At 73.8% G+C, this 55,605-nt stretch carries 45 protein-coding genes; 20 read left to right on the top strand and 25 right to left on the bottom strand.

The genetic code is table 11. The features are described 5' to 3' along the window. Nucleotides 1-181 precede the first annotated feature (181 nt). The gene (locus AB0D44_RS26080) at nt 182-1,060 is read right to left on the bottom strand and encodes an alpha/beta hydrolase (RefSeq protein ID WP_362595237.1); all 879 of its coding nucleotides are present in this window, start codon (nt 1,058-1,060) and stop codon (nt 182-184) included. A gap of 374 nt (nt 1,061-1,434) precedes the next feature. Continuing rightward, nucleotides 1,435-2,127, bottom strand: coding sequence for a metal-dependent transcriptional regulator (locus AB0D44_RS26075; protein ID WP_362595235.1), 693 nt, complete (start codon nt 2,125-2,127; stop codon nt 1,435-1,437). Nucleotides 2,128-2,360: 233 nt separating this feature from the next. Here AB0D44_RS26075 and AB0D44_RS26070 point away from each other — a divergent pair, with 233 nt between their 5' ends. Next, a complete protein-coding gene (locus AB0D44_RS26070) occupies nt 2,361-3,116 on the top strand; it encodes an SIS domain-containing protein (protein ID WP_362595233.1) in 756 nt (251 codons plus the stop codon). Between the two features lie 122 nt (nt 3,117-3,238). On the opposite strand, the gene AB0D44_RS26065 is transcribed toward AB0D44_RS26070, so the two are convergent. The 3 genes from AB0D44_RS26065 to pdxH form a co-directional block, all read right to left on the bottom strand. After that, entirely contained in the window at nt 3,239-4,567 is a 1,329-nt protein-coding gene (locus AB0D44_RS26065; RefSeq protein ID WP_362595231.1) for a PAS domain-containing protein, read from the bottom strand. Nucleotides 4,568-4,717: 150 nt separating this feature from the next. Next, nucleotides 4,718-5,323: a PH domain-containing protein gene (locus tag AB0D44_RS26060; protein ID WP_362595229.1), complete on the bottom strand. Its 606-nt coding sequence runs from the start codon at nt 5,321-5,323 to the stop codon at nt 4,718-4,720. Between the two features lie 503 nt (nt 5,324-5,826). Beyond that, a complete protein-coding gene (gene pdxH / locus AB0D44_RS26055; protein ID WP_362595227.1) occupies nt 5,827-6,489 on the bottom strand; it encodes a pyridoxamine 5'-phosphate oxidase in 663 nt (220 codons plus the stop codon). A 200-nt stretch (nt 6,490-6,689) separates the two neighbouring features. Here pdxH and AB0D44_RS26050 point away from each other — a divergent pair, with 200 nt between their 5' ends. Beyond that, entirely contained in the window at nt 6,690-7,796 is a 1,107-nt protein-coding gene (locus AB0D44_RS26050; RefSeq protein WP_362595225.1) for a citrate synthase 2, read from the top strand. Between the two features lie 108 nt (nt 7,797-7,904). Here the strand turns inward: AB0D44_RS26050 and AB0D44_RS26045 are convergent, their stop codons facing one another. From AB0D44_RS26045 to AB0D44_RS26010, 8 genes are all read right to left on the bottom strand, one after another. After that, on the bottom strand, nt 7,905-8,549 hold the full coding sequence (locus tag AB0D44_RS26045; protein WP_362595223.1) for a TetR/AcrR family transcriptional regulator: 645 nt from the start codon (nt 8,547-8,549) through the stop codon (nt 7,905-7,907). Beyond that, entirely contained in the window at nt 8,537-9,271 is a 735-nt protein-coding gene (locus AB0D44_RS26040; protein ID WP_362595221.1) for an enoyl-CoA hydratase family protein, read from the bottom strand. Before AB0D44_RS26040 ends, AB0D44_RS26045 begins: the two co-directional genes overlap by 13 nt. 244 nt (nt 9,272-9,515) lie before the next feature. Continuing rightward, nucleotides 9,516-10,676 (bottom strand): acyl-CoA dehydrogenase family protein, encoded by a 1,161-nt coding sequence (locus AB0D44_RS26035; RefSeq protein ID WP_362595219.1) that lies wholly within the window; start codon nt 10,674-10,676, stop codon nt 9,516-9,518. After that, nucleotides 10,673-12,595: a biotin carboxylase N-terminal domain-containing protein gene (locus AB0D44_RS26030; RefSeq protein WP_362595217.1), complete on the bottom strand. Its 1,923-nt coding sequence runs from the start codon at nt 12,593-12,595 to the stop codon at nt 10,673-10,675. The genes AB0D44_RS26035 and AB0D44_RS26030 overlap by 4 nt, the downstream gene beginning before the upstream one ends. 8 nt (nt 12,596-12,603) lie before the next feature. Continuing rightward, entirely contained in the window at nt 12,604-14,202 is a 1,599-nt protein-coding gene (locus tag AB0D44_RS26025) for a carboxyl transferase domain-containing protein (protein ID WP_362595215.1), read from the bottom strand. Then, nucleotides 14,202-15,944, bottom strand: a complete 1,743-nt coding sequence (locus AB0D44_RS26020; protein ID WP_362595213.1) for an acyclic terpene utilization AtuA family protein — start codon at nt 15,942-15,944, stop codon at nt 14,202-14,204. Before AB0D44_RS26020 ends, AB0D44_RS26025 begins: the two co-directional genes overlap by 1 nt. After that, the gene (locus tag AB0D44_RS26015) at nt 15,941-16,762 is read right to left on the bottom strand and encodes a TIGR03084 family metal-binding protein (protein ID WP_362595211.1); all 822 of its coding nucleotides are present in this window, start codon (nt 16,760-16,762) and stop codon (nt 15,941-15,943) included. Before AB0D44_RS26015 ends, AB0D44_RS26020 begins: the two co-directional genes overlap by 4 nt. A 216-nt stretch (nt 16,763-16,978) precedes the next feature. Next, the gene (locus tag AB0D44_RS26010) at nt 16,979-17,431 is read right to left on the bottom strand and encodes a hypothetical protein (RefSeq protein ID WP_362595209.1); all 453 of its coding nucleotides are present in this window, start codon (nt 17,429-17,431) and stop codon (nt 16,979-16,981) included. A 39-nt stretch (nt 17,432-17,470) separates the two neighbouring features. Between AB0D44_RS26010 and AB0D44_RS26005 the strand changes: the two genes are divergently transcribed. Continuing rightward, complete coding sequence (locus AB0D44_RS26005) at nt 17,471-18,436, top strand: WYL domain-containing protein (RefSeq protein ID WP_362595207.1); 966 nt, start codon at nt 17,471-17,473, stop codon at nt 18,434-18,436. Nucleotides 18,437-18,466: 30 nt separating this feature from the next. Here AB0D44_RS26005 and AB0D44_RS26000 read toward each other — a convergent pair whose 3' ends face one another. Both AB0D44_RS26000 and AB0D44_RS25995 read right to left on the bottom strand, forming a co-directional pair. Further along, complete coding sequence (locus AB0D44_RS26000; RefSeq protein ID WP_362595205.1) at nt 18,467-19,402, bottom strand: EamA family transporter; 936 nt, start codon at nt 19,400-19,402, stop codon at nt 18,467-18,469. Nucleotides 19,403-19,498: 96 nt separating this feature from the next. Then, complete coding sequence (locus AB0D44_RS25995) at nt 19,499-22,228, bottom strand: FAD-binding and (Fe-S)-binding domain-containing protein (protein WP_362595239.1); 2,730 nt, start codon at nt 22,226-22,228, stop codon at nt 19,499-19,501. A 195-nt stretch (nt 22,229-22,423) separates the two neighbouring features. Here AB0D44_RS25995 and serC point away from each other — a divergent pair, with 195 nt between their 5' ends. Further along, complete coding sequence (serC, locus tag AB0D44_RS25990; protein ID WP_362595203.1) at nt 22,424-23,542, top strand: phosphoserine transaminase; 1,119 nt, start codon at nt 22,424-22,426, stop codon at nt 23,540-23,542. Between the two features lie 282 nt (nt 23,543-23,824). Further along, nucleotides 23,825-27,010 (top strand): molecular chaperone Hsp90, encoded by a 3,186-nt coding sequence (locus AB0D44_RS25985; RefSeq protein ID WP_362595201.1) that lies wholly within the window; start codon nt 23,825-23,827, stop codon nt 27,008-27,010. Between the two features lie 91 nt (nt 27,011-27,101). Here AB0D44_RS25985 and AB0D44_RS25980 read toward each other — a convergent pair whose 3' ends face one another. After that, entirely contained in the window at nt 27,102-29,555 is a 2,454-nt protein-coding gene (locus AB0D44_RS25980; RefSeq protein WP_362595200.1) for an HAD-IC family P-type ATPase, read from the bottom strand. 160 nt (nt 29,556-29,715) lie between these two features. Between AB0D44_RS25980 and AB0D44_RS25975 the strand changes: the two genes are divergently transcribed. Beyond that, nucleotides 29,716-30,480: an NIPSNAP family protein gene (locus AB0D44_RS25975; protein WP_362595198.1), complete on the top strand. Its 765-nt coding sequence runs from the start codon at nt 29,716-29,718 to the stop codon at nt 30,478-30,480. Here AB0D44_RS25975 and AB0D44_RS25970 read toward each other — a convergent pair. Then, nucleotides 30,440-30,754 (bottom strand): DUF2530 domain-containing protein, encoded by a 315-nt coding sequence (locus AB0D44_RS25970; protein ID WP_362595196.1) that lies wholly within the window; start codon nt 30,752-30,754, stop codon nt 30,440-30,442. The genes AB0D44_RS25975 and AB0D44_RS25970 overlap by 41 nt on opposite strands. Nucleotides 30,755-30,882: 128 nt before the next feature. Between AB0D44_RS25970 and AB0D44_RS25965 the strand changes: the two genes are divergently transcribed. Continuing rightward, nucleotides 30,883-32,343, top strand: a complete 1,461-nt coding sequence (locus tag AB0D44_RS25965) for an NCS2 family permease (protein WP_362595194.1) — start codon at nt 30,883-30,885, stop codon at nt 32,341-32,343. Here the strand turns inward: AB0D44_RS25965 and AB0D44_RS25960 are convergent. Further along, on the bottom strand, nt 32,336-32,518 hold the full coding sequence (locus AB0D44_RS25960; protein ID WP_030010567.1) for a hypothetical protein: 183 nt from the start codon (nt 32,516-32,518) through the stop codon (nt 32,336-32,338). The genes AB0D44_RS25965 and AB0D44_RS25960 overlap by 8 nt on opposite strands. Nucleotides 32,519-32,636: 118 nt before the next feature. Here AB0D44_RS25960 and AB0D44_RS25955 point away from each other — a divergent pair, with 118 nt between their 5' ends. The 4 genes from AB0D44_RS25955 (at nt 32,637) to AB0D44_RS25940 (ending at nt 36,367) form a co-directional block, all read left to right on the top strand. Next, nucleotides 32,637-33,074, top strand: a complete 438-nt coding sequence (locus tag AB0D44_RS25955) for a MarR family transcriptional regulator (RefSeq protein ID WP_362595192.1) — start codon at nt 32,637-32,639, stop codon at nt 33,072-33,074. 25 nt (nt 33,075-33,099) lie between these two features. Continuing rightward, complete coding sequence (locus AB0D44_RS25950; RefSeq protein WP_362595190.1) at nt 33,100-34,467, top strand: MFS transporter; 1,368 nt, start codon at nt 33,100-33,102, stop codon at nt 34,465-34,467. A 151-nt stretch (nt 34,468-34,618) separates the two neighbouring features. After that, entirely contained in the window at nt 34,619-35,170 is a 552-nt protein-coding gene (thpR, locus tag AB0D44_RS25945; protein ID WP_362595188.1) for an RNA 2',3'-cyclic phosphodiesterase, read from the top strand. 207 nt (nt 35,171-35,377) lie between these two features. Continuing rightward, the gene (locus tag AB0D44_RS25940; RefSeq protein WP_362595187.1) at nt 35,378-36,367 is read left to right on the top strand and encodes an aldo/keto reductase; all 990 of its coding nucleotides are present in this window, start codon (nt 35,378-35,380) and stop codon (nt 36,365-36,367) included. Nucleotides 36,368-36,372: 5 nt separating this feature from the next. On the opposite strand, the gene AB0D44_RS25935 is transcribed toward AB0D44_RS25940, so the two are convergent. Beyond that, nucleotides 36,373-37,056 (bottom strand): GDSL-type esterase/lipase family protein, encoded by a 684-nt coding sequence (locus tag AB0D44_RS25935; RefSeq protein WP_362595186.1) that lies wholly within the window; start codon nt 37,054-37,056, stop codon nt 36,373-36,375. Between the two features lie 76 nt (nt 37,057-37,132). Between AB0D44_RS25935 and AB0D44_RS25930 the strand changes: the two genes are divergently transcribed. Next, nucleotides 37,133-38,131, top strand: coding sequence for a WD40 repeat domain-containing protein (locus AB0D44_RS25930; RefSeq protein WP_362595184.1), 999 nt, complete (start codon nt 37,133-37,135; stop codon nt 38,129-38,131). Between the two features lie 223 nt (nt 38,132-38,354). Here AB0D44_RS25930 and AB0D44_RS25925 read toward each other — a convergent pair whose 3' ends face one another. After that, nucleotides 38,355-39,275 carry a DUF3027 domain-containing protein gene (locus AB0D44_RS25925; RefSeq protein WP_362595182.1) on the bottom strand — a complete coding sequence of 307 codons (921 nt, stop codon included), beginning with the start codon at nt 39,273-39,275 and terminating at the stop codon, nt 38,355-38,357. A gap of 345 nt (nt 39,276-39,620) precedes the next feature. Between AB0D44_RS25925 and AB0D44_RS25920 the strand changes: the two genes are divergently transcribed. The 4 genes from AB0D44_RS25920 to AB0D44_RS25905 all read left to right on the top strand — a co-directional run bounded on the left by AB0D44_RS25920 (nt 39,621) and on the right by AB0D44_RS25905 (nt 43,190). Continuing rightward, a complete protein-coding gene (locus AB0D44_RS25920) occupies nt 39,621-40,982 on the top strand; it encodes an MFS transporter (protein ID WP_362595180.1) in 1,362 nt (453 codons plus the stop codon). 143 nt (nt 40,983-41,125) lie between these two features. Further along, entirely contained in the window at nt 41,126-41,614 is a 489-nt protein-coding gene (locus AB0D44_RS25915; RefSeq protein WP_362595178.1) for a DUF2771 domain-containing protein, read from the top strand. A 12-nt stretch (nt 41,615-41,626) separates the two neighbouring features. Beyond that, a complete protein-coding gene (locus tag AB0D44_RS25910; RefSeq protein WP_362595176.1) occupies nt 41,627-42,352 on the top strand; it encodes a futalosine hydrolase in 726 nt (241 codons plus the stop codon). Next, the gene (locus AB0D44_RS25905; RefSeq protein WP_362595174.1) at nt 42,339-43,190 is read left to right on the top strand and encodes a 1,4-dihydroxy-6-naphthoate synthase; all 852 of its coding nucleotides are present in this window, start codon (nt 42,339-42,341) and stop codon (nt 43,188-43,190) included. The genes AB0D44_RS25910 and AB0D44_RS25905 overlap by 14 nt, the downstream gene beginning before the upstream one ends. A gap of 84 nt (nt 43,191-43,274) precedes the next feature. Here AB0D44_RS25905 and AB0D44_RS25900 read toward each other — a convergent pair whose 3' ends face one another. After that, the gene (locus AB0D44_RS25900) at nt 43,275-43,658 is read right to left on the bottom strand and encodes a cold-shock protein (RefSeq protein WP_322975534.1); all 384 of its coding nucleotides are present in this window, start codon (nt 43,656-43,658) and stop codon (nt 43,275-43,277) included. Between the two features lie 178 nt (nt 43,659-43,836). Here AB0D44_RS25900 and AB0D44_RS25895 point away from each other — a divergent pair, with 178 nt between their 5' ends. Next, nucleotides 43,837-44,088, top strand: a complete 252-nt coding sequence (locus tag AB0D44_RS25895) for a hypothetical protein (protein ID WP_362595172.1) — start codon at nt 43,837-43,839, stop codon at nt 44,086-44,088. A gap of 51 nt (nt 44,089-44,139) precedes the next feature. On the opposite strand, the gene AB0D44_RS25890 is transcribed toward AB0D44_RS25895, so the two are convergent. Beyond that, a complete protein-coding gene (locus AB0D44_RS25890) occupies nt 44,140-44,829 on the bottom strand; it encodes an HAD family hydrolase (RefSeq protein ID WP_362595170.1) in 690 nt (229 codons plus the stop codon). A gap of 144 nt (nt 44,830-44,973) precedes the next feature. Here AB0D44_RS25890 and AB0D44_RS25885 point away from each other — a divergent pair, with 144 nt between their 5' ends. Continuing rightward, the gene (locus AB0D44_RS25885; protein WP_362595168.1) at nt 44,974-45,486 is read left to right on the top strand and encodes a SigE family RNA polymerase sigma factor; all 513 of its coding nucleotides are present in this window, start codon (nt 44,974-44,976) and stop codon (nt 45,484-45,486) included. A 9-nt stretch (nt 45,487-45,495) separates the two neighbouring features. Then, nucleotides 45,496-46,335, top strand: coding sequence for a hypothetical protein (locus AB0D44_RS25880; RefSeq protein ID WP_362595166.1), 840 nt, complete (start codon nt 45,496-45,498; stop codon nt 46,333-46,335). A gap of 148 nt (nt 46,336-46,483) precedes the next feature. On the opposite strand, the gene AB0D44_RS25875 is transcribed toward AB0D44_RS25880, so the two are convergent. Continuing rightward, nucleotides 46,484-47,509 carry a hypothetical protein gene (locus AB0D44_RS25875; protein ID WP_362595164.1) on the bottom strand — a complete coding sequence of 342 codons (1,026 nt, stop codon included), beginning with the start codon at nt 47,507-47,509 and terminating at the stop codon, nt 46,484-46,486. Nucleotides 47,510-47,594: 85 nt separating this feature from the next. Between AB0D44_RS25875 and AB0D44_RS25870 the strand changes: the two genes are divergently transcribed. Continuing rightward, entirely contained in the window at nt 47,595-50,078 is a 2,484-nt protein-coding gene (locus AB0D44_RS25870; RefSeq protein ID WP_362595162.1) for a helicase C-terminal domain-containing protein, read from the top strand. Between the two features lie 105 nt (nt 50,079-50,183). Here the strand turns inward: AB0D44_RS25870 and AB0D44_RS25865 are convergent, their stop codons facing one another. Both AB0D44_RS25865 and AB0D44_RS25860 read right to left on the bottom strand, forming a co-directional pair. Next, nucleotides 50,184-50,612, bottom strand: coding sequence for a hypothetical protein (locus AB0D44_RS25865; protein WP_362595160.1), 429 nt, complete (start codon nt 50,610-50,612; stop codon nt 50,184-50,186). A 97-nt stretch (nt 50,613-50,709) separates the two neighbouring features. Then, a partial coding sequence (locus tag AB0D44_RS25860) for an RHS repeat-associated core domain-containing protein (RefSeq protein ID WP_362595158.1) occupies nt 50,710-55,605 on the bottom strand: 4,896 nt, incomplete at its 5' end.

Raw genomic sequence — 55,605 nt, 5'->3', positions numbered from 1 at the left:
GACAGGGCGGCCCGACCCGGAAGGACTATGGGACTGGCGGGAAACCCCCAAACCCTCCCTGATCGGCAGTGTGCGGAATCAGGCCCCCCGAAGCCCCCGCCCGGCCGCTCAGTCTGCCTCCGCCGCCCCGCCCACTCCCGACGCCACTCCCGACGCCACTCCCGCCACCACTCCCCCCGCCTCACGCCCCCGCCTTGACCCCCTCCAGGAAGGGCTCCAAGGCCGCGCGGAGGGCGGCCGGCTGGTCGTAGTGGACGTAGTGGCCCGCGTCGGGGATTTCCGCGTACTGGCCCGCCGGGAGGACGCGGACCATCTCCTGGGCTTCGGCGCGGCCCAGTTCGCCGTCCAGACCGCGGACGACCAGGGTGGGGCAGCGGACCTGGGCCAGTTCCTCCCAGTGGGCGTCGTGCACCCAGGTCTCACGGGCCGTCAGCATCTGGCGGCGGGAGAAGAGCGGGCGCCAGCCGTCCGGGGCCTCGTGCATGACCTCGGCGAAGAACGCGCCGCGGCCCGGGTCGGGGCGCTCCACGCGGGGATCGTCCTCGCCGAACCAGCGGCGGGCGGCGTCCTGGGTGGGGAAGGGCAGCGGCCAGCGGTGGAACCAGTCCGCCCACTCCTGCTGCGAGGCTTCGCCGAGGGCCGAGGCGCGCATGTCGCAGATGACCACGGCTTCGACCAGGTCGGGGCGGCGGGCGGCGAGCTGCCAGGCGGTGAGGGCGCCCATCGAGTGGCCGATGAGGGTCACGGGCGCGAGGCCGAGCTGCTCGACGACGGCCTCCGCGTCGGCCACGAACGCCTCGCGCGTGTAAGGCCCGTGGGGCGGGCGGTCGCTCTGGCCGTGGCCGCGCTGGTCGACGGCGATGACACGACGGTGCTCGCCGAGCCAGCGGGCGGTGCCGGACCAGTGGAAGGCGCGGCCCATGAGCCCGTGGAGTAAGAGCACGGCGGGGCGGGGGTCCGGGGAGGCCGGGCGGGCTGCGGGCGCGGGGTCCGCTTCGCGGAACTCCCAGGCGGCGAGGCGCACGCCATCGGCCCCTGTCACATCGATGCGCTGTACCACCGCAGATGCACCCCCTTCGCTCCCGGCCAGACTATCGAACCCGCATTCGAAAACGGGCGTCTCGCCGACAACACCGCTCTTTCGAGTGACCTTGCTCAAGGATTGATCGCCGCTGCCGATGGAGATCCTTTCAACAGGGAGGCGGGCCGCTCGGGGAAGACGGTCCGAAGGGGACGACCTTGAGAGCTCGGGGCTCCAGGTCACCAGGGGAGGACCGGTCCTGGCGCCGCAAGGCGCCGGGACCGCCCACTTCCACCCGGCCATCGTCCACACCACGAGCGTCTGCACCCGAACGTCTACACCACTCACCGACCAGGACTACCTCACCTGTCGCCCGGACGGTCGGCAATCCTGCCGGGATTCACGCCCAGGCGTCAGCGCTTCGCCACGAACACGTGCGAGGCGACCTCGGAGTCCAGCTCGGCGGCCTCGCCGCCGCTGCCGACGAGCACACCGCCCGGGGACTCGGTCACGCTGACCACCGAGCCGGGCTGCACGCCCGCCCGCCGCAGCGTGTACATCAGCTGCGCGTCCGTCTGGATCGGCTCCCCGATCCGGCGCACGACCACGGTCTTGCCGTCGACGCCCGGGTCCAGCTCGGTGAGGCTCACCATGCCGTCCTCCAGGAACGGGTCCGCCTCCGCCTTCTCCCCCAATTCCTCCAGGCCCGGGATCGGGTTCCCGTACGGCGACTCGGTCGGGTGGCGCAGCAGTTCCAGCACGCGCCGCTCCACCGCCTCGCTCATCACGTGCTCCCAACGGCAGGCCTCGGCGTGCACCTGCTCCCACTCCAGGCCGATGACGTCGACGAGCAGACACTCCGCGAGCCGGTGCTTGCGCATCACGCGCGTCGCCAGCCGCCGCCCCTCCTCCGTCAGCTCCAGGTGCCGGTCGCTGGCGACGGCCACCAGGCCGTCCCGCTCCATGCGCGCCACCGTCTGGCTCACCGTGGGGCCGCTCTGGTCGAGCCGCTCGGCGATACGGGCGCGCATGGGGACCACACCTTCCTCTTCCAGCTCAAGGATGGTGCGGAGATACATCTCCGTGGTGTCGATCAGTCCGGACATTCGTGCCCCTCGGATTGCGTGCGCTGGCCCTGCCCCCAATTCTGACGCATCAGGCGGACAACCGTCCCGTACCGAGCGTCAAGCCCTCTCCCGGACATCTCCCCGGCAGCGCGGCGGAGATCTTCCCCGGGATTGACGTCCGTATTGACACGCCCTTGGTCCAGACCGCACGGTGAGCGGCGGACACGGACCCACCCCGCCACCCCAACCCGACCCCGGAAGGCCATCGGCGTATGAGCGAGAGCAAGCTGGCCGGTCAGTTCTTCGACGCCGCCATCGGCCTGTTGGAGCGGGTGCGGGACGAGGAGGCCGCGCGGATCGCCGAGGCCGGCTCCCTGGTCGCCGAGGCCGTCGCCGCCGGGAACCGGCTCTTCGCCTTCGGCGCCGGGCACTCCTCGCTGCCCGCCCAGGACGTGGTCTACCGGGCCGGGGGGCTGGCCCTGATGAACTTCCTCGCCGTCCCGGGGACGAGCGGCATCGATGTCATGCCCGCGACGCTGGGCAGCGCGCTGGAGCGGGTCGACGGCCTCGCCGGCGCCGTCCTGGACAGCAGCCCGGCCTCCGACGGCGACGTCCTCGTGATCATCTCCCTTTCGGGGCGCAACGCCCTGCCGGTCGAGATGGCCATGAACGCCCGCGCCCTCGGCCTCAAGGTGATCGGCGTGACCTCGGTGGCGTACGCGACCGGAACCAAGTCGCGGCACGTCTCCGGGACCTTCCTGAAGGACCACTGCGACGTCGTCCTCGACAGCAAGATCGCCGTCGGCGACGCCGAGCTGAGCCTCGACGGCATCGAGGCGCCCTTCGCCCCCGCCTCCACCGTCGTGACCTGCGCGATCATGCAGGCGGTCATGGCGGCGGCGGCCGGCGCGCTCGCCGACCGCGGGATCGAGCCCCCGCTGCTGCGCTCCGGCAACGTCGACGGCGGCCACGAGTGGAACGGCCGCGTGATGCAGGAGTACGGCGACCGGATCTTCTTCCGCCACTAGCCTTCGGCGGCCGGCGATCGGCCTTCGGCGGTCGGCGGTCGGCGGTCGGCAGCGGTACGGGCCGGGGCCCGGGCCCCGGCCCGCGGCCCCGCTGCGTGGGACTCCGGCCCCGAGCCTGCGCCTCAACCGGCGGCGGGGCCGGGGCCAGTCCGCGCCGCCAGGTCCAGGTCGGCTGCGATCCGGCCCGCGACCTCCTCCGCGTACGCCGCGTCCGGCCCCTCGAAGGCGGCCCGCGACGGTCCGCGTACGAACGTCAGGGCCCCCAGGGTCCGCCCACGGCTGCGCAGCACCGTGCACAGCACGTGCGCCGCGCCCTCGGGCCAGTGGCGGGCCCGCGCCCACTCCGGGTCGGCAGCCCCGCGCGGAGCACTCGTCCGGACCGAGCCGATCCGGTCCAGCGCCTGCAGCGCCGGGTGCCCGGCCTCGTACCGCACGGGGATCGCGCCGGGGCCCGGCAGCGCGGGCGGCGAGACGGCGGAGCGTACGAGCCGGCGCCGCTCGGGACCGGCCGAGGGGTCCAGTACGTCCAGCAGGGCGTGCTCGGCGAAGCCCGCGAGGGCGAAGTCCAGGCGTACGGCCGCCGCTTCCGCCGGGTCCTCGCACTCGGCGGCGGCCCGGCCCGCCCGGTGCAGCTGGTGGGAGCGGAACCGCAGCTGCGCCGTGTCCAGCTGGGCTTGCCGGGCCTCGGTGACGTCCTGGAACAGCCAGCCGACCCCGAGCGGCACCGGCTCCTCCGCGAGCGGCGAGGCCAGCCGCAGGAATCCGCACCGCAGGCAGCGCCGCCGGGCCCCTTCCGGCGTCCGTACGGACACCCACAGCTCCACCGGGGCCGGCGGCGCCCCCTCCGCGAGCACGTGCTGGAGGGCGCCTTCCAGCTCCTCGACGCCCTGGACGAGCAGTTCCCCGAGCGGTCGGCCCAGCAGTGCGGTGCGCCCGGCCCCGAGGGCCCGGGCGGCGTGCGCGTTGACCACGGCGGGCCGCAGGTCGACGTCGACGAGGACGACGCCCCATGCGGCGTCCTCCATCAGGGCCTCGCTCAGCGCGATGGACCGCTCCAGGTCTATCTGCGCGTGCACCTCGCTGAAGGCGCAGTACACCCCGGCCGGTTTCCCGTCGGCGCCCGGCACCCCGGCGGACTGGGTGCGGACGAGGACGCGCCCGCCGTCCTTGGTCAGCAGGGCGAACTCGTGCACCTGGCGGCCCGGCACGTCCTGGGCGGCCATGAGCCTGTCGTGCACGTCCTGGGCGTCGGCGGCCCGTACCGCCCACCCCTCGAAGCCCTTGCGTCCCACGGCCTCGGTGGCGGACCAGCCCAGGATCCGCTCGGCCTCGCGGTTCCAGTGGGTGATCACGCCGTCGGCGTCGAACGCGCACAGGGCGGCGTCCATCCCGTCCAGCAGCGCTGCGAGCAGATCGTCGTCGGTGGTCTCGTCACGTCCGGAAGCAGTCACCTGGCACCCCCAGCAGGTGTTCGCGTGTGCGGCACGTCAGATCATTGAACTGGAACGTGACGCAGCCCACACCCCGTTCCCCCGAATACCCCGGAATGATCCGGTTCGAGCGGGGCGGGAGCCCGCGGGCGCGACGGGACGGCGGCGCGATCAGGCCCCGGCGAAGAGGATCACCAGGAACACGATCAGGCCGAGGAAGACCAGCCCGGAGAACCAGGCCAGCGCCAGGAACGCCCGGCTCTCCCGGCGGTCGCGCCGCTCGATCCGGCGCTGCGCCTGCGCGCTGGGCTCCCAGTCCTCGCCCCTCAGCTCGGTCCAGGCGGCCCGGATCGCGGCGATCTCGCGGTCGACGGCGACGTGCAGGTCGTCGACGTACATGAGCTGCACGCGCCGGCCGGCGGTGTCGTAGACGTAGGCGATGACCTTGGGCGCGTTCGCGGCCATGTGCGCGCTCGGGTTCGGCACGGCCCGGATGTCCTGGACGTCCTCCCAGGCCACCCGCCGGGTGCGGACCATGGTGCGGACCCGGACGCCCTTGAGGTCCACGGAGGTCGCGCACCTGCGGGCGGCCATGACCAGCCATCCGAAGAAGGCCAGCAGCAGGCCGGTGACCAGCAGTTTCACCCACCCGACGATGCTTTCGTCGGTCCAGACGGGCATGAGGGCCGCGAGCGACCCGAGGCCGACGGCGCCGATCAGGACGGCTGTCCGGCCGGGCTTGATCCGGTACTCGCGCGGCAGTGCCCGTGCTCCCATGCTGTGCCCCCCTCGGGTCGCGGGCGCCCAGTGTAGGGAGCAACCCCCCTGTTCCAGAAGGGGAGTTGACGGACGGGGCGGGGCGCTCGCGAAGGTGCGGAAAATATCTGGTTGTGCCCTGCCGGACAGGCTCCTAGGCTCGTCCGTACACGAGAAGGGAGGTGGTTCCCGAAATGTACGGAAACCGGACGCGTGAGGTGGCTGCGGGCTAAAGCGCCCGTCGTCGCACGCACCCAGTGCGGTGCCCGGCGGGAACGCCAGGCGCCAATCCCAAGCAGTCACCCGACCCGCGGGCTCGCCGGTACGTCCGGCCGGCTCCTCTCACTGCAGGAGAGGAACCCGAGCCCGCGGGTCGTCTGCACGTCCGCCCGTCCGCATGCCGCGCGCGTCCACGTGTCCGCATGCCTGCGCGTCCACGTGTCCGCATGCCTGCGCGTCCACGTATCCGCATGCCTGCGCGTCTGCGTGCCCCGGCCCCGCGGAAGCGGTACCGCGCGGTGCCGCTACGGGCAGAGGCGCTCGACGCGCCACGTCTGCGCCTCGCGCACGTACCGCAGGCGGTCGTGGAGGCGGTTCTCGTGGCCCTGCCAGAACTCCATCTCCTGCGGGACGACCCGGTAGCCACCCCACTCCGGCGGCACCGGGACCTGCTCGCCCTCCGGGTAGCGCCGCTCCAGCTCCGCGTAGCGCCGGTCCAGCTCGGCGCGCGAGGCGATCACCCGCGACTGGTCGCTGGCCCAGGCACCCAGCTGCGAGCCGTGCGGGCGGGCCCGGAAGTACGCCGCCGTCTCGTCGCGGCCCACCCGGGTGGCCGTCCCGGTGACGATGACCTGGCGGGCGATGGGGTGCCACGGGAACAGCAGGGCGATGTGCGGGTTCTCGGCCAGTTCACGGCCCTTGCGCGAGCCGTAATTGGTGTAGAAGACGAACCCCCGCGCGTCGAACTGCTTCAGCAGCACCGTCCGGGAACTCGGACGGCCGTCGGCGGTGGCGGTCGAGACGATCATCGCGTTGGGCTCGAAGACGTGCGCGACGGCGGCCTGCTGGAACCATCGCGCGAACTGGTCCATGGGATCGTCGGCGAGGCTCTCCTCGGGGACGATCTCGGAGCGGTACTGCTTGCGCATGAGGGAGGGATCAAGGTCCTGATGGGTCACGCCCGTCATCCTGCCGCAGTGCGACTGCCACGGGTGTGCCGTATGTCACGCTTCCGCAGTCCATCGGGAACGGACAAAATCTTGGGGCCGGTCCGAGGGTCCCCGCACGGATGACCATCGGCCGCGCCGGGCATCAACGGGGATGACCGCGCCGGACCGCGAATCACGCCGGGAGCCGCGCGTGTTCGCACTATCTGAGGAGCCGCCTGATGTCCGACTTCGTACCCGGGCTCGAAGGGGTCGTCGCGTTCGAGACGGAGATCGCCGAACCGGATAAGGAAGGCGGTGCGCTCCGCTACCGCGGGGTCGACATCGAGGATCTCGTGGGCCACGTGTCCTTCGGGAACGTATGGGGCCTGCTGGTCGACGGGGCGTTCAACCCCGGCCTGCCCGCCGCCGAGCCCTTCCCCATCCCGGTCCACTCCGGTGACATCCGCGTCGACGTGCAGTCCGCGCTCGCCATGCTCGCGCCCGTGTGGGGCCTCAAACCGCTCCTGGACATCGACGAGCGGACCGCGCGCGACGATCTGGCGCGCGCGGCCGTCATGGCGCTGTCGTACGTCGCCCAGTCCGCCCGGGGCCAGGGCCTGCCCATGGTCCCGCAGCGGGAGATCGACAAGGCCGAGTCCGTCGTCGAGCGGTTCATGATCCGCTGGCGGGGCGAGCCGGACCCCAAGCACGTCAAGGCCGTCGACGCGTACTGGACCTCGGCCGCCGAGCACGGCATGAACGCCTCCACCTTCACCGCGCGCGTCATCGCCTCCACCGGCGCGGACGTGGCGGCGGCCCTCTCGGGGGCCGTCGGCGCGATGTCCGGGCCGCTGCACGGCGGGGCGCCCTCCCGGGTGCTCGGCATGATCGAGGAGATCGAGCGCACCGGCGACGCCGTGGCGTACGTGAAGAAGGCCTTGGACAAGGGCGAGCGGCTGATGGGCTTCGGGCACCGCGTCTACCGCGCCGAGGACCCGCGTGCGCGCGTGCTGCGGCGCACGGCCAAGGAGCTGGACGCGCCGCGCTACGAGGTGGCCGCCGCGCTGGAGAAGGCGGCGCTGGAGGAGTTGCACGCACGCCGCCCCGACCGGGTGCTGGCGACCAACGTGGAGTTCTGGGCCGCGATCATGCTGGACTTCGCGGAGGTCCCGGCGCACATGTTCACCTCCATGTTCAGCTGCGCCCGTACCGCCGGCTGGTCGGCGCACATCCTGGAGCAGAAGCGCACGGGCCGCCTGGTGCGTCCCTCGGCCCGCTACATCGGCCCCGGCCGGCGTGACCCGCGGGACATCGAGGGCTACGCCGACATCGCCGCCACGGCCTGATCCGCGGCCCACGGCCTGATCCGCGGCCCGGGCCCGGGCCGCGGCCCGGGCCCGGGCACAGGGCGCCGCATTCCCGCGGGGATTGCGGCGCCCTTCGCGTCCCCGCGCTCAGCCCAGGGTGGCGTCCAGGATGCGGGCCCACTGGGCGACGACGCGCTCGCGGCGGGCCGTGTCGTCGGTGAGGACGTTCGCCAGGCCGAGACCGCGCGCCATGTCGAGCAGGCCCTGCACGGTCTCCCGTACGCCCGGCACGGACTCGTCCGCGCCCAGCAGTTCCACGGCGATGCGGTGGGTCTCCCGGCCGACGCGGGCCTCCAGTTCGGTGACCCGGGGCCGCAGCTGCTCCTCGTTGGAGGCGGCCACCCACAGCTGGAGCGCGGCCCGGAACAGCACGCCCGTGTAGAGGTCCACGAGCGCCTCGACCACGGCGGGGCGGGCGGCCGGTCCGGCGTGGAACAGCTCGCGCAGGGCGGTGGAGCGCTCCTCGGCGACGTACTCGACGGCGGCGGTGAACAGGTCCTCGCGGGTGCGGAAGTGGTGCTGGGCCGCGCCGCGGGAGACGCCGGCCCGTTCGGCGACGACGGCGACGGTGGAGCCCGCCCAGCCGTGTTCGGCCAGGCAGGAGACGGCTGCCTCGAGGAGGTGGCGGCGGGTGACGCGGCTGCGGGCCTGCTTGGGGCCGGCTGCGGGGGCCGGGGCGGCCGCCGGGGTGGCCGCCGGGGTGGTGGTCCCCGGGCCGGTTACAGCGACCACGACGGGTCCCGGCGTTCGAAGCGGGCCGTGATGCCCTCGCGGGCCTCGGCGGAGGCGAAGAGCACGGCGGACAGCTCGGTCAGGCGGTGGCCGTCGCGCTGCAGGGCCTCGCGCACGGCGGCCGCGGTCAGCGCCTTGGTGGCGGCCAGGCCCTGCGGGGAGGCCTTGCGCAGGCCGGCGAGGACCGGCTCGAGGGCCCGGTCCACGTCGTCCGCGTGCAGGGTCAGCAGGCCGATGCGGGTGGCTTCGGCGGCGTCGAAGGCCTCGGCGGTGAGGAAGTAGCGGGTGGCCGCGCGCGGGTCGAGGCGCGGCAGCAGCGGCATGGAGATCACCGCGGGGGCCAGGCCCAGGTGGGTCTCGGTGAACGCGTACGAGGACTGCGGCCCGGCGGCGGTGATGTCGCAGGCGCCGAGCAGGCCGAGGCCGCCGGCCCGGACGTGGCCGGTGACGCGGGCCAGGACCGGCTTGGGCAGTTCGGCGATCTCGCGGAGCAGGGCCAGGAAGTCGGCCGGGTCGCAGGGGGACTTGAGGTCGGCTCCGGCGCAGAAGGTCGTACCGGTGTGGGTGAGGAGGACGGCGCGGGCCGCGGGGTCCGCCGCGGCGTCGGCGAGCGCGGCGCGGAGTTCGCCGACGAGGTCGGCGGAGAGGGCGTTGCGGTTGGCCGGGGAGTCGAGGGTGAGGGTGGTGATGCCGGCCGCTCGCGCGGCGTGGACGGGTGGCATGTCTCCTCCGGAGGGGGTGGCGGGTGGGGCGGTGTCCCCTCGGGGGGAGCGTATGCGGTCCCCGGCCCGGGGGCTGCGTGCGGTGTCCCCTCGGGGGGAGCGTATGCGGTCCCCGGCCCGGGGGCTGCGCGGGGGCCGGGGCCGGGGTGGGGTGTCGTCCGGTTCGACGGGCGGGGTCCGGGGCGGAGCCCCGGGGACGGTGGAAGGGTGGGGCGGGGAGCAGCTCCGCGCAGCGGGACCCGTCCTAGTACGACTTGGGCAGGCCCAGGGTTTGGTGGGAGATGAAGTTGAGGATCATCTCGCGGCTGACCGGGGCGATGCGGGCCACGCGGGAGGCGGTGATGAGGGAGGCCAGGCCGTATTCGCGGGTGAGGCCGTTGCCGCCGAGGGTGTGGACGGACTGGTCCACCGCGCGGACGCAGGCCTCGCCGGCGGCGTACTTCGCCATGTTCGCGGCCTCGCCCGCGCCCATGTCGTCGCCCGCGTCGTAGAGGTGGGCCGCCTTCTGCATCATCAGGCGGGCCAGTTCCAGCTCGATGTGGGCCGCAGCGAGGGGGTGGGCCAGGGCCTGGTGGGCGCCGATGGGGTCCTTCCACACCTGGCGGGTCCTGGCGTAGTCGAGGGCCGTGGCGAGCGCGTAGCGGCCCATGCCGATGGCGAAGGCGGCGGTCATGATGCGCTCGGGGTTGAGGCCGGCGAAGAGCTGGAGGAGGCCCGCGTCCTCGTCGCCCACCAGGGCGGAGGCGGGCAGGCGTACGTCGTCCAGGACCAGCTCGAACTGCTTCTCGGCTGCCTGGAGTTCCATGTCGATGACCGAGCGGGAGAAGCCGGGTGCGTCGCGCGGGACGATGAACAGGCAGGGCTTGAGGCGGCCGGAGCGGGCGTCTTCGGTGCGGCCGACGATGAGGGTGGCGTCGGCGATGTCCACGCCGGAGATGAAGACCTTGCGGCCGGTGAGGATCCAGTCGTCGCCGTCGCGGCGGGCCGTGGTGGTGATGCGGTGGGAGTTGGATCCGGCGTCGGGTTCGGTGATGCCGAAGGCCATGGTGCGGCTGCCGTCGGCGAGGCCCGGGAGCCAGGCGCGCTTTTGGTCCTCGGTGCCGAAGCGGGAGATGACCGTGCCGCAGATGGCGGGTGAGACGACCATCATCAGGAGGGGGCAGCCCGCGGCGCCGAGTTCCTCGAGGACGATGGACAGTTCGGCGATGCCGCCGCCTCCGCCCCCGTACTCCTCGGGCAGGTTCACGCCGAGGTAGCCGAGCCGGGCGGCGTCGGCCCACAGTTCGTCGGGGTGGCCGCCCTCGCGGGCGACCCGGGCCAGGTAGGTGCGGCCGTACTTCTGGCCGAGCGCGGCGACCGCCGTGCGCAGGGCTTTGTGCTCGGGGGATTCGATGACGGAGCTCATGCGTGCGTCTCCTCTGGGGTTGCGGTCTCCTGGACCACGGCGAGCAGGGCGCCGAACTCGACTTGTCGGCCGGTGGCGGCGTGGAGCGCGGTGAGCGTGCCGGAGGCGGGAGCCAGGATGCGGTGCTCCATCTTCATGGCCTCCAGCCAGAGCAGGGGCTGCCCGGCGGTGACGGTGGCGCCGGGGGCGAGGCCCTCGGCGATGCGGACGACGGTGCCGGGCATGGGGGCGAGGAGGGAGCCCGGTTCGGTGCGGTCCTGGGGGTCCGCGAACCGGGGTACGGGGGTGAGGGTGTGGGCGCCGAGGGCCGAATCGACGTGGACGTCGGGGCTGTCCGCATGTCGCTTGACGTGGAACGGGCGCCGGATCCCGTCCACTTCGAGCGTGACGAGGGTGGGAGTGGCCGACAGGACGCGGATCCCGGGGTGACGCACCGGGTGGTAGACCGCCTCGTACTCGGTGCCTGCCGCCGTGTACCGGCGGGTCTGGGGCTGGGAGCGGACGTTGCGCCAGCCGCCGAGGCGGGCGGCCAGGGGGGCGCCCGGCGGCGGGGCCGCTTCGGCGAGGGCCGCGGCCAGGGCGGCCAGGGTGGCGTCCGGGGCGCCTTCGGTGAGGGCCGGGAGGTGGCGCTCGTAGAAGCCGGTGTCGAGCTGTGCTGCGGTGAACTCCGGGTGGCGCAGGGACCGTACGAGGAGCTCGCGGTTGGTGGTGAGCCCGTGGATGCGGGCTCGGGCCAGGGCGTGGGCGAGGACGCGTACGGCGTCGGCGCGGGTCGGGGCGTGGGCGATGACCTTGGCGAGCAGGGGGTCGTAGTGGATGCCGACGACGTCCCCGTCGGTGAAGCCGGTGTCGACGCGGACCTCGCCGGGCACGGCGAGGGTGTGCAGGACGCCGGTCTGGGGGCGCCAGTCCCGGGCCGGGTCCTCGGCGTAGAGGCGGGCCTCGACGGCGTGCCCGGTGGGCGCGGGGGGTGTCAGGGGCAGGGCCGTGCCCTCGGCGATGCGCAGCTGGAGGGCGACGAGGTCGAGGCCGAAGACGGCCTCGGTGACCGGGTGTTCGACCTGGAGGCGGGTGTTCATCTCGAGGAAGTACGGGCGTCCGTCGGCGGTGACGAGGAATTCGACGGTGCCGGCGCCCTGGTAGGAGACGGCGCGGGCGGCGGCGACGGCGGCCTCGTGGAGGCTTGCGCGCAGGCTTTCCGGCAGGCCGGGGGCCGGGGTCTCCTCGATGACCTTCTGGTGGCGGCGCTGGAGGGAGCAGTCGCGGGTGCCCAGCGCCCATACGGTGCCGTGGGTGTCGGCGAGGACCTGCACCTCGACGTGGCGGGCGCGCTCCACGTAGGGCTCGGCGAAGACCTCGCCGTCGCCGAACGCGGAGGCCGCTTCGGCGGCCGCGGCGTCGAGGGCCTCCTTGAGGGCGTCCAGGTCGCGGACCACGCGCATGCCGCGGCCGCCGCCGCCGGCGGCCGCCTTGAGCAGGAGGGGAAGGTCGGCGGCGGTGGCGGTGGCCGGGTCGACGGGTTCGAGGAGGGGGACGCCGGCGGCGCGCATCAGCTCCTTGGCCCGGGTCTTGGAGGCCATCGCCTCGATGGCCTCGGGCGGGGGGCCGATCCAGGTCAGCCCGGCGGCCAGGACCTCGCGGGCGAAGGCGGCGTTCTCGGAGAGGAACCCGTAGCCGGGGTGGACGGCGTCGGCGCCGGCGGCGAGCGCGGCCTTGATGATCAGGTCGCCGCGCAGGTAGGTGTCGGCGGGGGCGGCGCCGGGCAGGCGTACGGCCGCGTCGGCGTCGCGTACGTGCAGGGCGTGCTCGTCGGGGTCGGAGTGGACGGCGACGGTGGCCAGGCCCAGGGCGCGGGCGGTGCGCAGGATGCGGACGGCGATCTCGCCGCGGTTGGCGACGAGCAGGGAGGTGATGGTCATGTGCGGGCTCACATCCGGAAGACGCCGAAGCCGCCGCGGGCGCCCTCGACGGGGGCGTTGTGGACGGCCGACAGGCACAGGCCGAGGACGGTACGGGTGTCGCGGGGGTCGATGACCCCGTCGTCGTACAGCCGCCCGGACAGGAACATCGGCAGGGACTCGGACTCGATCTGCGCCTCGACGAAGGCCCGCATTCCGGCGTCGGCCTCGTCGTCGTAGGGCTGCCCCTTGGCGGCGGCGGACTGCCGGGCGACGATGGAGAGCACCCCGGCGAGCTGCTGGGGTCCCATGACGGCGGACTTGGCGCTGGGCCAGGCGAAGAGGAAGCGCGGTTCGTAGGCGCGGCCGCACATGCCGTAGTGGCCGGCGCCGTAACTCGCGCCGATGATCACGGAGAGGTGGGGGACGCGGGAGTTGGAGACCGCGTTGATCATCATCGAGCCGTGTTTGATGATGCCGCCCTGCTCGTACTCCTTGCCGACCATGTAGCCGGTGGTGTTGTGGAGGAAGAGCAGCGGGATGTCGCGCTGGTTGGCGAGCTGGATGAACTGGGCGGCCTTCTGCGACTCGGCGCTGAACAGCACGCCCTGGGCGTTGGCGAGGATGCCGACCGGGTAGCCGTGGAGGGTGGCCCAGCCGGTGACGAGGCTGGTGCCGTACAGGGGCTTGAACTCGTCGAAGTCGGAGGCGTCGACGATGCGGGCGATGACCTCGCGGGGGTCGAAGGGCGTCTTCAGGTCGGGCGGGACGATGCCGAGGAGTTCTTCGGGGTCGTACGCCGGCTCCTCGGCCCGCGGCGGCTCCGCGTGCGCCGGGCGGTGGCCCAGGCGGGCGACGACGCGGCGGGCCCGGCGGATCGCGTCGTGCTCGTCGAGGGCGTAATAGTCGGCGAGGCCGGAGGTGCGGGCGTGCATGTCCGCCCCGCCGAGGGACTCGTCGTCGCTCTCCTCGCCGGTGGCCATCTTGACCAGCGGCGGACCGCCGAGGAACACCTTGGAGCGGTCCTTGATCATGATGGTGTGGTCGGACATCCCGGGGATGTAGGCGCCTCCGGCGGTGGAGTTGCCGAAGACCACGGCGACGGTCGGGATGCCCTCGGCGGAGAGCCGGGTGAGGTCGCGGAAGATCGCGCCGCCCGGGATGAAGATCTCCTTTTGCGAGGGCAGGTCGGCGCCGCCGGACTCCACGAGGCTGATGCAGGGCAGGCGGTTCTGCCGGGCGATCTCGTTGGCCCGCAGTGCCTTCTTCAGGGTCCAGGGGTTGCTGGCGCCGCCGCGGACGGTGGGGTCGTTGGCGGTGACCAGGCACTGGACGCCCTCCACCGTGCCGATGCCGGTGACCATGGAGGCGCCGACGGGGTAGTCGCTGCCCCAGGCGGCCAGCGGGGACAGCTCCAGGAACGGGGTGTCCGGGTCGAGGAGCAGCTCGACGCGCTCGCGGGCCAGCAGCTTGCCGCGCTGCCTGTGGCGGTCCGTGTACTTCTCGCCGCCTCCGGCGAGGGCCTTGGCGTGCTCGGCGTCGAGCGCGGCGAGGCGTTCCAGTGCGGCGGTACGGGCCTGCGCGTGCTCGGGGGCGTGCGGGTCGACGGTGGTGCCGAGGCGGGTCATCAGCCGGTCCCCTCCGGGGCGGTGTCGGGCAGCAGGTGGGTCGGGATGTCGAGGTGGCGGGCGCGCAGCCATTCGCCGAGGGCCTTGGCCTGGGGGTCGAAGCGGTGGCCGGAGGCGACGCCGTCGCCGAGGATGCCGGGGATGTCGAAGTTCAGGGCGCGGAGGTTCGGGAGCTCGTGCCGGGTGACGGGCAGGTCCCGGGTTTCGGGGAGCAGGTACTGGAACAGCGCGACGGTGAGGGTGCGGTGCAGCCATTGCCAGGCGGCGTCGGTCTCCACCCAGACACCGACGTTGGCGTCGCCGCCCTTGTCGCCGCTGCGGGCCCCGGCCAGTGCGCCGAGGGGTGCGCGGGTGGTGGGCCGTGCGGGCGGCTGCTCCCCCGCCGCGCCCCGGTCCGGGGGCACGGTCCCCGACCGGTCCGAAGGCCGGGCCGCCGTCACGCCCGGGAGCTCGGCCCCCGGTGCGGCGGGGATCGGGCGGCGGGAGCCGTCCGGCAGGACCGCCACGTGGGGGACCGAGGCCGGCGGGACGAAGTCCGAGGCGAAGACGCCGTAGGGCTGGGCCGGCCCGGGCGGGGCGGTGACGTGGAAGCCGGGGTAGCTGCCCAGGGCGAGTTCGACCGCGGCCGAGGTCAGGCCGCGGCCCACCCGCTCCGGGGACGGGTCGCGGACGACCAGGCGCAGCAGCGCGCTCGCCGTCTCCTGCGTCGGGGCGTCCTCGTGGTCGGTGCGGGACAGGGTCCAGCTCACGTCCGCGACGCCCTCCAGTGCCCCGGCCAGCTGCGCACGCACCAGAGCCGCCTTCGCCTCGACGTCCAGGCCGGTCAGGACGAAGACCACCTCGTTGCGCCAGCCGCCGATGCGGGTGACGCCCACCTTGAGGAGGGCCGGCGGTGCTTCGCCGAGCACGCCCGAGATCCGTACCCGGTCCGGTCCGTCGTCGGTCAGCCGGACGGTGTCCAGGCGAGCCGTGACGTCCGGGCCGAGATAGCGCACGCCCTGGGTCTCGTACAGGAGTTGCGCGGTGACGGTGCCGACCGAGACGACTCCGCCGGTGCCCGGGTGCTTGGTGATCACCGAGGAGCCGTCCTCGGCGATCTCCGCCAGCGGGAACCCGGGCCGGCGGACGTCGTGCGCGGTGAAGAAGGCGTAGTTCCCGCCGGTGGCCTGCGTGCCGCACTCCAGGACGTGGCCCGCGACCACGGCTCCCGCCAGCCGGTCGTGATCGTCCGGCGCCCAGTCGAACCACCAGGCCGCCGGTCCGCTGACCAGCGCCGCGTCCGTGACCCGGCCGGTCACGACCACGTCCGCGCCCGCCCTCAGGCAGGCCGTGATCCCGGCGCCCCCCAGGTAGGCGTTGGCGGTCAGCGCCCCCTCGGAGTGCGGCATCAGGTCGTCGCCCTCGACGTGCGCGACGGTGACGGGAACCCCTGCCTCGGCCGCCAGCGCCCGCACCGCATCGGCCAGTCCGGCCGGGTTCAGGCCGCCCGCGTTCGCGACGATGCGTACGCCCCGCTCGTGCGCGAGCCCGAGCCCCTCCTCCAGCTGGCGCAGGAACGTCTTGGCGTAGCCGAGGTCCGGGTGCTTCAGGCGGTCGCGGCCGAGGATGAGCATGGTGAGTTCGGCCAGGTAGTCCCCGGTCAGCACGTCCAGCGGGCCGCCGGTCAGCATCTCGCGCAGGGCGTCGAAGCGGTCCCCGTAGAAGCCGGAGGCGTTGCCGATGCGCAGGGGGCGCCTGGTCACAGCGAGCCCTCGGGCGCGCGGCCGGGGCCCGCGGGGCCGGCGAAGGCCTGCGCGATGTCGAGCCAGCGGTCCGCGTCGGGGCCGGTGGCGGCCAGCGCCAGGTCGGCGCGGTGGGCCCGCTGGGTCACCAGGAGGCAGAAGTCGAGTGCGGGACCGGTGATCCGCTGTGGGGCATCGGGAGGCCCGTACGTCCACGTCGTCGAACCGTCGGGTGCCGTCAGCTCCACCCGGAACTCCTGGGCGGGCGCGGGCAGTCCGCGGACGGCGTAGGCGTAGTCGCGGGCCCGTACGCCGATCCGGGCCACGTGCCGCAGCCGCGCGGTCGGGGTGCGCCGTACGCCGAGCGCGTCGGCGACGTCCTGGCCGTGCGCCCAGGTCTCCATCAGCCGGGCGCTCGCCATCGAGGCGGCCTTCATCGGCGGCCCGTACCAGGGGAAGCGGGTGTCGGGCGAGGCCGCCGCGAGGGCCTCGTCGAGGTCGGTGCGCCCGGAGCGCCAGCGGGCGAGCAGCTCGGCGGGCGGCAGCTTCGCCCCCTCCTGCGCACCCTCGTCGACGAAGGAGTCGGGCGCCGCGAGGGCCTCCTCGACCATGCGGCCGAAGCCGGCGGCGTCGGTGAGGGCGAGCAGCGCGGCCCGGTCGGTCCAGTGCAGGTGGGCGATCTGGTGGGCGATGCTCCAGCCGGGCGCCGGGGTGGGCCGGGCCCAGTCGGCGGCCGTCAACTCCCCGACCAGGGCGTCCAGTTCACGCCCCTCCTCGCGCAGGTCGGCAAGGACGGCGGCAGCGGCAGCGGTGGGATCGACGGCGGACGGATCGGGCACGGCGGTGCTCCCCTCTCGGCGTGAGGGGAAGACTGGCAGCCGCCATCAAAACAATCAAGCACGCTTGCATGATTTGTATCCAGGGTGGCGCGAAGGCGACGCCTTCGTACCCGGACCTCCCCCTCGGGCAGCGCGGACGGGAGTACGCCCGCCCCGCCGGCTCCCTCCCCGGCTTCTGCCGGGGTCCCCCGTGGCCGGCGGGGCGGGCGTACGGCTTCAGGGGCGACGGGTGAAGTCCATCGTCCAGTTGCAGATCCAGCTCGCGCCCTCGTCGAGCGAGAAGAACTGCTCCCAGCGGGGGGAGCCGGACGCGGTCCCCGACCACACGAACCGGACGCGGACCGCCTTGCCGTCGTGCGTGTCCTCCCCCTCGAAGACCCCGCGGCCGTCGTCGAACCGTCCGACGACGGGTGGGAACAGGACGCCGGTGCGGCGGCTCGACCAGTACAGCGACCACTGCTCGCGCTCCCGGTCGAAGAGCCGCAGCGTCAGACCGCCGAAGCCCTTCGTCGGGAAGTCGATCTCGTCGAAGCTGGCGCCGCCGTCGAAGTGGCGGGACGCGCGGGACACGGCCGGGAACTCCTCCCACGCGCTGTCCGGGTCGAGGAAGTCGGCGCGCCACCGGTTGGCGACGTCCCAGGTGCCGACGAGGAAGTCGAAATCGTTCATGCGAGGACCGTAGGACCGCTTCACTGACACCATGTGGCAGTGAAGTCGAGCCGATTGCTGTCGATCCTCCTCCTGCTCCAGACCCGGGGCCGGATGACCGCCGCCGAACTCGCGCGCGAGCTGGAGGTGTCCGTCCGTACGGTCTACCGCGACGCGGAGGCGCTGGCCGCGGCGGGTGTCCCGCTGTACGGGGACGCCGGACACAGCGGCGGCTACCAGCTGCTCGCCGGCTACCGGACCCGGCTGACGGGGCTCAGTACGGGCGAGGCGGAGGCCCTGTTCCTGACCGGGATGCCGGGACCGGCCGCGGAACTGGGCCTCGGCCGGGCCCTGTCGGCGGCCCAGCTGAAGCTGCGGGCGGCGCTGCCGCCGGAGCTGCGCGCGCAGGCCGACCGGATGCGGATGCGGTTCCACCTGGACGCGCCGGGCTGGTACGCGGAGCACGAGGAGACCCCGTACCTGGCGCAGGTCGCCGACGCCGTGTGGCAGGGCCGGGTGATCGCCGTCCGCTACCGGCGCTGGAAGGAGCCCCGGGAGGTCGAACGGCTCCTCGCCCCCTACGGACTGGTCCTGAAGGCGGGCCGCTGGTACCTGGTGGCGGGCCCGGACGGCGCCCGGACCTACCGGGTGGACCAGATCCTGTCGGTGACGGACACGGAGCAGACCGCGGAGCTCCCGGAGGGCTTCGACCTGGCGGCGCACTGGCGCCGGACCCAGGAGGACTTCCACGCGCGGCTGTACCCGCAGGAGGCGGAGGTACGCCTGAGTGCCCGCGCCGCGTCCCGCCTGACGGGCCCCCAGGCCCGCGCCCTGGCCGCCACCGGCCACCCGGACCCGGACCTGCCGGGCTGGACCCGCGCGACCCTGCCGATCGAGTCGGCGGACCACGCGGAGGCCCAGTTCCTGGCCCTGGCGGCGGACGCGGAGGTCCTCTCCCCGCCCGCCCTCCGCGCCCGCATCAGGGCCGCGGTGACGGCGATGACGGCCCGGTACGCGGACCGTTAGCCGTCGCCGAGCTCGCCGGTCCCGCATCCATCAGGCGGCCCGTTTCCTGCTCTGGGAGCGGACCGCGCCCATGCTGGCCGCGATGACCAGCGCGATGGCCAGGGCGTCCAGCGCGGACATGGCCTGGTTCAGGACGAGGAAGCCCGCGGTGGCGGCGATGGCCGGCTCCAGGCTCATCAGGATCGCGAAGGTGGGGGCCGGGAGCCGGCGCAGGGCGAGGAGTTCCAGGGTGTACGGCAGCACGGAGGACAGGACGGCCACGCCGACGCCGAGCGCGAGGGTGCTCGGGACCAGCAGGGCGGAGCCGGCTTCGAGGAGGCCCAGCGGCAGCGACAGCACGGCGGCCACCGCCATGGCCAGGGCCAGGCCGTCCGCCTGCGGGAAGCGGCGGCCCGTGCGCGCGCTGAACACGATGTACGCCGCCCACATCGCGCCCGCCCCGACCGCGTAGGCCGCGCCCAGGGGGTCGAGACCGCCGAAGCCGGCCCCGCCGTGGCCCGCCAGCAGCACGACGCCGGCCAGGGCCAGGACCGCCCAGAGCAGGTTCACCAGACGCCGGGAGACGACCACGGACAGGGCCAGCGGGCCGAGCACCTCGAGGGTGACGGCCGGGCCGAGCGGGATGCGGTCGATGGCCTGGTAGAAGAGGCCGTTCATGCCCGCCATGGCCACGCCGAAGGCGACCACCGTGCCCCAGTCGGCGCGGAAGTAGCCGCGCACCGTGGGGCGGCACACGAGCAGCAGCACCAGCGCGGCCGCCGCGAGGCGCAGGGTGACCACGCCCGCCGCCCCCGCCCGCGGCATGATCATGACCGCCAGGGCCGCGCCGAACTGCACCGAGATCCCCGCCGAGACCACCAGCGCGACCGGGCCGAGGCGGGACCCCCCGGCGGGGCGCGCGGTGGCGGGCGACGCGCTGTGCGGGGCGGGGGTCGTCGTGGCGGGGGAGGGGGAAGGTGCGGGCATTTATCCAGATTAGTGGGTCGTAAGGAGTGCTGCCGCGTGTGCTGCCTTACATAGCCGCCTGCCTTGCACAGCCGCCCGTCTTGCACGCCGTCTGCCTTACACAGCCGTCGTGGCCCCGCCTCCGCCCTGTCCGCCGTCCGATGCGCCGTCCCGGCCGCCGGCCAGGCCGTCGGCCAGGAGTTCCGCCAGGTGGTGGGCCCGGACCCCGCCCAGCTGGGCGATCTGGGTGCGGCAGGAGAAGCCGTCGGCCTGGACGGCGGCGTCCGGTGCGGCCGCGCGCAGGGACGGGAGGAGCTGCTCCTGTGCGCAGGCCACCGACACCTCGTGGTGGCCCGGCTCGAAGCCGAAGTTCCCGGCCAGCCCGCAGCAGCCGCCGCTGAGCTCGCCGGTGAGCCCGGCCCGTGCGCGCAGCCGCCGGTCGGCGGCGTCGCCGAGCACCGCGTGCTGATGGCAGTGGGTCTGGCCGGTCACCGGCCGGTCGAGGCGCGGCGGCTGCCAGTGCGGCGCGTGCTCCTCGAGGGTCTCGGCGAAGGTGCGGACGGCCCCTGCCAGCTGCCGGGCCCGGGGGTCCTGCGGGAGGAGGGCGGGCAGGTCGGTGCGCAGGGCTGCGGCGCAGCTGGGTTCCAGGACGAGGACGGGGCCCCGGACGTCGCCGAGGGCGGTCAGCGTGCGGCGCAAGGTCGTGCGGGCGCGGTCGGGGCGGCCGGTGGACAGGTACGTCAGCCCGCAGCACACCGGGCCGGTGGGGACGGTGACGGCCAGGCCGGCCGCCTCCAGGACGCGGACCGCGGCGTGGCCGACCTCCGGGGACAGGTACTGCGTGAACGTGTCCGGCCACAGCGTCACCGGGGGTTCAGTGGGGGCGGATCCCTGCGGGCGGCCCTCCCGGAGCCCCGGCCGGGTCGCGCGGTGCCCGCGGGTGAACGGCTCCCGGGCCAGGACCGGCAGGGCGCGTTCGCGGGCCAGGCCCGGCACCCGGACGCGCCGCGCCAGTGCGTTCGCAAGGCCCGCGCCCCGCAGGCGGGCGATCAGGCGCAGCCAGGCCGGGAGGCCGCCCAGGGCGTAGTGGGCGAGCGGGCGGATGCGGCCCGCCCAGTGGTGGTGCAGGAACTCCGCCTTGTACGAGGCCATGTCCACGCCCACCGGGCAGTCGCTGAGGCACCCCTTGCAGCCCAGGCACAGGTCCAGCGCCTCGGCGACCTCCGCGGAGCGCCAGCCGTCCCGTACGACCTCGCCCGCCAGCATCTCGTGCAGCAGCCGGGCCCGGCCCCGCGTGGAGTGCCGCTCCTCCCCCGTGGCCCGGTACGACGGGCACATCACCCCCGGCCCGCCCGCGTCGGCCGTCCGGCACTTGGCGACCCCCACGCACCGGGCCACCTCCCCCGCGAAGGCGGAGTCCGGCAGGACCGCGAAGCGCAGGTTCTCGTCGAGGCGCGCCGGGCGGACCAGCATCCCCGGGTTCATGCCGCCCGCCGGGTCCCACACGTCCTTGTACGCGCCGAAGAGCCCGACCACCTCCGCCCCGTACATCCTCGGCAGCAGTTCGGCCCGTGCCTGCCCGTCCCCGTGTTCCCCGGACAGCGAGCCGCCGTGCGCCACCACCAGGTCCGCCATCTCCGAGGAGAACTCCCGGAAGCGGGCCACGCCCGGCGCCGAGACCAGGTCGAAGTCGATCCGTACGTGGACGCAGCCCTCGCCGAAGTGCCCGTACGGCGATCCGCGCAGGCCGTGCCGCGCCAGCAGGGCGCGGAACTCCCGCAGGTACGCCCCCAGCCGGGCCGGCGGTACCGCGCAGTCCTCCCATCCCGGCCAGGCCATCTCCCCTCCCGGCATCCGCGTGGCCGTGCCGGCCGCGTCGTCCCGGATCCGCCACAGCGCCCGCTGCTCCGCCGGGTCGGTGACCACCACCGCGTCGAGCGCGTCGGCTCCCCGTACCAGCTCCCGCGCCGCGCCCTCGTCCGCCATCTCCACGAACAGCCAGGCCGCGCCCCTCGGCAGTCCGACGGCCCCGCGCACCAGGTCCTGCGCCATCCCCTCCACCGTGAGCGGCCCTGACCCCGGCTCCCTCCGGGAGGTGCCCGCGGACACCAGTCCGGCGGCCGCGTCCGCCGCCGCGCTCTCGTCCGCGTACCCCAGGACCGCCAGGACCGGCGCGGGCGGCAGCTCCACCAGGCGCACCACCGCCTCGGTGACCACCCCGAGCGTGCCCTCGCTCCCGCAGAACGCCCGCGCGAGCTGCACGCCCCGCTCGGGCAGCAGCGCGTCCAGTCCCCCGTAGCCGGAGATCCGCCGGGAGAAGCCGCCGGCCATCCCGGTGCGCAGCAGCGCCAGGTTCCCCGCGACGAGCTCGCGCAGGCCCTGCGGCGCTCCCGCCCAGCCCGTCCCGATCCGGTGGACGGCGCCCCCGTACGCCGTCACCGCCAGCTCGGCCACGTTGTCCGCGGTGGTCCCCCAGGCGACCGAATGGGCCCCGCAGGCGTTGTTGCCGATCATGCCGCCGAGGGTGCAGCGGGAGTGCGTGGAGGGGTCCGGGCCGAAGGTCAGGCCGTAGGGGCGCACCGCGTCCCGCAGCCGGTCCAGGACCAGCCCGGGCTGGACCACGGCGAGGCGCGCTGCCGGGTCCACGGAGACCAGGGCGTTCATGTGCCGGGTGAGGTCGAGGACCACGCCGGTGCCCGTGGCCTGGCCCGCGATGGAGGTCCCGCCACCGCGCGGGACGACCGGGACCCCGGCCGCCGCGCACACGCGCAGCGCGGCCGCCACGTCGTCGGCATCGCGCGGGGCGACGACGCCGACCGGCACGCGCCGGTAGTTCGAGGCGTCCATGGTCGCCAGTGCCCGGGCCGCGGCACCGAAGTCCACCTCCCCGCGCAGCTCCGTCCGCAAGGTCCGCTCGAGTTCCCCGGGTGTCGTCACGGCATCCACCCTGCCACCGTCCGGGTGTCCACGAGGGGCCCCCGATGCGTCTCATCGGGTGGACGCGCCTCCGAAGCCCGGACCGGGACCCGATACGCTCCGTTGGTGGCCGAGATCCAGATTCCCGCTGACATCAAGCCCGCCGACGGACGCTTCGGCGCGGGCCCCTCCAAGGTGCGGACCGAGGCGCTGGACGCCCTCGCCGCCACCGGTACCTCCCTGCTCGGAACCTCCCACCGCCAGGCCCCGGTCAAGAACCTGGTCGGCTCGGTGCGCCAGGGGCTCCGTGACCTCTTCTCCCTCCCCGAGGGCTACGAGGTGATCCTGGGCAACGGCGGCTCCACCGCCTTCTGGGACATCGCGACCCACGGGCTGATCGAGCAGAAGTCCCAGCACCTCACCTTCGGCGAGTTCTCCTCCAAGTTCGCCAAGGCCGCGAAGCTCGCGCCGTGGCTGGACGCGCCGACCGTCATCTCCTCCGAGCCGGGCACGCACCCCGAGCCCGAGGCCGAGGCGGGCGTGGACGTGTACGCGTACACCCACAACGAGACCTCGACGGGTGTCGCGGCGCCGGTCAAGCGCGTCGCCGGCGCGGACGCCGGGTCGCTCGTCCTGGTGGACGCGACCTCGGGCGCCGGCGGTCTGCCGGTGGACATCACCGAGACCGACGTCTACTACTTCGCCCCGCAGAAGTCCTTCGCCTCGGAAGGCGGCCTGTGGCTGGCCGCCTTCTCCCCGGCCGCGCTGGAGCGGGCCGCCCGCGTGCACGCGTCGGGCCGGCACATCCCGGAGTTCTTCTCGCTGCCGACGGCGATCGACAACTCGCTGAAGAACCAGACGTACAACACCCCGGCGCTGTCCACCCTCTTCCTGCTGAACGAGCAGCTGGAGTGGATGAACGGCCAGGGCGGCCTGGAGTTCACGACCGGTCGTACGGCGGCCAGCGCGCGCAACCTGTACGGCTGGGCCGAGGCGTCCAAGTACGCGACCCCGTTCGTCGTGGACGCCGACAAGCGTTCCGCCGTCATCGGCACGATCGACTTCTCGGACGACATCGACGCGGCGGCCGTCGCCAAGGTGCTGCGCGCCAACGGGATCGTGGACACCGAGCCGTACCGCAAGCTCGGCCGCAACCAGCTCCGCATCGCGATGTTCCCGGCGATCGATCCGGCGGACGTGCAGGCGCTGACCGCCTGCATCGACTACGTCATCGAGAAGCTCTGACACTCGCTCACGAACCCCCGGCGGCCCCGTGCCGCCGGGGGTTCCGTCGTTCCCGGGGGCCTTCCCCGCCGGGAGGGGTTCCATCGTTCCCGGGGGCCTCCTCGCCGGGAGGACGCGCACAGGAAGGCGGAGCTCCGCCTGATCACGTGCGGCGGGAACCTCGCCGGGGAGCGCCACTGGGATGCCGACGTCGTGGTGTTCGCGCACCTCACGGGCGAGCGATGGCCCCGTAGGCGGTACCTTCAGGAGTTCTTGGAGGCAGCACAGCGTGGAGGCAGCGGCGTGAGCGTGCGAGTGACGGCGGCCCAGAGCGGCGTGGACCCCTTCGGCACGGCCCGGCTGCGGCGGGCGGTGCTCGACGCCTGGGGCGCGGGCCCGGCCCGCTTCCGCGAGGACGCCAACGCCGAGGAGGACCTGGCGCTGGGCGGCTACCGCGACCGGCTCGTCGTCGAGCTGGCCCAGAACGCGGCCGACGCCGCGGCGCGTGCGGGGGTACCGGGCCGGCTGCGCCTCACCCTGCACGCGGGCGAGGGCGGGCACGCGGTCCTGGCCGTCGCCAACACCGGTGCCCCGCTCGACGCGACGGGTGTGGAGTCGCTGAGCACCCTGCGCGCCTCCGCCAAGCGCGCGTCGGGAACCGGCGGGGGTCCCGGCGCGGGCCCCGGCAGCGGCTCCGGCTCCGGCTCCGGCTCCGGCTCCGGCTCCGGCGACACCGTCGGCCGCTTCGGCGTCGGCTTCGCGGCCGTCCTCGCGGTGTCCGACGAGCCCGCCGTCCTCGGCCGCCACGGCGGCGTCCGCTGGTCGCTGGCCGAGGCCCGCGAACTGGCCCGCGACGCCGCCGTCGGCAGCCCCGGCCTCGGCGACGAACTGCGCCGCCGCGACGGCCACGTCCCGTTGCTGCGGCTCCCGCTGCCCGCCGAGGGCACCGCCCCCGAGGGCTACGACACCGTCGTGGTCCTCCCGCTGCGCGACGCCGCCGCCGAGGACCTCGTCGAGCGGCTCCTCACCGGCATCGACGACGCGCTGCTGCTCACCCTGCCCGGGCTGCAAGAGGTCGTCGTGGAGACCCCGGCCGGTCCTGCCCGCACCCTGTACCGCAGCGACGAGGGCCCCTACGCCGTCATCGAGGACTCCCGGTCGGGCACCAACCGGTGGCGCACCGTCCGCCACGGCGGCCCCCTCGAGAAGGCCCTGCTCGCGGACCGGCCCGTCGAGGAACGGCTGCGGCCCTCCTGGTCGGTGTCCTGGGCCGTGCCCGTCGACACCGAGGGCGCGCCCGTGCGCCCGGCCACCGCGCCCGTCGTCCACGCGCCGACCCCCACCGACGAACCGCTGGGCATCCCGGCCCTGCTCATCGCGACCCTGCCGCTGGACACCACCCGCCGGCACCCGGCGCCGGGCCCGCTGACCGACTTCCTCGTGGAGCGCGCCGCCGACGCCTACGCCGAACTCCTCGGCGCCTGGGACCCGGTGACCACCGCCCTCGTCGACCTGGTCCCCGGCCCGCTCGGCAAGGGCGAGCTGGACGGGGCCCTGCGCGCCGCCGTGCTCCGGCGCCTCCCCCGCACCGCCTTCCTCGCGCCCGCCGCCCCGCCCGAGCACGCCGACGAGCGGGCCGCCCTGCGCCCCTTCGAGGCCGAGGTCGTGGAGGGCGCGGGCGCCGACACCGTACGGGTCCTGGCCGAGGTCCTGCCGACCCTGCTCCCGGCCGGCCTGGAGCGCCGCGCCGAGCTGCGCACCCTGGGCGTGGGCCGGCTTCCGCTCGGCGACGCCATCGAGCGGATCGCGGGCATCGAGCGGACCCCCGAGTGGTGGCACCGGCTCTACGACTCCCTCGCCGGGGTCGACCCGGACCGGCTGTCCGGGCTGCCCGTGCCGCTCGCCGACGGCCGCACGACGATCGGGCCGCGCCACGTCCTCCTCCCGTACGCGGACACCCCGGCGGACCTGGCCCGGCTGGGGCTGAAGGTGGCCCACCCCGACGCCGCGCATCCGCTGCTGGAGAAGCTCGGCGCCCTCCCGGCGACCGCTCGGGCCGTCCTGACGACCCCGCAGGTACGGGCCGCCGTGGCCGGCTCGATGGACGCGGGCGAGATCTGGGACGAGGACGCCCTGGACCCGGAGGAACTGGCCGACGTGGTCCTGGGCCTGGTCCGCGACGCCGAGCTGGCCCCGGGCGACGAACCGTGGCTGGGCGCGCTGGCCCTCCCGGACGAGGACGGGGAGCCGACCCCGGCCGGTGAGCTGCTGCTGCCCGGCTCGCCGCTCGCCTCCGTCATCCGCGAGGACGAAGTCCCGTACGTGGACGCCGAGCTGGCCGCCCGCTGGGACGCCGACACGCTCACCGCCGTGGGCGTCCTCGCCACGTTCCAGCTGGTCCGCGCCACCGATGTGGTGCTCGACCCGGACGAGCTGGAGCCGCGCGAGGGCGACTTCGCCGAGCCGGACGACGCGGGCCTGCTCGACGCCGTCGACGTGTGGTGCGAGGACGTACTGGACCAGCTGCCGGACACCCCGGTCCCCCCGGTGGCCACGGAACTGGTCGCCGTACGGGACCTGGACCTGGTCGACGACGACTGCTGGCCCCAGGCCCTGGCCATGCTCGCGCAGCCCCCGCTGCGCGACGCCCTGACCCAGCCCGTGCGCGTCCTCCTCCCGGACGGCACCACGCAGTCGGTGCGCCCGTACACCGCCTGGTGGCTGCGCGACCACCCGGTGCTGGACGGCCGCCGCCCGGCGGGCCTGCGCGCGGCGGGCGGCGACCCGCTGCTGGCGGGCCTCTACACCTCGGCGGACGCCACCGGCTTCGAGGACGAGCAGGTGTTGCGCGCCCTCGGCGTACGGACCACGGTTGCGGCCCTCCTGGACGAACCGGGCGGCGCGGCCGAGCTCCTGGCCCGCCTCGCGGATCCGGAGCGCGAGGTGACGGGCCGCCAGCTGCACGGCCTGTACTCCGCCCTGGCCGATCTGGACCCCGAGCAGGTCACCCTTCCGGACGAGCTGCGCGCGGTGGTGGACGGCGAGGTCCTGGTGGTGGACGCGGCGGACGCGGTCATCGCGGACGCCCCGGACCTGCTGCCCCTGACGCAGGGCCTGCCGCTCCTGCCGGTCGCGCCGTCCCGGGCGGCCGACCTGGCGGACCTCCTCCAGGTCCGCCGCCTCTCGGAGACGGTCCCGGCGGAGGTCACGACCCCCGGCGAGGAACACGAGGTCCCGGAGCCGGTCCGCATCCTGCTGGGCCCCGCGACCCCGTCCACGTACCTCGAACACGAGGAGCTGATCGCGGGCGGCATCGAACTGGACTGGCGCCGCACCCCCGACGGCACCCTGCACGCCTCCACCCTGGAGGGCGTGGCGGCGGGACTGGCCTGGTCGGCGGGCCAGTGGCCGCGCCGCTTCGAGGTGGCGGCCCTGCTGGAGGACCCGTCCCGCACGGCGGAGCTGGCCCGGGACCGGTGGTTCGACTAGGTCGTGAGAGACGGCCCGGGGCCGGGCCGAACGAGACGGTCCGAGGCGAGGGCGTGCCCGTGTCCGCGTGGCGGGACGCGCTCGGGGCCGCTCATGCCGGGAACCTGCGGTCCACCCACCGGAACGTGAACTCGATCAGGGTCGCGGCCGCCGCGGCGACCGCGACCGCGATCCAGGGCATGGTCACGCCCTCCAGCTTGAGCTGGAAGAAGTCCTGGAGCCAGGGCACGAACAGCACGATCAGGAAGGCGCCGGCCATCGCGCCGACCAGGCCGACGCGCCACCACGTGTACGGGCGGGCGATGATCGCCAGGACCCACATCGAGGTGAGGAACAGGGCCAGGGTGGCCGCGCTGGTTTCGGCCTTGAGGGCGTCGGGGCCCGTGTAGTGGGAGCGGGCGACCAGGTACGTCACGAAGGTGGCCGTCGCCGCGATCACGCCGCCCGGGACGGCGTAGCGCATCACCCGTTTCACGAAGTGCGGTTTCGCGCGTTCCTTGTTCGGCGCGAGGGCCAGGAAGAAGGCGGGGATGCCGATGGTGAGGGTGGACAGCAGGGTCAGGTGGCGGGGCAGGAAGGGGTACTCGACCTGCGAGCAGACCACCAGGATCGCGAGGAGGACCGAATAGACCGTCTTCGTCAGGAAGAGGGTCGCTACGCGGGTGATGTTGCCGATGACCCGGCGGCCCTCGGCGACCACCGACGGGAGGGTCGAGAAGCTGTTGTTGAGGAGGACGATCTGGGCCACGGCCCGGGTGGCCTCGGAGCCGGAGCCCATCGAGACGCCGATGTCGGCGTCCTTGAGGGCCAGGACGTCGTTGACGCCGTCGCCGGTCATGGCGACCGTGTGGCCCTTGGACTGGAGGGCGCCGACCATGTCCCGCTTCTGCTGCGGGGTCACGCGCCCGAAGACGGAGTTCGCGTCGAGGACGTGTGCCATGCCGGCCTGCTCGGCGGGCATTTTGCGGGCGTCGACGGTGTTCTCGGCGCCCGGCAGGCCCAGCTTGCCGGCGACCGCGCCGACCGAGACGGCGTTGTCCCCGGATATGACCTTCGCCTTGACGTCCTGGTCCTCGAAGTAGCGCAGCGTGTCGGCGGCGTCCGGGCGGAGCCGCTGCTCGAGGACGACGATGGCGGTCGGCCGGACGCCGGTGGCCACGGCTTCGTCGTCGAGTTCGCGGGCGGAGCGGGCCAGCAGGAGGACCCGCAGGCCCTGTTCGTTGAGGTCGTGGATCTCGTCGAGGGCGGGGTCCCCGGTGGGGAGCAGGACGTCGGGGGCGCCCAGCAGCCAGGTGCTGCTCTCGCCGTCGCCCTCGCTGAAGCTGGCGCCGCTGTACTTGCGGGCGGAGGAGAAGGGCAGGGACTCGGTGCAGCGCCACTCGGCGCTGTCGGGGTAGGCGTCGATGATCGCCTGGAGGCTGGCGTTGGGCCGCGGGTCGGACTCGCCGAGGGCGCCGAGCACCTTCGTGACGTACGAGGGGTCCGCGCCGCCGAGCGGGCGGAGCTCGGTGACGTCCATGCCGCCCTCGGTGAGCGTGCCGGTCTTGTCGAGGCAGACCACGTCGACGCGGGCGAGGCCCTCGATGGCGGGCAGTTCCTGGACCAGGCACTGCTTGCGGCCGAGCCGGATGACGCCGATCGCGAAGGCCACCGAGGTGAGCAGGACGAGGCCCTCGGGGATCATCGGGACGATGCCGCCGACGGTGCGGGCGATGGAGTCCTTGAGGTTGGAGTCCTTGACGACCAGCTGGCTGATGACGAGGCCGATGGAGGTCGGGATCATCATCCAGGTGACGTACTTGAGGATGGTGGAGATGCCGGAGCGCAGCTCGGAGTGGACGAGGGTGAAGCGGGAGGCTTCTTCGGCCAACTGGGCGGCGTAGGCCTCGCGGCCGACCTTGGTGGCGGTGAAGGCGCCGCCGCCGGCGACGACGAACGAGCCGGACATGACCTCGTCGCCGGGCTTCTTCAGGACGGGGTCGGCCTCGCCGGTGAGCAGGGACTCGTCGATCTCCAGGCCGTCGGCCTCGCCGACGGCTCCGTCGACGACGACCTTGTCGCCGGGGCCGAGTTCGATGACGTCGCCGAGGACGATCTCGGAGGTGGAGATCTCCGCGGTCCTGCCGTCGCGGCGGACGCTGGGTTTGGCCTCGCCGATGACGGCGAGGCCGTCGAGGGTCTTCTTGGCGCGCAGTTCCTGGATGATGCCGATGCCGGTGTTCGCGATGATCACGAAGCCGAAGAGGCTGTCCTGGATCGGAGCGACGAAGAGCATGACCACCCAGAGCACGCCGATGATCGCGTTGAACCGGGTGAGGACGTTGCCGCGGACGATGTCGGCGGTGGAGCGGCTGCTGCGGACGGGGACGTCGTTGACGTCTCCGCGCGCCACGCGTTCGGCGACCTCGGCGGTGCTCAGGCCGCCGGGCTTGAAGCGGGGCGCGGGCGGTCGCACGGGGTGTACGGGGTCCAGCTCGGCCCCCGCGTCGATGGCGCCGCCGGCCCGCTCCGGACCGTCCTGATCGATCTTCGCCCGCTGCGTCATGCTTTCGACGGTACGGGCGGTTCGAACGCTTCACCCGCCGAGACGTCAGAAGATCCGACTTCGGGATGACCCGAATCCTCCCGAGGTCCCCCCCTTCGGTCCGCTGCCGGAGGGCATTCACTGACGGCGGGTGTCAGTGGACGGGGCCTACCCTCCGGCCATGGACACCGGGAATGCGAACCCCAGGAACAGCAGGAACACCAGGAACGCCACGCCCGCCACGCACGCCATGAGCACCGTCGGCGTGGTCGACGCGATCGTCGAACTGCGGCAGTACGCCCTGCGCCCCGGCGCCCGGGACGCACTGGTCGAACTCTTCGAGCGGGAGTTCGTCACCGGGCAGGAGACGGCGGGCATCACGGTCGGCGGCCGGTTCCGGGACCTGGACGATCCGGACCGCTTCGTCTGGCTGCGCAGCTTCCCCGACATGGCGGCGCGCGAGCGGGCGCTCCACGCCTTCTACGACGGCCCCGTCTGGCAGGCCCACCGGGAGGCGGCCAACGCGACCATGCTGGACTCGGACGACGTACTGCTGCTGCGCGGACCGGGCTTCGCCGCCCCGGACGCCGGGGGGCCGGTCGTCGCGACCGTCTGCCACCCCCTGGACGCGGAGGCCTTCGCCCGCCACTTCGAGCGGCGGCTGCGACCGGCTCTCACCGCCGCGGGTTGCGCCCCGCGGGCCGTGCACCGCACCGAGCACGCGCAGAACACCTTCCCGGCGCTGCCGGTCAGGACGGGCGAGGAGGTGCTGGTGTGGTTCACGGCCGGGGAGGCGGGGCCGCTGCCGGACCTGTCGGCCCATCTGCGCGCAGCTCCCCAGCGGCTCCGGCTCGAGCCCGTACGGCGGGCTCGGGGCCGCGGGGAGCGGGTCGTCGCCCCCGGCGTCAGGCCTGGCCCGGCTGCCGATGCGGCCCGGGATGCGTAGCGGCCTGCCCGGTCTGCTCGCCCTGCGCCGCGGCGGCGTGGCGCTTGAGGGCGGCGTCGCGGCCGCGGACGTACCAGATGCCGATCAGGCCGAGGAACCCGCCGGCCGCGCAGGTCCAGACCCACCACAGCAGGTCGCGGTCGGAGAACCAGCCGTAGAAGGGGAGCTGGACGACGAAGAGGGCGAACCAGAGGATCGTGCCGCCGGTGATGGTGGCGACGACCGGACCCTCAAGGGGCTCGGGCGCCTCGTGCTTCGGAGTCCATTTCGCCATGCGGTCAGTCTAGGCCGCCGATTCCGGGGTCTACGCGCGGAGATGGACGCTCCTTCGTTCATGTGTTCATACTGAAACGATGTGGGCGTGGCCCATTTTTTTCGTATGAACCACCCAATGAGGACCGTATGAGCACCCCTGCCCCGGCCCCCGCCCCCACGGCCACCGCCCCGGAACCCGGCCCTCGGGAGACCTCGGCCCTCGACCGCCACTTCCGGATCTCCGAGCGCGGCTCGACCCTCGCCCGCGAGGTCCGCGGCGGCTTCGCGACCTTCTTCGCGATGGCCTACATCATCGTGCTGAACCCGATCATCCTGGGCAGCGCGAAGGACATGTACGGGCACCAGCTCGACGGCGGCCAGCTGGTCACCGCCACCGTGCTGACGGCCGCGTTCTCCACGCTCCTCATGGGCGTCATCGGCAACGTCCCGATCGCGCTGGCCGCCGGCCTCGGCGTCAACACGGTCGTCGCCCTCCAGCTCGCCCCGCGCATGAGCTGGGCCGACGCCATGGGCATGGTGGTCCTGGCCGGGTTCGTGGTGATGCTGCTGGTCGCGACCGGCCTGCGCGAGCGCGTCATGAACGCCGTCCCGGTGGGGCTGCGCAAGGGCATCGCCATCGGCATCGGCCTGTTCATCATGCTGATCGGCCTGGTCGACTCGGGCTTCGTCACCCGCATCCCCGACGCCGCGCACACCACCGTCCCGCTCCAGCTCGGCGCGGGCGGCCACCTGCACGGCTGGCCCGTGCTGGTCTTCGTCGTCGGCGTGCTGCTCACGCTCGCCCTGCTGATCCGCAAGACGCCGGGCGCGATCCTGATCTCCATCGTGGTCATGACCGTCGTCGCGGTGGCCGTCCAGCTCGTGGCCGGTCTGCCGGGCGAGGCCTGGGGCCTGACCGTCCCGGCGTGGCCGGGCAACCCGGTGGCCGCCCCCGACTTCGGGCTCGTCGGCCAGGTCAGCCTCTTCGGCGGCTTCGAGAAGGTCGGGCTGCTGACCGGCGTCCTGTTCGTCTTCACCGTGCTGCTGTCCTGCTTCTTCGACGCCATGGGCACGATCCTGGGCGTCGGCGACGAGGCGAAGCTGATCGACAAGGACGGCAACTTCCCCGGCATCAACCGGGTCCTGCTGATCGACGGTCTGGCGGTCGCCTCGGGCGGCGCGACCTCCTCCTCGGCCACCACCTGCTTCGTGGAGTCCACGGCCGGGGTCGGCGAGGGCGCCCGCACCGGGCTGGCGAACGTCGTGACCGGCGGCCTCTTCACCGTGGCGCTGTTCCTCACCCCGCTCGCCACCATGGTCCCGTCCCAGGCGGCCACCCCGGCCCTCGTGGCGGTCGGCTTCCTGATCCTGGCGGGCTCGGTCAAGGACATCGACTGGAGCGACTTCACCATCGCCGTCCCGGCCTTCCTGGCCATGGTGATGATGCCGTTCACGTACTCGATCACCAACGGCATCGGCATCGGCTTCGTGAGCTTCTGCGCGCTGCGCGCCGCGACCGGCCGGGGCCGCGAGGTCCCCGTGGCCATGTACGTCGTGTCGGCGGTGTTCGTCTTCTACTACGCGATGCCGGCCCTCGGCCTCACGTAAGCCCGTAGAACTTCTCCGTCTCGTCGACGGCCGCTTTGAAGCGCTCGTCGAAGTCATCGCGAATGAGCGTCCGGACCACATAGTCCTGGACGCTCATTCCGCGTTTGGCGGCATGAATCCGGAGCCTGTCGAGGAGCTCCCCGTCTATGCGCATGCTGAGCACATGTGTCCCCATGCCGAAAGAGTCGGGGCACAGGCCGGGGACGCGTGTCACTTTCCGCCGCCGGCTCACCCTTACGAGTGACGGCCGGTTATGGTGTTCCTTAGCCAGAGTAATGAGTTACTCTAAATACATGCGTGACCTTACCCATGGCGACGATGCTGCCGCCGTGAACGACCTCCGCTCCGCCGTCATGCGGCTGGGCCGGCGCCTGAAGCACCAGCGCGTCGACGAATCGCTGAGCCCGACCGAGATGTCGGTCCTCGGCACCCTCGCCCGCTGCGGCCAGGCCACACCTGGTGAGCTGGCCCGGCGGGAACACGTCCAGCCGCCGTCGATGACGCGCATCGTCGCGTTGCTGGAGGCCAAAGGACTGGTCACGCTGGAACCGCACCCCGATGACCGCCGCCAGAAGGTGGTCCGCCAGACGGAGGAGGCCGAAGCGATGCTCGAAGAGAGCCGCCGCAAGCGCAACGCCTTCCTGGCCGGGCTCGCGGAGGAGCTGACCGAGGACGAATGGGCCAAGCTGCGCGAGGCCGCACCCGTCCTGGAGAAGCTCGCGCACCTATAGGAACGACGCCAGGAGGCGAACGCTTTTGAGTACGGGAAACGGAGCAGACTCCGCACCCGGCCACATATCCACCCCCGACACCACCCCCGCGGGCAAGAACCCGGGGCCACCTCCCGGCAAGAACCGGGGGATGTTCAGCTCGCTGAAGATCCGGAACTACCGGCTCTTCGCCACCGGCCAGGTCGTCTCGAACACCGGCACCTGGATGCAGCGCATCGCCCAGGACTGGCTGGTCCTGTCCCTGACCGGGTCGGCATCCGCCGTCGGCATCACCATCGCCCTTCAGTTCGTGCCGATGCTGATGTTCGGACTCTACGGAGGCGTACTCGCCGACCGGCTGCCCAAGCGGCCGCTGCTGCTCGCCACCCAGAGCGCGATGGGCCTGACCGGCGTCGCCCTGGCCGTGCTCACCCTGGCGGGACACGTCCAGGTCTGGCACGTCTACCTCGCCGCCTTCCTGCTCGGCCTGGTCACCGTCCTCGACAACCCGGCCCGGCAGACCTTCGTCCCCGAGATGGTCGGCAAGGACCAGCTCGCCAACGCCGTCAGTCTGAATTCGGCCAACTTCCAGTCCGCGCGGCTGGTCGGCCCGGCGATCGCCGGTGTGCTGATCACCGCGTTCGGCTCCGGCTGGGCCTTCCTGCTGAACGGACTGTCCTTCGCCGCGCCCATCGCCGGCCTGCTGATGATGCGCCCGCACGAACTGCACCCGGTCGAGCCCCGGCCGCGCGCCAAGGGGCAGCTGCGCGAGGGCCTGCGGTACGTCGCGGGCCGGCCGCAGCTGATCTGGCCGATCGTCCTCGTCGGCTTCATCGGCACCTTCGGGTTCAACTTCCCGATCTGGCTGTCGGCGTACGTGAGCGACGTGTTCCACGGCGACGCGGGCACCTACGGGCTGTTCAACACCCTGATCGCGGCCGGCTCCCTCACGGGCGCCCTGCTCGCCGCCCGGCGCGGGCACTCCCGCCTGCGGCTGCTGGTGGCGGCGGCCGTGCTGTTCTCGGGTCTGCTGGTCGTGACCGCCTTCGCGCCCGGCTTCTGGCTGTTCGCCGCGCTGCTCATGCCGATCGGCGTCTTCGGCCTGACGGTCAACGTCACCGCCAACTCCAGCGTGCAGATGGCGACCGACCCCGCGATGCGGGGACGGGTCATGGCCCTGTTCATGATGGTCTTCACCGGCGGCACGCCGCTGGGGGCGCCGCTGCTGGGCTGGATCACGGACACCTACGGGGCGCGGATCGGCATGGCCGCGGGCGGCGTGGTCTCGCTGCTCGCCTCCGTCGCGATCGCGGTGGTCCTGGCCCGTGTCGGGAACCTGCGGCTGCGGGTGGACCGCCATGGCGTGGCGTTCGTCCCGGCGGTGCGCGAGCGCGAGCTGGTGGCGGCGGCCTGACGCCGACGGCGCCGGCTCGTGCCTGATGCCGCCGGCTCGGGCCTGATGCCGCCGGCGCGACTCGACCCCCCGGCGTTCGAGGCGCCGAGGTCCGGGGGCGGCCCCCGCGGCGGTGCCGCTTCCGGAACCGAGACGGCCTAGGCTCGGCGGCATGAGACTGTTCGCAGCCGTGCTGCCGCCCCGGGCGGCCCTGGACGAGCTGGCCGCGGCCGTACGGCCGTTGCGCGACGACCGGTTGACCTGGACCGGCGAGCCGGGCTGGCACTTCACGCTCGCCTTCATGGGCGAGGTGCGGGACGAGCTGCTCCCGGACCTCCACGCCCGCCTCGCCCGCGCCGCGGCCCGCACCGCACCCTTCGCGCTGCGCCTGCACGGCGTCGGCCACTTCGGCGACCGCGCGCTGTGGATCGGCGCCGCCGGTGACCTCGACGCGGTGCGCCTGCTCGCGGAGCGGGCCGACGCCGCCGCCCGGCGGGCCGGGGTGCCCATGGAGCAGCACCGCCGGTACTCCGCGCACCTCACCCTGGGCCGGGCCCGCGAAGGCGTCCGCCTACGGCCGTACCTCGACGCCCTCGCGGACTTCGAGGGCTCCCCCTGGCAGGTCGGCACCCTGAGCCTCGTGTGCAGCAACCTGCCCGTCAGCGGGATCCCCGGCGAGCGGCCCCGCTACGAGACCGTCGGGGCCTGGCCCCTGGAGGGCTAGGCCCGTCGGCCCGGGCCGCCCGTGCGGGGTCCGCGTACGAGCGGGGGCGGCGGCCGCGTTACGCTCGACGGGTGGATCCCAAGACCAGAAACCGTGTCATGGCCGGTGTGCTCGTGCTGATGTTCGTCGTCGTCGCCGTCGCGGCCGCCGTGGGGCAGTAGGCGCACTCTTGCCTCGAGTGGACTCGAAGCAGTTGGCTTGGGGCCCATGAAGTACACGCAGCTCGGACGCACCGGACTCAAGGTCAGCCGACTCGTCCTCGGCACGATGAACTTCGGTCCGCAGACAGACGAACCCACCAGTCACCGCATCCTGGACGGCGCCCTCGCCGCAGGCCTGAACTTCGTCGACACCGCCAACGTCTACGGGTGGGGTGAGAACAAGGGCCGTACGGAGGAGATCCTCGGCACCTGGTTCACCCAGGGCGGCGGCCGCCGGGACAAGACCGTCCTCGCGACCAAGGTCTACGGGAACATGGGCGGTGACGGCGCCCCGTGGCCCAACCACGACCGCCTCTCCGCGCTGAACATCCGGCGGGCCGTCGAGGCGAGCCTGAAGCGGCTCCAGACCGATTACATCGACCTGTACCAGTTCCACCACGTCGACCGCCGGACCCCCTTCGAGGAGATCTGGCAGGCCGTCGACGTGCTGATCCAGCAGGGCAAGATCCTTTACGCGGGCTCGTCGAACTTCCCCGGCTACAAGATCGCCCAGGCGAACGAGACGGCCGCCCGCCGCGGCACGGTCGGGCTGGTCAGCGAGCAGTGCCTCTACAACCTCGCCGAGCGCCGCGCCGAGATGGAGGTCGTCCCGGCCGCCCAGGAGTACGGGCTCGGCGTCATCCCGTGGTCCCCGCTGCACGGCGGGCTGCTGGGCGGGGTCATCAAGAAGGAGGTCGAGGGCGGGCGACGCGCCTCCGGCCGGTCGGCGGACGCGCTGGCCAACACCGCGGTACGGGCCCAGGTGCAGGCGTACGAGGACCTCCTCGACAAGCACGGCCTGGAGCCCGGCGAGACGGCGCTGGCCTGGCTGCTGACCCGGCCCGGCGTCACCGGCCCGATCGTCGGCCCGCGCACGGCCGACCAGCTGGACAGCGCCCTGCGGGCGCTGGAGCTGGAGCTGGGCGAGGAGGTGCTGGCCGCCCTCGACGAGATCTTCCCGGGACCCGGCCCCTCCCCGGAGGCCTTCGCCTGGTAGCCGCGCTACGCGGGCCGGTAGGGGCCGCCGATGCCCCAGGCCTGGTGGAGGACGGCCGCGAACTCGCCCGCCAGGCGGTGTTCGCCCGAGGCATTGGGGTGGGTCCCGTCGTAGGTGTCGCGGTGGATGTCGTACGCGTCCGGGCGGGCGCCCAGCAGGATCGGTGAGGCGGCGGTGGTCAGATCGGCCACCGCCTTCGCCAGGAGCTCGTTGAAACGGGCCACCTCGGCGGCGAAGGGGGCGTCCTCCTCGGCGCGGATGTTGGGTATCACCGGCAGGAGCACCATCCGGATGCCGGGGCGGGCCTCCCGGGCTGCCGCGACGAAACGGCGCATGTTGGCGGCAGTGTCGTCGGCGCGGGTGTAGAAGCCGAGGTCGATCAGGCCGAGGGAGACCAGCAGGACGTCGGCGCGGCCGGCGCGGGCCGCGGGGCCGATCAGGGGGGCCATGTGCTGCCAGCCCTCGCCCCAGCCGGCCAGGTGGCGGCGGGCGTCCGCCGGGAAGGCCGGGTCGGCGTAGGCCTGGCTGGTGGGCGCGCCGGAGGCGGTGTCGTACAGCTCGCTGCGCGGGCCGACGATCTCGTACGGCCCGCCGGGGGCGGAGCCCAGGTGCTGCCACATCCGGTAGCGCCAGGTGTAGTCGCCGGCGCGTCCGATGGTCATGGAGTCGCCGACGAACATGAAACGCATCCGGTCATCATCGCGGATCACCCGACCGGAACCCCTGTGATGCCGGACACGCCGTAGGGGCTGGCAGGCTGGGCTCATGCGCCTGCTGCCGGTCACGTCCGCCTCCGCCGCCCTGGTCCTCGCCCTGCTGCCCTCGTCGTCGGCCGCCTCGGCCGTCGCCGAGGCGCCCGAGGCGTCCTCGTTCACCATCACCGACCCGCGGATCAGGGAATCGAGCGGCCTTGCGGCCAGCCGGATCCATCCGGGCGTGTACTGGACGCACAACGACAGCGATGACGGCCCGTACGTCTACGCGGTGGACTCGGCGACGGGCACGACGGTGGCGCGGGTGACGCTGACGGGCATCGGGCGGCCGCGGGACGTGGAGGCGATCTCCCTGGGGCCGGACGGGCAGCTGTACGTCGGCGACATCGGGGACAACAGGGACGGCACCTGGGACCACGTGTGGATCTACCGGTTCCCGGAGCCGAAGCAGCTGGGCGATGTCACGGTCAAGGCCGCGCAGTTCACGGTGCGGTACGCGGACGGGCCGCGGAACGCCGAGGCCCTGATGGTGCATCCGGTGACGGGGCGGGTCTACATCGCGAGCAAGAACGAGACCAAGGGCGGGCTCTACGAGGGCCCGGAGAAGCTGTCGGCGGGCGGGGCGAACGTGTTCAAGCGGGTCGCCGACGTGCCGTGGGTGACGGACGGGGCGTTCTCCCCCGACGGGAGCCGGCTGACCCTGCGGGGGTACTTCTCGGCCCGTACCTACCCGTGGAAGGACGGGCGGCCGGAGGGCGGGGGCGATCGGGTGGACGCACCGTGGCAGGGGCAGGCGGAATCGGTGACGTACGCGGCGGACGGCTCGGCGCTGCTGTTCGGGGCGGAGGGCGAGGGCAGCCGCGTCGTCGCGGTGCCGCTGGCCGGGGCGTCCGCGGCCCCGTCGGCGGCTCCGAAGCCGGGCTCTCCGCCGGACGCGTCCTCCTCGCCGGAGTCGCCGGGCGGCTTCGGCAAGGGCGCGCTGGTCCTGGCGGGAGCCCTGGCCCTGCTCTTCGCCGCGAAGCGGCTCTTCCGCCGCGCCGGCCCGAAGTAGCCGCCGCCACCGCCGCGGGCTCCGCTCTGCGGACTTCCTCGCGTGCGCAGACCACCCGACCGGGCGTCCGCTGCCGGGGCCCCGCCCCGGACCGGGCGTCCGCTGCCGGGGCTGCGCCCCGGAACCCCTACGGCGCTCCGCGCCCGCGCCTCAAACGCCGGCGGGGCTGGAGGGTGCCGATGCCGTCCGTCTTCCAGGACGGCTCGAGTGCCCGCAGGGTGGGCTACGAGTGGCCGAGGTCGGCGGCCGGGAGGTCGGGGGTCGTCGGGACCGAGCCGGTGTCGGCGGACGGGCGGAGCGAGAACTCGTCCGAGGCCATCGAGTCGAGCACCGGCGGAGCCGGCCGCAGCGGCGCCGGCATGACCGCCGCCTCCGAGTGCCCACCGCACCCGTACGAGAGCGAGACCAGCCGCCCGTCGGCCGGGCTGAACTCGTTCGCGCAGACCCCGAAGGCCTGCCCGAGCGAGCCGCCGATCGCGACCAGGAAGCCGCAGGAGACGCAAGACGCCGGCGCGGCCTGCGCCATCGGGGTCTTCGCGCCGAAGGACTCGTCCCAGCGGTCGGCCGCACTGTGCAGCCCGTAGCGCGACAGGACCCGGGCCCGGCGCATGCCGAGCTCCTCGGCGACCGAGGTGATCGAGCCGCGGACCGGGACCACCGTGCGGTCGGTGACGTCCGCGTCCTCCGCCTCGACCAGTTCGGCCATCTCCGTGGAGACCACCGAGTTCGGCGGCGGGGTGTCCTCGCCCGACCAGCCCGGCTCCAGCCGCAGGTCCTCGGCGTCGGTGGGCAGCAGGTCGCCGGGGCCCATGTCGCCGGGCCGCAGCCGCTCGCTCCACGGCACCCACTCGGGGGCCAGCAGCGCATCGTCGCCGGGGAGCAGCACCGTTTCGTCGAGCGTGACGTTCTTGGCGCGGGACGCCCGGGTCACGGTGACGGCCCAGCGCCAGCCGCGGTAGCCCGGCTCCTTGGCCTCGAAGAAGTGCGTGACGACCCGGTCACCCTCCGCGACGGCGGAGACGTGCTCGCCCACCACGCCGGGGTAGGCGGCCTCCTCGGCCGCCGCGCGGGCGAGGTCTACCGCCTCGACGCACAGGCGGTCAGGGGTACGCGGGGTACGGCTTCGCGTCGTCGCAGCACTCACTGGTCTCGTTCTCTCCTACGCCGTCTCACGAGTGCGCCGTCCGTACTGTCGTCCACAACGACCCGTCGGTCCTGTCCGTACGTGGCGCGGGCGGAGCGGACCAGAGGGCCGCGTCGACGTCCGCACCCGATCGGACTCCGGGCGCACCTTTATGCGATCCATTCTGCGGGATCGCGAAGAGGCGCGCGGCCAAGAGCAACCGCCGGTGGCGCGCTACGCACGCTACCTCCTCCGAAGCCCCGGGCCCACATGCAAGGTCCGATTCGCGGAGAAGGCTGCGCGCCCCGAGGCGCCCGCGACGCGCCGGGAGGGGTCCGGGAGGGACCTGTGGGGCACTATGGCCAGGTGGCACCCGTACGGTCGTCCGGCGACGGCTCGGGACCGGCCAGGCGGGCCGGCCGGGCCCTGGGGCGTGCCCTGCACCTGCCCATCACGGGCACGGCACGCGGCATCCGGCGCGCCACGCACGCGCACGGGGCCGGCGAATCGGGCCTCGGCAAACTGATCGAGCTGCACGCCATCAACGGCGCCGGCGACATGATGATCACCGTCGCGCTGGCCTCGACGGTGTTCTTCTCGGTGCCCACGGACGAGGCCCGCGGCCGGGTGGCCCTGTACCTGGCGATCACGATGGCCCCCTTCACCCTGCTGGCTCCGGTGATCGGGCCGCTGCTGGACCGTCTGCCGCACGGGCGGCGGGCCTCGATGGCGGCGGCGATGCTGACCCGGGCGCTGCTGGCGCTGACGATGTCGGGTGCGGTGGCCACGGGGGGTCTGGAGCTGTATCCGGCGGCGCTGGGGGTGCTGGTCTCCTCGAAGGCGTACGGAGTCGTGCGCAGCGCCGTGGTGCCGCGGCTGCTGCCGCCCAGGTTCTCGCTCGTCAAGGCGAACTCCCGGGTCACGCTGGCCGGGCTGCTGGCCACGGGCGTGGCGGCGCCGGTGGGTGCCGGGCTGCACCAGCTCGGCCCGCAGTGGCCGCTGTACGGGGCCTGTGCGATCTTCGTCTGGGGTGCCTTCGCGGCGTTCACGCTGCCGCACAAGGTGGACGAGGCCAAGGGCGAGCGGCGGGCCCGGCTGTCCACGCACGAGGCGCGCTCGCGGCGGCCGGGGCTGCGGACGGTCAGCCGGTCGGTCCTGTGCGGGCTGCTGGCGAACGCGTCGATGCGCGGCCTGTCCGGGTTCCTGATCTTCTTCCTGGCGTTCCTGCTGCGCGACCATCCCCTGGCGGGGCAGAGCGCGGCGGTGTCGCTGGGCATCGTGGGCGTCTCGGCGGGCGTGGGCAACGCGTGCGGCACGGCGGTCGGTGCGTGGCTGCGGGCGAGGGCGCCGGAGGCGATCATCGCCTCCGTCCTCGGCCTCACCCTGGGGGTGGCGGTGCTGGCGGCGGCCTTCTTCAGCGGGGTGTTCATGGCGGTGCTGGGCGCGACGGCGGGGTTCTGCCAGGCGCTGGCGAAGCTGTCGCTGGACGCGATGATCCAGCGGGACGTCCCCGAGTCGGTCCGCACGTCCGCGTTCGCCCGTTCGGAGACGCTGCTCCAGATGGCGTGGGTGCTGGGCGGGGCGATCGGCATCGCCCTGCCGCTGAACGGGGTCCTGGGCATGTCCGTGGCCGCGGGCGTGGTGGCCCTCGGCACGTTCATGGCCGTACGCGGCGTCGTCGGTGCCCCCCGCCACCACCCGGGCTCCCCCCGCCCCCGAGTCGCATAGCGCCCCCTCCCGGCGGCACCAGCCACCATCAGCCCCGCCGGCGCCGGAGCCGCCGGCGCCCGGGCAGCGGCGGCGCACGCCACACCGCAGGCCAGGGGACCCCGTGCAGCGGCGCAGCCCAGCGGCCCGATAGCCTTCGGCTCATGACCGCACCGCTTTTCTCGGGTAGGGCCCGCCGCAGCGTCGCGGCCCTCGGAGCCGTGTCCGCCGGCCTCCTCCTCCTCTCCGCCTGCGACAAGCCGACAGCGCTGGCGACCGTGACGGTCGGCACCTCGTCGGTGTCCGCCGAAGCCGCCTGCCACGACGGCACCGAGCCGCTGTCCATGGACAAGGTCCAGGACTGCCTCACCAACCTGAAGGACGCCAAGACCGTCGAGTACGCCCGGGGCGACACGCTGCGTCTGGGCGTCGAGCCGGAGGTCGTCGAGGACGGCAAGAAGTGGCAGGCGGTCCTGGACGGACAGCCCATCACCGAGCCCTCCTCCAACACCTACCGCAGCTTCCCGGGCGCCGACGTCTTCGCGACCGGCGGCCAGGGCGAGGCCCCGGCCTCGAAGAAGCTCGCCTTCGTCCAGGTCGCCGAGGACGGCAAGCCGCTCTCCGTCTGGACCTTCAACCTCAAGCTCAAGTAACCGGGCGACACGGTGCGCGCGCTCGTCGTGACCGCGGTGGCGGCGGAGGCAGACTCCGTCGTGACCGGGCTGACCCCTCATCCGGACGCCCCCGGCCCTGAGCCGCGCACCCTGCCCGGCGGGTACCTCATCACCCGCCGGGACCTCCCGGGCGTCGCCTTCGACGTGCTCGTCGGGGGCGTCGGCCCGGCGGCGGCCGCCGCCGGCACCGCCACCGCCCTGGCCCTGGGTCCGTACGCGCTCGTGGTCTCGGCCGGCGTCGGCGGGGGTTTCCAGCCCGCCGCCGCGCCCGGCTCCCTCGTCGTCGCGGACGCGATCGTCGCCGCCGACCTGGGTGCCGAAACCCCCGACGGCTTCGTGGACGTGCGGGCGCTCGGTTTCGGGCACAGCGTGCACCTCCCGCCCGCCGAGCTCGCCGCCCGGGCCGCCGAGGCCACCGGGGCGCTGCTCGCGCCCGTACTGACCGTCTCCACCGTCACCGGTACCGCCGCCCGGGCCGCCGAGCTCGCCGCCCGGCACCCGATGGCCGGGGCCGAGGCCATGGAGGGCTTCGGGGTGGCGGAGGCGGCCGCCGCGCACGGGCTGCCCGTACTGGAGATCCGCGCCGTGTCCAACGCCGTGGGCCCGCGTGACCGCGCCGCCTGGCGGATCGGGGACGCGCTCGCCGCGCTCGCCGACGGCTTCCGCGCACTGGGGCCCGTACTCGCGAACTGGGGAGAACGCCATGAGCACCGGTGAACCGCTGAAGATCGCCTACTCGCCCTGCCCGAACGACACGTTCGTCTTCGACGCCTGGGCCCACGGCCGCGTCCCCGGCGCGCCCGCCCTCGACGTCACCTTCGCGGACATCGACCTCACCAACGGCATGGCCGAGCGCGGCGAACTGGACGTGCTGAAGGTGTCGTACGCCGTACTGCCCTGGGTGCTCGAGGAGTACGCGCTGCTGCCCTGCGGCGGCGCCCTGGGCCGCGGCTGCGGCCCGCTCGTCCTGACCCGGGAGGCGGGGGTCGACCTGGCCGGCAAGACGGTCGCCGTGCCGAGCGAACGCTCCACCGCCTACCTGCTGTTCCGGCTGTGGGCGGCGGACGTGCTCCCCGCCGGGGTCGGCAAGGTGGTCGTGCTCCCCTTCAACGAGATCATGCCCGCGGTGCGCGACGGCCGGGTGGACGCCGGACTGGTCATCCACGAGGCCCGGTTCACCTATCAGGACTACGGGCTGCACTGCCTGGCCGACATGGGCGAGCACTGGGAGTCCACGACCGGCCTGCCGATCCCGCTCGGCGCGATCATCGCCCGGCGTTCGCTGGGCGCCGCGACCCTGGGGGCCCTGGCCGAATCGGCCCGTACGTCGGTCCGCATGGCGTGGGACGACCCGGAGGCCTCCCGCCCGTACGTGCGGGCCCACGCGCAGGAGCTGGACCCGGCCGTCGCCGACCAGCACATCGGGCTCTACGTCAACGAGTTCACCGCCGACCTCGGCGAGGACGGCTACGCGGCCGTGCGCGGGCTGCTGACCCGGGCGGCGGCGGAGGGGCTGGTACCGGCCATCGCGCCGGGCGCGCTGGACTTCCCGTAACGATCGGACGACGAAGGCCGAACGCCGAACGCCGGTGCCCCGCTCCTCTCCCGAGGGGCGGGGCACCGTCGTGTGCGGCCGGGCTCAGACGTCGAGCTGGTCCGCCACCGCGCGCAGCAGGCCGGCGATCTTCGTGCCGTGCACCTTGTCGGGGTAGCGGCCCCGCTCGAGCATCGGCGTGATGTTCTCCAGCAGGGTCGTGAGGTCCTGCACGATCGAGGCGAGCTCGTCGGGCTTGCGGCGCTGCGCCGCCGCGACGGACGGCGCCGGGTCCAGGACCGTCACCGAAAGCGCCTGGTCACCGCGCTGACCGGCGACGACACCGAACTCGACGCGCTGGCCGGGCTTGAGGGAGTCGACCCCGGCAGGGAGCACCGACGAGTGGACGAAGACGTCGCCGCCGTCGTCGCGGGAGAGAAAGCCGAAGCCCTTCTCGCTGTTGAACCACTTGACCTTGCCGGTAGGCACGTCCGTCCTCTGTCCTTGTGCTCGTCGGGGTCCGAAGTGCCGTGGAACGGCTCCGGATAACAGTGCAGCGGGTCAACTGTGACCCGCCACCTCAAGGCTAATGGTCGAGGGCCCGGTGACAAGACGTTCCCCGGTCCTTCGCCGTCGGCCACTCAGGCCAGGGAACTACCCTGGTCGGGTGACTGTTACTCCTCCTGACGACGAAGCGCGGCCCGGCGACACCCTGGTGAAGGCCGGCGGCATCGTCTTCATCGTCGGCGCCGCGGCCACCCTCGCGACCATGGCTCCGCTGTTCCTGGACGTCGACCCGTTCCCCTCGTACGCGTGGGCCGTGTGCATGCTCATGGGCGTCGGCTTCGCGATCTCCGCGGCGGGCGTGCTCCGCTCGGCCGCCGCGCAACGCCGCGCGGCCCGGGCCTCGCAGGCGTAGCCGCAGCCGCAGCCGCAGCCGCCGGCGCCTCGGCAGCGGCAGTACGGGAGCCTAGGCGGGCTGGACGGGCTGCACGGGCTGGATCCGCTGGGCCTGCTGGGCCTGCTGGGCCTGCTGGGCCTGCTGGGTCTGCTGGGTCGCGACGTACTCCGTGAGCCACTGGGGCAGCGCCGTGAGGTCGGCGAGCACCACGTCGGCGCCCGCGGCGCGCAGTTCCGGCTCCGGGCAGGGCCCGGTCGGCACCACCACGGACAGTGCGCCGGCCTTGCGGGCGCCGCGCACGTCGCCCACGTGGTCGCCGACGTAGACCTGCGCCCCGTGCTCGCGCAGCGCCCCGGCCTTGGCCTCGGCCCACAGCCAGCCGATGACGGCGTCCGGCTCGATGCCCAGGTGCTGCAGGTGCAGGCGGGCGTTGGGCTCGTGCTTGGCGGTGACGACGATCGCACGGCCGCCGATCGCCTGGACGGCCTCGATCGCCTCGCGGGCGCCCGGCATCGCCGGCGTCGGCTCGATCGCGTATGTGGGATAGATCTCCCGGTAGCGGTCCGCCATGGCCGGGATCTCGGCCGCCGGGAACCAGTGCGCCAGCTCCTCCTCGAGCGGCGGCCCCAGCCGCGTGACCGCCGCGTCCGCATCGATGAACGTGCCCGTCTCCGCGGAGAGTGCCTGGTAGGCGGCCTTGATGCCGGGGCGCGAGTCGATGAGGGTCATGTCGAGGTCGAAGCCGACGGTGAGGTTCATACCCGCCATTGTGCCGAGGCGGACCGACGCCCGGGGGGACAGCGGGGGGACAGCGGGCGGGGCCCTTCGAAACTCGTGCTCAACCCTTTGCGCGCGGCAGCGCTCAGGACAGGGGTGAGAGACACGATGTGAAGGGGAGGGCGGATGCCACCAGGCACCGAACACGACTCCGGGCTGGACTTCGAGACCTTTGCCCGGGCCGGTCAGGGCAAGCTGTACCGGACGGCTTACCTGCTGTGCGGGAACGCCGACGGCGCACGCGATCTGACGCAGACGACGCTCGCGAAGCTGTTCCAGCACTGGCGGAAGGTATCCGCGGCCGACAGTCCCGACGCCTACGCCAGGACCGTGCTGACCCGCACCTTCCTCGCCGAGCGGCGCCGGCGGCTGCGTGACCTCCTGGCCCACGCGCACGCCGCCCCGCCGGCCCTGCCCGAGCACGCCGACCTGCGCGTCACCCTGCTCGCCGCCCTGGCCGCGCTGCCGCCGCGGGCCCGCGCCATGGTCGTCCTGCGGTACTGGGAGGACCTGAGCGTCGGCACGGTCGCCGAACTGCTGCGCTGCAGCGAGGGAACGGTCAAGAGCCAGTGCTCGCGCGCCCTGGCGAAGCTGCGCGCGCAGCTCGGCGAGGCCCACCTCTACGCCACCGAGAACTGAGGAGACGTCATGGGTACCAACGAAGACCTCCACGAACTCCCCGACGACAGGGCCGCCCTGCTGCTCCGCGACGCGATGGACCGGACGACCGCGGACCTGCCCCCGCTGCCGGACCTGGTGGGCCCGGCCCGCGCCCAGGGGCGTCGCCGCAAGGCGCGCGTGCGGGTGGCGGTCGGCGGCGGGGCGCTGGTCGTGGCCGCGCTCGCCCTGGCGGGAGTCGTGGCCCTCCCGGCCGGGGGCGGCGGGCCGCGGACGGGCGGGGTGACCGGCGTGGCCGCGCCGCCGTCGAGCACCGCGCCGCCGCCGCCGGTCCACCTGGAACCGAGCCCCGGCCAGTCGTCGATGGCCGACCTCCCGGCTGCCGAGCGGACCCGGCAGGAGGACTTCCAGAACCGGGCCGTCGGCGTGCTCCAGGGGCTGCTTCCGCCGTCGGTCGGCACGGTGCGGCGGACCGACCTGTCGGTGCGGCTCTACCAGGGCGCGAAGGACGACAAGGCGTTCGTCATCATCTTCTCCGTCCGGCCGGCGGGGCCGGCGGACACCGGGAGCCCCTGCCACGAGGCGAGGGGCGAGGTCTGCAAGAAGGCCACCCTGCCCGGCGGCATCGAGGCCACGGCGACGACCGCGCCGGTCAACGACGGCAACGTCACCGAGACCCGGCTCTCCTTCCGCTACGGCAAGAGCAAGGTCTCCCTGGTGGTCAGCCCCCACGACGCGTCGACCACCTCGGCCCCGGTCACCAACGACCAACTCCTGGACCTCGCCGGGTCCCCCGCCTTCCTCGACCTGATCAAGTCCGCCGACGCCGACCCGGTGGAAGAACAACAACGGGCCCACCCGGCCGGCTGACACCGCCAACCCCGGCCCCACCGGCCCCCTCCCCGCCTGCGCTCCCCTCCCCACCGGCACCCCGAGCCCCGCCGGCGTTTGAGGCGCGGGGGCCCGGGGGCAGCGCCCCCGCAACGGCGCCGCGCCCCGGCCCCCGACAGCGCCCCGGCTACCGCCGGCGCGCCCGCCAGACCAGGTACCCGACGGAGGCAACGGCAGCCACCCGCAGCAACCACGGCCACATCCCGTGCAGGGCCCCGCTCAGCTGGTCCTCCGGCAGGGCCTCCCCCCAGCGGCCGTTCATCCGGCCCCACAACCACACCACGGCCCCCGCGGCCACCACCCCCGGCGGCCCGAACACGGCCCACTTGCGCTCGGCCGGTCCCAGCACCCGCGAGGCGTACGGCAGCAGCCAGCCCACGACGAGCAGCAGCCAGTACCCGGTGACCACACCGGCGAGCAGGACGGCCGCGGCCAGCAGCAGGAAGGCGTTCGGGCGGGGCCGGGGGGCAGCCGCGGCCTCCGCCCCTGCGGCGGGGGCCGCCTGCGCCGCCGCCTCCTTCTTCGCCCGCCGCCGCTCGCGCAGGAACCGTACGAGACCCCGTACGCCCGGCTCCGCCGCACCGGCCCCGGCCCCTGCCTTGCCCTTCTCCCCGGCCTCGGCGTCACCCCCAGCCTGCGCCTGCGCCCCCGGCTCCGGATCGGCCTCGAACTCCGGGAACTCGATGCCGCCCGCGAACCCGTCGACCTGCGGCCCCGCCCCGTACGCTCCCGGCCCGACCCGCCACCAGTCGGGCTCCGACCCGCCCGAGGGGCCGAGCTCGTCGAGCCCGGCCAGGTGCGGCGGCACGTTCCGCGGCTCCGCCGACGGCGGCGACGGCGACGGCTTCGGCAGCTTCGGCCCGCGCGGCCCGCGCTGTGTGGGCACGGCCGGGGCGGGGTGCACCGGCGCGGACCGCGTACCGGCGGCGGAGCCGTGGTCGGCCAGGACCTCCTCCGGCGAGCCGAGCCGCTCCAGGATGCCGCGCACGGCGGCCGGGGTGTCCGGCTCGTACCGGGCGCGCCGACGGTCGATCTCGTCCCGCAGCCCCGCCACCAGCCGCATCCGCTCGCCGGAGGACAGCTGCCGCTGCTGCGCCAAGTCCCCGACGCGGCTCAGATATTCGTAGACCAATTGGTCGCTTTCGATCCCCACGCCCGGCTCCTCCCTTACAGCCTGTCCCGAAGGTAGCGCGTGCGCCCGTGGAGCGGCCGCGGGCTCAGCGGATACCGTTGGCCGGATGGGGACCGGCCGACTGACCGGCCGACGCGACCAGGAGGCGACGACCGTGCCCGAGGCAAGCACCGCAGGGGGTTCCGCGGGAGGCGTCCCGCGCTCCCTCGCCGAGGCGCTGCGCGCCCGCGGCGACGACGCGCTCGCCGCCCTGCTGCACGCCCGCCCGGACCTGCTCAGCCCGGTGCCCGGGGACGTGACCCAGCTGGCCACCCGCGCCGGGACCCGCGCCTCGGTGGTGCGGGCGCTGGAGCGGCTGGACCGGTTCGCGCTGCAGACCGCCGAGGCCCTGGCGGTGGCCCCCGACCCGTGTCCCTACCCGGTGCTGGAGTCGCTGCTGACCGGCCAGGAGGGCACCACCGGCCACGACAACGGGGCCCGCGCCGCGCTCCCCCGGGCGCTGACCACCCTGCGCGACCAGGCCCTGGTGTGGGGGGACGACGAGCGGCTGCGCCTGGTGCGCACCGCCCGCGAGCTGCTCGCGCCGTCCGCCCAGCGGCCCTCGCCGACGGGTCTCGGCCCGACCGTCGCCGAGGCCACCTCCGGGATGTCGCCGACCCGGATCCAGGAGATCGTGGCGGCCCTCGGACTGCCCGCCACCCACGACCCCGTGTCCGCGGTCTCGGCGCTGACCGGGCTGTTCACCGACCCGCAGCGGATGTCGGCGCTGCTGGACGAGGCCCCCGCCGAGGCTCACCAGGTCCTCGGACGGCTCGTGTGGGGGCCTCCGTACGGGGAGGTGACCCCGAACCCGACCGCGCCGGTGCGCTGGCTGCGCGACCGCGGGCTGCTGCTGCCCGCCTCCGCGCGGACCGTGGTGCTGCCCCGCGAGGTGGCGCTCCACCTGCGCGGCGGCCTCGCGCACCGGGACACCGCGCCGGTGGCTCCGCCGGTGCCCGCGCACCGCGAGCACCGTCCACAGCTTGTGGACGCGAACGCGGCCGGGCAGGCGCTGGCCGCACTGTCCACCGTCGAGGAACTGGTGAAGTCCTGGGAGCACGCCGGTCCGCTGGTGCTGCGCGCCGGCGGGCTCGCCGTACGGGACCTGAAGCGGGCCGCGGCCACCTTGGACACCACCGAGGCGGCGGCGGCGTTCTGGATCGAACTCGCCTACGCGGCCGGGCTGCTGGCCAGCGACGGAGAGGCGGACGAACGCTACGCGCCCACCCCCGCCTTCGACGACTGGTGCGAGCTGCCGCCCGCCGAGCGGTGGTCGGCGCTCGCCGCGGCCTGGCTGCCGGCCACCCGGACCTCCGGCCTGGTCGGCGAGCAGGACGGCAAGGGCCGCACCCTGTCCGCGCTCGGCCCCGACCTCGACCGCTCCGCCGCGCCCGAGGTGCGCCGGCGCGTCCTGGAGCTCCTCGCCGCCCTGCCCGAAGGGGCCTCCCCCGCGCCCGAGGCCGTACTGGACCGGCTCGCCTGGGAGCGCCCCGTACGCGGTGCGAGCGACCTGCGCGCCCGCCTCGCGCACTGGACGCTGTCCGAGGCGGAGGTCCTGGGCGTCAGCGGCCGGGGCGCGCTCAGCACGTTCGGCCGCGCCCTGCTGGAGCACCGCGATCCGGCGCCGCTGCTGGCCCCGCTGCTGCCCGAGCCGGTGGACCACGTCCTGCTCCAGGCCGACTTGACGGCGGTGGCCCCCGGCCCGCTGCGCCGCCCGCTCGGCGACACGCTGGCGGTGCTCGCGGACGTGGAGTCCAAGGGCGGGGCGACGGTGTACCGGTTCACGCCCGGGTCGGTGCGCCGGGCCCTGGACGCCGGGCACGCCGCCGCCGACCTGCACGCCTTCCTCGAGGAACACAGCCGCACGCCCGTGCCGCAGCCGCTGGCCTACCTGATCGACGACGTCGCGCGGCGGCACGGGCACCTGCGGGTCGGCGCGGCGTCCTCCTACGTGCGCTGCGACGACGACGCGATGCTCGGCGAGATCCTGGCCGACAAGCGGTCGGCGGGGCTGGGCCTGCGCCGTCTCGCGCCGACGGTCCTGGCCGCGCAGGCCGAGCCCACCGCGCTGCTGGAGGGGTTGCGGGCGATGGGGTACGCGCCGGCCGCGGAGTCGCTGACCGGCGACGTGCTGGTGGCCCGGGCCGACGCCCACCGCACCCCGCCGCGCTCGGCGCCCGTACCGGTGCCGGACGGGCCGCCGGTGCCGGACGACACCCTGCTGGGGGCGGCGGTACGGGCGATCCGCGCGGGCGACCTGGCGGCGACGGCGGTGCGCAAGGAGCCGGCCGCCGCGGTGGGCGCGCCCGGCGAACTCCCGCGTACGAGCGCCGCGGAGACCCTGGCGACGGTGCAGGCGGCCGCGCTGACGGGGTCGGCGGTGTGGATCGGCTACGTGAACGCGGACGGCGCGGCGAGCCAGCGCGTCATCGCCCCGGTCCGGGTCGAGGGCGGCTTCGTCACCGGCTACGACCACACGGCGGACGAGGTGCGGACGTACGCGCTGCACCGGATCACGGGGGTCGCGGAGCTGGCGGAGGAGCACCTGTAGGGCGCCCGGCCGCACCCCTGCCCTGTGAGCCGCCTTGTGTACCGCGTGCCCCCACAGGGCCTTTCGTCCCACGAGGCCGGCGCCGGCGCGGGCCCGCGATACGGGCTACCCGGCCGCCCCCCAGCGCCAGGTGCCGCCCCGGAAGGAGAGGGTCGTGCCGCCGTCCCGCACGTGCAGGACGTCGCCCTTCTCGTCCCAGGCCATCCGCAGGAGCTCATCCTGGGAGTCTCCCCGGAGCACTCGCTTCCACAGCGGGTCGGCAGGGGCTCCGGGCGTGTCGAGGCCGAGGGAGAGCACCCCGTCCAACGACAGGACCATGGGTCCCAGCTGACGGTAGGGCGTCGTCTCGGATTCCGCGTACGCGCCGGAGAACGCCAGCTCGACCCGCAGGGTCCCGTCCGCGGGCAGCACCGACATCCGGTACCCCTCGGACTCGATGTCCATCTCCCCGATGCCCGGGATCTGCCAGCCGGTGATCTCCCGCCGGGGCGGATCGGGCTCGGCGCCCAGGACCGGTGTACAGCCATCCCACATGGCGCAACCTTTCGTGTCGGAACGAGTCGGGGGTGCGGGACGGGCCGCAGCCCGTCCCGCACCCCCGAGTGTCACATCAGCTCATCAGCCCATCGGCTCATCGGCCGGCGCGCCAGGCGCCCCAGATGTGCCGCAGGCCGGGCCGGTAGGCCCACTTGCCGTACCTCTTGCCGCCCCGGTAGTACTGCACGTGGGGGAAGCCCATGTGCTTGTTCCGGTAGCGGAGGCGGCGCCAGGCGGCGCCGAGGCCCTTGCCCTTGGGCCGGGCACCCCACTTGTTGTAGTGGGGCTTCTTGCCGCGGACGTCGACCCGGTAACCGCGCTTGGTCTGGATGCTGTTCTTGACCGAGCGCTTCGCCAGGAGCCGTGCGCCGCCCTTGATCGCCATGCTGCGCAGGAACCCGCCGCCGGACACCATCGACACCACGCCGGCGATGCGGCGCGTGTTCTTGCCCGGGCACCACTTGGAGCAGGCCCAGGCGGCGGCGCTGACCGCGAGCCAGGCCCACTTGCCGTCGAGGTCGGAGCAGTTGGTGGGCTGCCCGTAGCAGTAGTCGTAGGCGTTGGCATTGCCTCCGTACACCGGGTCGGCGGACAGGAAGCGGCCGGAAGTGGGGTTGTAGAGCCGGACGCCCATCAGGGTCAGGCCCGTCAGGGTCTCCGCAGAGCGCTGCTTGCCGCCCAGCCAGCCGTAGCGCGCCTCGGGCTGACCCGCCCGGGGCTTGCCGTACTCGTCCGACTCCAGGGCGACGGGCGCCACGGAGAGGTCCAGCGGCAGCTGCAGGGCCACGTCGCTGTGCAGGTTCGTGATCTGCAGGACGACGTCACCGGTCTTGCTGGTGGTCGCGCCCAGGTCGCCGGAGGCCGAGTCCACGTTGCGGGTCAGCGTCCCGGTGGCGGTGTCCTCGGTGATCCAGCGCGGGTTGTCGCCGTCGCCGTCGTAGTGGTTGACCTTGGAGGCCGTCTGGGTCCAGGTGGAGCCGCTGCCGGTCTCGGTCTTGAACGAGCGGAAGCGCAGGGCGGAGTCGAGCTGCCAGGTCTGGCGCTCGGAGCCCGACGTCTGCTGGTGGACCAGGTCGTTGGCGTAGTAGCCGATGGTGCCGTTGCCGGGCGCCGAGGTGGTCCGGCCGAAGGCGTCGTAGACGTAGCCGGAGTCGACCAGGCGGCTGGCGCTGTCGTACGTGTGGGTGGTGGTGGTGCCTCCGCTGACGGGGCATTCCGCACCCGGGGTGCCGGTCGCGGCGGTCAGCGACGTGCGGTTGGTCCGCGCGTCGAAGCCGTACGTACGGCGGGTGCAGATGGTGTCGGCGGTGTCCTCCACCGTCAGCAGGCGGCCGGTCTTGTCGTACTGGTACGACTGGCCGGACCAGCCGGTGTGGGTGGTGTTCTGCGAGTGGATCGACTGGGTGACGGTGTCCGAGTAGACCAGCGAGCCGTCGCTGTCGCGCGTGTACTTCCGCTCGACCGCCGCACCGGAGGTGTCCTCCCGCTGGGTCAGCGTGAAGCCGCCGGGCAGCTTCTCGGAGGTGACCGAGCCGTCGGCGTCGTAGGTGGCCTCGAAGGAACCGGCGACGGAGTCGGTGGTCTTCGTGGCCAGACCGCGCGGCTCGGCCGCGTGGTCGTAGGTGTACGTCACGGTCGACGGAGCGTTGTCCGTGACCTTGACCGGACGGTTGAGCAGGTCGTACTCGGTGGTCGTGACACCGCCGTCGGCATCGGTGTACGAGATCTGGCGGCCGAGCTTGTCGTACGCCTTCGTGATCGTGCCGCCCACCGTCGAGGTCGTCTTGACGACCTCACCGCTGGTCGGGCTGTACTCCGTCGTCGTCTCCGGGACGGCCTGGCCGAGACCACCGGTGATGGTGGACTTGGTCTGGCGGCCGGCGGCGTCGAAGGTCAGCGTGGTGGTGCGGGTGGTGGCCCCGGAGGTCTCGGTGACCTTGGCCTGGTGGCCCCACCAGTCGTACTCGGTGGTGCTGGTCGGCAGCTGCGCCGGGTTGGTGCCGCCGCCGGTGATCGCGCCCGCCGGGCCGGTGGTGCACACCGCGTCCGCCCACTCGGGGCGGCCCTGGCAGGCGCCGGTACCGGTCGCGGACCAGTACGTCGTCACCCGGGTGCCCGCGTCGGTTCCAGTGGAGCCGGGCGGGATCTCCTTGGTGACACGGCCCTGCGCGTCGTACTCGGTGGTGGTGGTCAGCGCCAGGCCGCCCGGGTCCTGGATGGACTTGACGGGCAGGCCCTTGGCCCAGTCGTACTGGGTCTCCGTGACCCGCGGCTCGCCGAGCACCGACGGGTGCTCGCGCACCTGGGCGCCGACGGTGGCCTTGGTGACCTGGTCCTTGACCTTGGCGGTGCCGTCGGTGGGACGTCCGGAGTCGTACTCGTTGACCGTCCAGGAGCGCGCGGTCACCGAGGTGCCCGCAGGCACCAGGACCGTCGTACCGGACTTGAGGTCGGCGGTCAGGTCGATCCGGCGCAGCGAGCCGAGCTCCTCCAGCTCCCGGACGCCCTGCTCGTCGTAGACGGAGCGGGTGGAGAGCAGCTCGGCCCGGTCGGCCGAGGACAGCTGGGCGATGCCCAGGTCCGCCTGGACGGCGCGGTCGTCTGCGGAGATGCCGAGCGCGACGGCGCGGTTGGCGGCCGACAGTTCGCGGACGGCGTTGCCGAACCGGTCGTGTTCGGCCGTGGTGATGTGACCGCCCGGGACGGCCGAGTTGACCTCGCGGCCGGACACGCCCATGTAGGTGAGGTTGGCGCGGCCGTACGAGCCGGAGGTCAGGGCGCTGCCGTCGTTGGACGAAGGCACCGAGTCGGCCGGGAAGACGGCGGTCGCGTCGGTCGGGGCGTCGGTCTGGCCCCAGGCCTTCACGTCGCCGGCGCCCATGGCGTACGGGGCGGTGGAGCCGGTCAGCGGCACGCCGTAGACGACGCTGGTGGTGGCGGTGCCGGACTCGACGTTCGCGCTGCCCTGCTGGAGGCCGGAGCGGGAGGCCTTGAGGAGCATGCCGGGACCGGCGGTGGCGGCGTTGCCCGCCTGGCCGTAGGTGAAGGTCCAGGGCAGCTCACCCGGCTCGGTCAGGCCGGTGACCCGGCCCGCCGTGTCGTAGGCGTACTCCGTCCTCAGCGCGGGGCTGACGAGCGGGTTCCAGGCCTGGCGCAGGCGTCCCGAGTCGTCGTACGCGTAGGTCTGCACGGTCTTGGCGGTCGCGGAGGCGGCACCGGGCTCGGTGGACCACAGCCGGACTTCCTTGACCTGGTTCAGGTAGTCGCCGAAGACGACGGTGGTGGCCGTGGTGGCCGTCGCGTAGACGAACTCGACGGCCCGGCAGCCCTTGGTGGCGGGAGTCGCCGTACAGGTGGCGGCCGTGACGCCGGAGGTGGGGGCGATGACGCGCTTGGGGCGGGACAGCGTCTTGCCGTCCACGGTCACGGCCTCGGACACCACGGTCGTGGAAGCCTGCGACAGTCCGTTCAGCAGGGTGCTGGACACCTGCCACGTCACGGCGGCCGGGTCGGCCTTGGTGAACGTGGTGACCGTGCCCTCGGTGTCGGACAGGGTGAAGGAGCCGGTGACACTGCCGGTGAGGGTCAGGTCCTCGGCGCCGGGCTCGGGGATCCAGCCGGTCTTCGCCGCGTTGGCGGTGAAGTGGATGCCGTCTCCCTCGGTGCCGACCACGTCGACGGCCGTGTCGGAGATCCTGCGGACGTGGCTGTACTCGGAGTCGGTGAGCTCGGACTCGGTACCCGCCACCCACTCCTTGCCGAAGATGGCGGCCTGGCCCTCCTGCTTGGCGCCCTGGTCGGGCGTGCGCGAGGAGGCGGTGCGCGTGACCGTCATGTCGAAGGCGGTCGCGTCGGTTTCGGACAGGCTGTAGTCGCCGGTCAGCAGGTTGACGGAGCCCGGGCCGACCTCGTCGGTGGCAGCGCCGGAGGCGTTGCGGTCGACGATGACGGTGAGCGGCTGGGTGGCGCCGGTGGCGAGGTTCGGGCCGGTGAAGTCGGCCTTGACCTGGACGGTGCCGTCGGGGTTGACGGTGTCGGTGGCGTTCCAGACCAGCGGGGCGTTCTTGCCCGCGGTCATCGGAACGGGCCACGCGGTCAGCGGGGTGCCGCCGGAGGTGACGTCACCGGCCGGGATGGTCACCCAGGCGTCCGCCTCGGAGCGCCGCCAGGAGAAGGAGACCTTGTCGAACTTGGTGCCGTCCGCGTCGGCGACCAGCGGCAGGCGGCGGGCGGTGCGCTCGCCGCTCGAGGGCTGGACGAAACCGCCCGGGCCGGCGTGGAAGGTGTACTCGATCGCCTCGGACTTGTTGTCCGCCTTGTCGACGGTACGGACCTGGAGCACGTGGGTGCCGTCCTTGGGCGGGGCGATGGAGATCGCCTTCGCGCCCGCGGCGCCACCGGTGGCCACCTTGGTCCACGTGGTGCCGTCCAGGGACCACTCGAGCCAGTTGTGGTCGGCGGCCGGCGGGGTCACGTTGAACACGCCCGCCTGCCCGGCGCCCTTGACCCAGGCGTTCGACGGGTAGTCCGTCGAGGTGATCCCGGTCGGGGCGGACGGGGCGGAGGTGTCGACCGTGAAGGTCTTCTCCGCGGACCAGCCGAGGTTGTAGTGGGTGCCGTCGTACGGGGAGGTACGGAAGCGGTAGGTCTTGCCGTTGGCCAGCACACCCGCCGGGACCGTCACCGCGGCCGGCTGGCCCGAGGGGACGAACGCCGACCGCAGGACGTCGCCGACCTGCGCGTTGGTGGCGTTGTCGAAGATCTGGAACGCGCCCTGGACCTTGTCGCCGTTCGCATCGATGAACGTGTCGCGCAGGGTCGGGGTGACCGTGTTGACGACGTACGCGCCGCCGTAGGAGAAGAAGGGGGCGCCCGCCTCCTGCTTCGTACCCGTGCGGGGGCGGTAGTTGTACGTCACCGTCAGCTTCGGCGGGTTCGAAGCGGCGTTGGCGGAGTTGACCCGCTTCCACTCCTTGACGTCCAGCTCGTC

The organism is Streptomyces sp. NPDC048349 (assembly GCF_040651925.1).
GTDB lineage: Bacteria > Actinomycetota > Actinomycetes > Streptomycetales > Streptomycetaceae > Streptomyces.
The sequence above is the reverse complement of the archived record's forward strand: the minus strand, read 5'-3'. Positions and strand labels throughout refer to the sequence as shown.

Bases quoted from the DNA above. Each gene is read 5' to 3' on its own strand.
- AB0D44_RS26075 (WP_362595235.1), bottom strand. From the start codon at position 2,127: ATGTCCGGACTGATCGACACCACGGAGATGTATCTCCGCACCATCCTT.
- AB0D44_RS26070 (WP_362595233.1), top strand. From the start codon at position 2,361: ATGAGCGAGAGCAAGCTGGCCGGTCAGTTCTTCGACGCCGCCATCGGC.
- AB0D44_RS26060 (WP_362595229.1), bottom strand. From the start codon at position 5,323: ATGGGAGCACGGGCACTGCCGCGCGAGTACCGGATCAAGCCCGGCCGG.
- pdxH (WP_362595227.1), bottom strand. From the start codon at position 6,489: ATGACGGGCGTGACCCATCAGGACCTTGATCCCTCCCTCATGCGCAAG.
- AB0D44_RS26050 (WP_362595225.1), top strand. From the start codon at position 6,690: ATGTCCGACTTCGTACCCGGGCTCGAAGGGGTCGTCGCGTTCGAGACG.
- AB0D44_RS26040 (WP_362595221.1), bottom strand. From the start codon at position 9,271: ATGCCACCCGTCCACGCCGCGCGAGCGGCCGGCATCACCACCCTCACC.
- AB0D44_RS26035 (WP_362595219.1), bottom strand. From the start codon at position 10,676: ATGAGCTCCGTCATCGAATCCCCCGAGCACAAAGCCCTGCGCACGGCG.
- AB0D44_RS26030 (WP_362595217.1), bottom strand. From the start codon at position 12,595: ATGACCATCACCTCCCTGCTCGTCGCCAACCGCGGCGAGATCGCCGTC.
- AB0D44_RS26025 (WP_362595215.1), bottom strand. From the start codon at position 14,202: ATGACCCGCCTCGGCACCACCGTCGACCCGCACGCCCCCGAGCACGCG.
- AB0D44_RS26010 (WP_362595209.1), bottom strand. From the start codon at position 17,431: ATGAACGATTTCGACTTCCTCGTCGGCACCTGGGACGTCGCCAACCGG.
- AB0D44_RS26000 (WP_362595205.1), bottom strand. From the start codon at position 19,402: ATGCCCGCACCTTCCCCCTCCCCCGCCACGACGACCCCCGCCCCGCAC.
- AB0D44_RS25995 (WP_362595239.1), bottom strand. From the start codon at position 22,228: ATGGACGCCTCGAACTACCGGCGCGTGCCGGTCGGCGTCGTCGCCCCG.
- AB0D44_RS25980 (WP_362595200.1), bottom strand. From the start codon at position 29,555: ATGACGCAGCGGGCGAAGATCGATCAGGACGGTCCGGAGCGGGCCGGC.
- AB0D44_RS25975 (WP_362595198.1), top strand. From the start codon at position 29,716: ATGGACACCGGGAATGCGAACCCCAGGAACAGCAGGAACACCAGGAAC.
- AB0D44_RS25970 (WP_362595196.1), bottom strand. From the start codon at position 30,754: ATGGCGAAATGGACTCCGAAGCACGAGGCGCCCGAGCCCCTTGAGGGT.
- AB0D44_RS25965 (WP_362595194.1), top strand. From the start codon at position 30,883: ATGAGCACCCCTGCCCCGGCCCCCGCCCCCACGGCCACCGCCCCGGAA.
- AB0D44_RS25960 (WP_030010567.1), bottom strand. From the start codon at position 32,518: ATGGGGACACATGTGCTCAGCATGCGCATAGACGGGGAGCTCCTCGAC.
- AB0D44_RS25955 (WP_362595192.1), top strand. From the start codon at position 32,637: ATGCGTGACCTTACCCATGGCGACGATGCTGCCGCCGTGAACGACCTC.
- thpR (WP_362595188.1), top strand. From the start codon at position 34,619: ATGAGACTGTTCGCAGCCGTGCTGCCGCCCCGGGCGGCCCTGGACGAG.
- AB0D44_RS25940 (WP_362595187.1), top strand. From the start codon at position 35,378: ATGAAGTACACGCAGCTCGGACGCACCGGACTCAAGGTCAGCCGACTC.
- AB0D44_RS25935 (WP_362595186.1), bottom strand. From the start codon at position 37,056: ATGCGTTTCATGTTCGTCGGCGACTCCATGACCATCGGACGCGCCGGC.
- AB0D44_RS25930 (WP_362595184.1), top strand. From the start codon at position 37,133: ATGCGCCTGCTGCCGGTCACGTCCGCCTCCGCCGCCCTGGTCCTCGCC.
- AB0D44_RS25915 (WP_362595178.1), top strand. From the start codon at position 41,126: ATGACCGCACCGCTTTTCTCGGGTAGGGCCCGCCGCAGCGTCGCGGCC.
- AB0D44_RS25905 (WP_362595174.1), top strand. From the start codon at position 42,339: ATGAGCACCGGTGAACCGCTGAAGATCGCCTACTCGCCCTGCCCGAAC.
- AB0D44_RS25890 (WP_362595170.1), bottom strand. From the start codon at position 44,829: ATGAACCTCACCGTCGGCTTCGACCTCGACATGACCCTCATCGACTCG.
- AB0D44_RS25885 (WP_362595168.1), top strand. From the start codon at position 44,974: ATGCCACCAGGCACCGAACACGACTCCGGGCTGGACTTCGAGACCTTT.
- AB0D44_RS25880 (WP_362595166.1), top strand. From the start codon at position 45,496: ATGGGTACCAACGAAGACCTCCACGAACTCCCCGACGACAGGGCCGCC.
- AB0D44_RS25870 (WP_362595162.1), top strand. From the start codon at position 47,595: ATGGGGACCGGCCGACTGACCGGCCGACGCGACCAGGAGGCGACGACC.
- AB0D44_RS25865 (WP_362595160.1), bottom strand. From the start codon at position 50,612: ATGTGGGATGGCTGTACACCGGTCCTGGGCGCCGAGCCCGATCCGCCC.